Annotated in this window: 6 protein-coding genes (1 of these 6 cut by a window edge); 3 read left to right on the top strand and 3 right to left on the bottom strand. The window is 72.2% G+C overall.

What is annotated here, in order from left to right; translation table 11 throughout:
• Positions 1 to 18,995 carry the 5' portion of a type I polyketide synthase gene (locus NDW01_RS37280; RefSeq protein ID WP_256514067.1) on the bottom strand. 64 nt of this gene lie to the left of the window's left edge, so the window shows 18,995 of its 19,059 coding nt (coding positions 1-18,995); it begins with the start codon at positions 18,993 to 18,995; its stop codon lies off the left edge, out of view.
• Between the two features lie 360 nt (positions 18,996 to 19,355).
• Between NDW01_RS37280 and NDW01_RS37285 the strand changes: the two genes are divergently transcribed.
• From NDW01_RS37285 to NDW01_RS37295, 3 genes are all read left to right on the top strand, one after another.
• Positions 19,356 to 19,964, top strand: a complete 609-nt coding sequence (locus tag NDW01_RS37285; RefSeq protein ID WP_252829111.1) for a DUF5753 domain-containing protein — start codon at positions 19,356 to 19,358, stop codon at positions 19,962 to 19,964.
• Between the two features lie 363 nt (positions 19,965 to 20,327).
• Positions 20,328 to 21,818, top strand: coding sequence for an FAD-dependent monooxygenase (locus NDW01_RS37290; RefSeq protein WP_256514052.1), 1,491 nt, complete (start codon positions 20,328 to 20,330; stop codon positions 21,816 to 21,818).
• Positions 21,819 to 21,883: 65 nt separating this feature from the next.
• Positions 21,884 to 23,332: an FAD-dependent monooxygenase gene (locus tag NDW01_RS37295; protein ID WP_252829112.1), complete on the top strand. Its 1,449-nt coding sequence runs from the start codon at positions 21,884 to 21,886 to the stop codon at positions 23,330 to 23,332.
• Between the two features lie 186 nt (positions 23,333 to 23,518).
• On the opposite strand, the gene NDW01_RS37300 is transcribed toward NDW01_RS37295, so the two are convergent.
• Together NDW01_RS37300 and NDW01_RS37305 are read right to left on the bottom strand one after the other, a co-directional pair.
• Positions 23,519 to 35,416 (bottom strand): type I polyketide synthase, encoded by an 11,898-nt coding sequence (locus tag NDW01_RS37300; RefSeq protein ID WP_252829113.1) that lies wholly within the window; start codon positions 35,414 to 35,416, stop codon positions 23,519 to 23,521.
• A gap of 53 nt (positions 35,417 to 35,469) precedes the next feature.
• Positions 35,470 to 40,527 (bottom strand): SDR family NAD(P)-dependent oxidoreductase (locus tag NDW01_RS37305; protein WP_252829114.1); only part of this gene is annotated, 5,058 nt, incomplete at its 5' end.

A 40,527-nucleotide genomic window follows, 5' to 3' on the forward strand; every position in this document is an offset into this window, starting at 1 on the left:
GCCGAGTCGCCTCCCGAGGGCGCGTACCGCTGCAGAAGCGTGCGCAAGCCGGCGATCAGCGGCCCGCGTTCATCGGGCGAGGCCGCCGCCACGATGGCCGTCTCCAGCGTTCGCAGGACCTTGGCAGGCGCCTCTGCCAGGGGCACGGTGGCGGCCGCGTCGCCGCTCAGCCTGGACTGCAGGCACTCCGTCAGGAGCGCGGCGGTCGGATAGTCGAATACCAGGGTGTTCGGCAGCTCCATGCCCGTTGCGGCTGCCAGCCTGTTGCGCAACTCCAGGGCCGTCAGCGAGTCGAAGCCGAGGTCGAGCAGCCCCCTGTCGGGGGCGATGGCCGCCGGTTCCGGGTGATCGAGCACGAGGGCTATCTGCTCCTGGACGAAGCCCAAGATCGCCGCGCCCCGCTCTTCGCGGGGCCGTTCCGCCAGGGCGCGCGCGAAGCGCGCCGGGTGGTCATGTCGCCGTGCGGCGGGCTGCTTCGTGGCCACGAGGCCCCGGTAGACCGCGGGCAGGTCCTTCAGCCGGCCGAGCGCGGTGGTGTCGAGGACGGCCGGCACGAGGAGGGACCGGTCGGGCACGGTGAGGGCGGCGTCGAACAGTTCGAGCGCCCGCTGGGCCGGCATCGGCGCGACTCCCCGGCGGGCGATCCGCCGCCGCTGTGTCTCGTCGAGCGCTGCCGCCATACCCTCGGCGCCGTCCCACATGCCCCATGCGAGCGACAGCCCGGCCTGCCCGCGGGCCCGGCGACGGGCGGCGATGGCGTCGAGGAAACCATTCGCCGCGGCGTAGTTCGACTGACCCGGGTTGCCCGCGACGCCGGCGATTGAGGAAAGCAGCACGAAGGCCGTGATGGGCAGGTCCGAGGTGAGTTCGCTCAGGTGCCAGGCGCCGTCTACCTTCGGCCTGAGCACCGTGTCGAATTCCGCTGCCGTGAGGTCGGCCAGCAGGCCATCGGCCACCGCGCCGGCGGCGTGGACGATGGCCCGGAGGGGCCGCTCTGCGGGAATGCCGGCGAGCAGTCCGGCGATGGCGGCCCGGTCGCCGACGTCGCAGGCGACGACTTGTGCCTGCGCACCGTCACGCGCCAGGTCCGCCAGCAGTTCGCTGACGGCCGGCCTGGTCATGCCGCCTCGGGATGCCAGCAGCAAGTGGCGGACGCCATGCGCGGCGGCGAGGTGCCGGGCGATCTGCCCGCCTACCATCCCGCTGGCCCCGGTGATGAGGACGGTGCCCTCAGGGCCGAACGCGGCCGGCGGTTCCGCGGGCCCGACAGGGCCGGTGACCGGGACCAGCCGCGGCACCCGGCACTGCCCGGCTCGGACCGCTACTTGCGGATCGTCGCCGGCCAGCGCCCGGGCCAGGGCATCGGCAGACGAGCCGCCGTCGACATCTATCACCTGAAGGCGCCCTGGATGCTCGCCTTGGGCGGCTCGTACCAGGCCCCAGACGGCTGCGTGGGCGAGATCGGGCACGTCTTCGTCCCCTGCGGCGATGGCGCCCCGGGTGATCAGGGCCAGCCGGGCCGTGCTGAGCTCGGCTGCCGCCAGCCACTCCCGGATGACGGACGCGGCCCGCTCGGTGGCCAGGCGAACCGCAGTGGGAAGATCCCGCTCGGAGCCTTCCCCATCCGCGTCGCCGTCATGGCCTGGCCCGTACACCGGCACCGCCACCGTGCCCGGGACCGGGGTCCCCTCCGACAGCGCCGCGCGCAGGGCGGCCAGGCTCGCATGGCGAGGCGCCTCCAGACCGAGTCCGGTGTCGCCGAGGACGGCCAGCGTGGGGGGCGCGGTCGTGGTGCCGGCGGCCGGCATCCAGTCCACGCCGAACAGGTCGCCGGCCGCGCCCGTGCTTGCGGGCCTGCCGATCGGGGTCGGCCGGGTCACCAGGGAGCCGACCGTCAGGACCGGAGTGCCGTTTCCGTCGGTGGCGGTGAGCGCGATTCCGGACCCCGTCCGGGTGAGCCGTACGCGGAGCGCTCCGGCGCTGGTGGTCCGCAGGCGGACACCGGACCAGGAGAACGGGACCTCGGCCGAGCCGGTGAGTTCAGCCGCTCGAGAGGCCCCGGGCAGGACCGCGTCGACGAGCATGGCATGCAGGGCGGCATCGAGCAGAGCCGGATGCACCATGAAGCCAGTGCCGTCCACGTCGTCGGCCAGGGCCACCTCGGCGTACAGGTCACTGCCGTCTCGCCACATCGCCCGTAGGCCCTGGAACGCCGGCCCGTACTCATGGCCCTGCTCGGACATGCGCTCGTACGCCTCGGCCACGTCTACCGGCTGGGCGCCCGGCTGCGGCCATGGCGCGGCAGGCTCGGACGGTTCCGGCGGTCCGGAGCCGAGCACGCCGACGGCATTGCGCGTCCAGGCCGACTCGCGTTCGGTTCCGGAGTCACGTGAGAACACGCTCAACCGCCGCCGCCCGGCTTCGTCGGGCTCATCCAGCGTGACCTGGATCGTGACGGACCCCTGGTCGGGCAGCATGACCGGTGCTTCCAGGGTCAATTCCTCGATCGTGTCGCATGCGGCCTTGGCCCCGACGCTGGCCGCCAGCTCCAGGATCGCGGTGCCGGGCAGGACCACCGCGCCGCCTACTGCGTGATCGGCGACCCACGGGTGGGTGCGCGTCGAGACCTGTCCCGCGTACGCCAAGGTAGCCGTGCCCGCTAGGGTGACATCCGCTCCGAGCAATGGATGATCCGCGGGCGCGAGGCCGATCGCGGCCAGGTCTCCGTGGTCGGGGGCTCCAGTGAGCCAGTGCCGGCGGCGCTGGAAGGCATAGGTGGGCAGGTCGGCCCGGCGCGCGCCCGCGTCGGTGAAGAAGCGTGACCAGTCGGCCTGGACCCCGCGGACGTGGGCCCGGGCCAGGCCGGTGACGATTTCGCGGGCCTCGGGGCGGCCCCGTCGCATGAGGGGGATGAACTCGGCCCGTCCCGCGGTGGCCGGGTCCACGGCCTCCTGGGCCATGGCCGACAAGGCGCCACCGGGGCCGAGTTCCAGGTACGTGCGGACCTGCTCGCCATCCAGCCTGGCCACGGCGGCGCCGAAGCGCACCGTTCCCCGGGCCTGCCGGGCCCAGTGGTCCGGGGAGCTCAGCTCATCGTCGCTGATCCGCTCTCCGGTCAAGGTCGACACGACGGGAACGGCAGCCCGCCGGTAGGTCAGGCCCGAGGCGACCGCGCGCAACTCGTCCAGGATCGGGTCCATCAGCGGCGAATGGAAGGCGTGGCTGACTTGCAACCGCCGTGCTCGGCGGCCCGCGCGCTCGATGACGTGGGTCACCTCGTCGATCGAGGCCTCGTCGCCGGAAAGGACGACCGACGCGGCGCCATTGACCGCGGCGAGTCCTACCCGGTGGGCGAGCCCGTCAGTCCACTGAAGAACCTCCTCTTCCGACGCCCGCACCGCGAGCATCGCCCCTCCGGCCGGAAGCGCCTGCATGAGCCGGCCCCGCCCGGCTACCAGCGTGCACGCGTCGGCCAGGGGCAGCACCCCGGAGACATGGGCGGCGGTGATCTCCCCGATGGAGTGCCCGGCCACCAGGTCGGGGCGCACGCCCCAGTCTTCCAGCAGCCGGAACAGCGCTGTGCCCGTGGCGAACAGCGCGGCCTGGGTGAACACGGTCTGATGGAGGAGCGCGGCCTCGGGCGAGCCCTCGGCGGCGAACATCGCATCCCGCAGCGGCCGGTCGAGGTGCGCGTCGAGATGCTCGCACACGGCGTCCAGGGCCGCCGCGTAGGCGGAGAAGGACCGGTAGAGCTCGCTTCCCATGCCCGCATGCTGGCTGCCCTGCCCGCTGAACAGGAACGCCGTGCCGCCGGTCACCACCGAGCCCAGGACGACGCCGGGTGCAGCCTCGCCTCGGCCGAGTGCTGTCACCGCTTTCCTCAGGTCGGCCGCACTGGCGCCGATCGCCACCGCGCGACGGCTCAGGGCGGCGCGGCCGGCGGCCAGCGTGTACCCCACGTCCACCGCGCGCAGCCCGGCATCCGACTGGGCGAGCCGGGCGGCCTGCGCGGTGAGGGCCGCCTCGCCGGCCGCCGACAGCGGCCACGGGATGACCGGCGGTTCCTCTCCGGCGGGGGCCTGGGCGCCGTTGGCCTCGGTCGGCTGGCGGATGATCACATGGGCGTTGGTCCCGCTGATGCCGAACGAGGACACCGCGGCTCGGCGGAGGCGGCCCGTCGCCGGCCACGGCACCGGGTCGGTCACGAGGCAGACCTGACCGGCCTCCCAGTCGATGTGCGGGGACGGCGCGTCGACGTGCAAGGTCCGGGGAACCTGACCGTGCCGCATCGCCATGACCATCTTGATGATGCCGGCGACTCCCGCGGCCGCTTGCGTGTGCCCGATGTTGGACTTCACCGAACCGATGAGGACGGGCCCGGTGGTCCGGTCCTTCCCGTAGGTGGCCGCGATGGCCCGGGCCTCTATGGGATCCCCGAGTGCCGTTCCGGTGCCGTGCGCCTCGACCACGTCGATGTCGCCCGGTGACAGGCCGCCGGCCGCCAGCGCCTGCCGGATGACCCGCTCCTGGGCGGGCCCGTTGGGCGCGGTCAGGCCGTTGCTGGCGCCATCCTGGTTGACCGCGGAGCCGTCCAGCACCGCGAGCACCTCGTGCCCGTTGCGGCGGGCATCGGTCAGGCGTTCCAGCAGCAGCAGACCGACGCCTTCCGACCAGGCGGTGCCGTCCGCGCCCGCGGCGAAGGCCTTGCACCGCCCGTCAGGGGACAGCCCGCGCTGACGGCTGAACTCGATGAACAGGGTCGGATGGGCCATGACGGTAACGCCCCCGGCCAGGGCGAGGTCGCATTCGCCCTGCCGTAGCGCCTGAGCGGCGAGGTGAACGGCCACGAGCGAAGACGAGCACGCGGTGTCCACGGTGACGGCCGGTCCCTGCAGGCCGAACGCGTAGGCGACCCGCCCGGATGCCACACTCGCCGTGCTGCCGATCGAGAGATAGCCCTCCAGGCCGGCGGGAGCGCCCCTGACCTTGGACGCGTAGTCGTTGTGCATGACGCCTGCGAACACTCCGGTCTGGGTGTTGCGCAGGGACGTGGGGTCGATCCCCGCCCGCTCAAGCGTCTCCCAGGTGACCTCCAGCAGCAGGCGCTGCTGCGGATCCATGGCCACCGCCTCACGCCCGCTGATGCCGAACAGCTCCTGGTCGAACCGCGTGGCGTCCTCGAGGAACCCTCCCTCGCGGGTGTAGGACGTCCCGGGGTGATCTGGATCAGGGTGATACAGCCGTTCCAGGTCCCAGCCTCGGTCGGTGGGGAAGCCCGATATGGTGTCGGCGCCGGTGGCAACGATCTGCCACAGGTCTTCCGGGCCGGCCGCGCCGGGGTAGCGGCAGGCCATGCTGACGATGGCGATGGCATCGTCGCCGACATGCGCCGTCGGCCGGGGGGCGGTGCCCGCGGTGGCCGTGTCCGCCAGCTCGGCTCGCAGGAAGTCCGAGAGCCGGTCCACGGTCGGATGATCGAAGATCGCGGTGATCGGGAGCCGGTACCCGGTTGCCGCGGTCAGCTGATTGCGCAGCTCCACGGCGGTGAGGGAGTCAGAGCCCAGGTCACTGAACGGCACGTCCACAGGAATGTCCGCCGCTTCGGCATGCCCCAGCACGTTCGCGGCGCTGCCCCGGACCAGTTCCCGTACGGCTCGTGCCCGCTCTTGGTCGGGAAGCCGGGCCAGGCGCTCCGCGAAGGAGGCGGAAGCGGACCCCGTCCTGGGGACGGCTCGCCTCAGGGCGGGCACCAGTCTTCCCAACAGCGGCGGCAAGGTGCCGTCGGCGGCCCGGGCGCGGAGGGCGGGCATGTCAAGGGCGGCCGGCACCACAGTGGGCCGGTTCGCGGCGAGGCTCGCGTCGAGGAGTGCGAGTCCGGTCTCCGTCGTCATCGGCTTGATGCCCGCGCGGTTCAGGCGCGCCCGGTCCCGGTCGCTCAGGTGCCCCGTCATCCCGCTTGCCTCTGACCACAGGCCCCAGGCCAGTGACGTGGCCGGCAGGCCGGCCTCCCGGCGGTACGACGCGAGGGCGTCCAGGAAGGCGTTGGCCGCGCCGTAGCCGGACTGCCCGGGAGAGCCGAGGGTGCCCGCCAGCGAGGAGAAGAGCACGAACGCCGATGGGCCGGCGTCCCGTGTCAGGTCGTGCAGGAGCCAGGCGCCCGTCGCCTTGGGGCGCATCACCGCCGTGAGGCGTTCCGGATTCATGGCCGCCACGGTGGCGTCGTCAAGGATTCCGGCGGTGTGGATCACCGCGGTCAGCGGCCGGTCCGGGGGGATGCCCGCGAGCAGGTCGGCGAGCGCATCGCGGTTCGCCACGTCACACGGGGCGAGAGCGACCTCGGCTCCGGCCTCAGTCAGGCCCCTCACCAGTTCGGCGGCGCCCTCGGCCGCCGGCCCCTGACGGCTGACGAGCAGCAGATGGCGCGCGCCGTAGGAATGGACCAGGTGACGTGCCACGAGCCGGCCGAGTGTGCCGGTCGCCCCGGTCACCAGGACCGTGCCCGCCAGCGGCGCGCCCGCGAGCGGTGACGCGGCGTGCTCCGGGGCGGACGCGACCCGGTCCAGTTGAGGAAGGAGCACCTGCCGGCCGCGGATCGCCAGCTCAGGTTGACCGGTGCGCAGAGCCGCGGCGATGAGCGCGTCGGTCGTTGCCCAGTCATCGACGTCGACGAGCCCGAACCGGTCCGGATGCTCTGCCTGGGCCGCCCGGATCAGCCCCCAGGCGGCCGCGGCGGCCGGGTCGCCCGCCTCACCCTCGCCGGCGGCCATCGCCCGGCGCGTGACCACCACGAGCCGGGTAGCGGCGAGCAGGTCGTCGGCCACCCACTCCTGGACGAGGTGGAGCAACCCTTCCGTGAGGTTCAGCGCGGCCGCTCCACGGTCGTCGTTCCCCGGGACGGCGACGGGCGCCAGGACGATCGGAGGCATCCCGCCGTCAGGAGCGGCCGCGGCTCGGATCCCCGTCAGGCTCTCCCGGGTTCCCAGGGGCGCCGGAAGGCCGAGGCCACGGGGGTCCAGGACGGCCCACGACGGGTTCTCCCCGCGGCCGGCAGGCGGGGCGGCATGCCAGGAGACTCCGAAGAGTGCCTGTTCCCGTGGGCTGCCGGTCGGCCTCAGCCGGTCCGGGGCGACGGGGCGCAGCGTGATGGAGTCGGCTGAGATGACCGGGGAGCCATCGGCATCGTATCCCGTGAGCTGGTAGGCGCCCGCAGGGCCAGGCGATAGGCGGATGCGCAGGAAGGAGGCGTCCAAGGCGTGCAGCCGCACGCCCGTCCAGGAGAAGGGAAGCGGCACGGTGCCCGGCTCGCCGGCGACGATGTGGTCGAGCGCCAGCGGGTGCAGCGCGGCGTCCAGCAGCGCCGGATGCAACCCGAAGCCATCCGGGACGATCGAGTCCGGCAACGCCACCTCGGCGTACATGTCACCGTCGAGCCGCCACAGGGCCTGCAGTCCCTGGAAAGCGGGACCGTACTCCAGGCCCGCGCCGGCGAGCGAGTCGTACGCGCGGTCCAGATCGACGGCGGTGGCGCCGGCGGGCGGCCAGGCCGTCCGGCTTTCCGCGGGGGCCTCGTCGGCGGAGCCGAGCGTCCCGGACGCGTGCCGGACCCATGTCGGCCCGGCCGGCTCCGCGCTGCCCTCAGGGGCGGCGGATGCGGTGCCCTCAGGGGCGGAGAATATGGTGACGGCTCGCCGTCCATCCTGGTCGGGGCCGTCAAGGATGACCTGGAACCGGACGGAACCGTGCTCTGGCAGCACCAGTGGTGCCTCCAGCGTCAGCTCGTCGAGCCGGCCGAGCCCGGCGCGGTGGCCCGCCCGGATGGCCAGACTGGCGAAGGCGGTGCCCGGGAGCAGGACGGTGTTGTCGACCGTGTGGTCGGCCAGCCACGGGTGCGCGCGCAGCGACAGCCGGCCGGTCAGTATGGTCGTGTCCCGGTCGGCCAGAGTGGTCGCGTCGGCGATCATCGGGTGCGCCTCGGCAAGCGGGTCGCCGTTGGCCGGGTCGGCGCCGACGCCGTGCCCCGCAAGCCACAGGCGAGTCCGCTCGAAGGGATAGGTCGGCAGGATGACCGTGCGCCCGGAGGACATCAGGGTCTCCCAGGCGACTGTCGCTCCGCGCGTGTGCGCCTCGGCCACGGACGCCAGGAAGTGTCCGAGACCACCATGATCCCGGCGGAGCGAGGGGATCGCGACGGCGCCCTGGGCGCCTGCGTCCTCGAACGACTGCTCCAGATCCGGTACCAACACGGGATGAGGGCTCACCTCGATGAACAGCCGGTTGCCGGCGGAGAGCAGGGACCGGACGGTCTCATCGAACCGCACGGCCTGCCGGAGATTCCTGAACCAGTGGCGCGCGTCCAGCCGGCTGCCGTCGATTCGATCGGCGGTGACCGTGGAGAAGATCGGTACCTGCCCGTCCAGGGGAGCGACCGAGCCCAGCCCGGACAGCAGCTCGTTCTCCAGCGGGAGCATGTGGTCGGTATGCGACGCGTAGTCGATGCGCACGCGACGTGCCCTGACCCCGGCTGCCTCGCAGTGGGTGAGCATCGCCTCGATGGCACGGGCGCTCCCGGCGACGACGGTGGATCGGGGGCTGTTGACGGCCGCGATGGACAGTTCCCCCGTCCACGGCTGAATGAGGCGGGACACCTCCCGCGTCGGCAGGGCCACCGCCGCCATCTTGCCGGTGCCGGCGAGCTTCGCGAGGGCGCGGCCGCGGAAGGCGACGAGCCGGGCCGCGTCCCGCAGGGACAGCGCCCCGGCGACATGGGCGGCCGCGATCTCCCCTAGCGAGTGGCCGACCACCGCATCCGGGACGACGCCCGCCGATCGCCACAGTTCAGCCAGGGAGACCATGACGGCCCACAGAGCGGGTTGAACCACGTCGACCCGGTCGAGAACGGAAGACCCGCCGGCCAGCACGGCCGGCAGCGACCAGTCCACGAACTCGGCCAGTGCCCGCCCGCACCGATCCAGCTGTTCGGCGAAGACCGGGGCCGACTTCAGCAGGTCCAGGCCCATCCCCGGCCACTGCGCGCCATGGCCGGGGAAGACGAAGACCGTGGACGGCCGTCCGGTAGCGGTGCCAAGGGACAGGGCCGCGGGACGTTCGCCCTCGGCGAGCTCGGACAGGGCACTGACGGCCTCGTCGCGGTCCCGGATCACGATGACGGCTCGCTCCCGGAAGTCCTGCCGTCCGGTGGCGAGGGTCCATGCGATGTCGGGTAGGGGGGACCTGTCGTCGTCGGTCAGGAAGGCCGCCAGCCGGCCCGCCTGCGCTCGCAGGGCGTCTTGCGTCCTGGCCGACAGGAGCAGCGGCTGCGCGTCCGGCCCGGACGCGCTGCCGCCGGGGTGCGGGCGCGACGGTGCGTCCGGCAGTGTGCCATCGGCCGGTGGCTCCTCCAGGATGACGTGTGCGTTCGTTCCGCTGATGCCGAACGAGGAGACGGCTGCGCGACGTGGCCGCTCGCCGGCCGGCCACGATTGCTCATCGGTGAGGAGCCGTACGGCGCCGGCCTCCCAGTCGATGCGGGGCGACGGCTCGGTGACGTGCAGGGTCCTGGGCATGAGCTGATGCGTCATCGCCATGATCATCTTGATGACGCCGGCGGCGCCCGCCGCGGCCTGTGTGTGCCCGATGTTGGACTTGATGGATCCCAGCCACAGCGGCTTGTCGCGATCGCGCCCGTAGGTGGCCAGGAGCGCGTGGGCTTCGATCGGGTCGCCGAGGACGGTGCCGGTGCCATGCGCCTCGACGACGTCCACGTCCTGGGGCGAGAGCCTGGCATCCGCCAGTGCCTGGCGGATGACCCGTTCCTGCGACGGGCCGTTCGGCGCCGTCAGCCCGTTGCTGGCACCATCCTGGTTCACCGCTGACCCGCGGATGATGCCGAGTACGGGGTGCTGTCGCCGGCGCGCCTCGGAGAGCCTTTCCAGCAGCAGCAGGCCCGCTCCTTCTCCCCAGCCGGTGCCGTCCGCGCTCGCCGAGAACGACTTGCAGCGGCCGTCAGGAGACAGGCCGCGCTGGCGGCTGAACTCGATGAAGGTGGTCGGCGTGGACATGACCGTGACCCCGCCCGCCAGCGCCATCGAGCATTCGCCGTTACGCAACGCCTGGCCGGCCAGGTGCATGGCCACCAGTGACGAAGAGCAGGCCGTGTCGATGGTGATCGCCGGCCCCTCCAGGCCGTAGGTGTAGGCGACCCGCCCCGACGCCACGCTCGGGATCGTTCCGGTGAGAACATGCCCTTCGAAGCCGGCCGGCACAGCGCTCAGACGGGGGCCGTAGTCGTTGTACATGACGCCGGCGAAGACACCGGTCCGGCTGCCCCGCATGCCCGACGGATCGATGCCGGCCCGCTCGAACGCCTCCCAGGCCACCTCCAGCAGCAGCCGGTGCTGTGGGTCGGCGGCCATTGCCTCGCGTGGGCTGAGGCCGAAGAACTCGGGATCGAACATGTCCGCGTCGTACAGGAAGCCGCCCGACTTCACCGTGGACTTGCCGGCTCGGCCGGGATCGGGATCGTAGAGGTCATCGATCGGCCAGCCGCGGGTGGTGGGAAACTCACCGATGGCATCTGTGGCCGTGGCCACCAGCTGCCACAGGTCCTCGGGGGTCTGGACGCCTCCGGGGTATCGGCAGGCCATGCTCACGATCGCGATCGGATCGTGGTCCGCGGACACCGCCACGGCGGCGTCGGCCTCCTCGGGGGGCGCGGTGGCGGGGCCATGGCTGAGCAGCATGCGGGCGACGGCGGCGGGCGTCGGGTAGTCGAAGATGACCGTCGTGGGCACTCGCAGCCCGGTGGTCGCCACCAGCCTGTTGCGGAACTCCACCCCGGCCAGTGAATCGAAACCGAGGTCCCGGAACGCGCGGGACATGTCGATGGCGCTTCCCGCGGCATGACCCAGCGCCACCTCCACCGAGGCGCGCACCAGAGCCTCCGCGGCGGCCAGGCGCTCCTCGGACGGCAACGCGCTGATCTCCTGCACCCAGGAAGAGCCGCCCGGCGAGGATGGCGCGCCCGCCCGGCGCCGCGGTGCCCGGAACAGGCCCTGCAAGACGGCGGGCAGGCCGCCCGTGGCGGCCCGTGTCTCCATGATGGCCGGCTGGAACCCGGCCGGCACCACGATGGCTTCGTCCGTGGCCAGCGCGGCGTCCAGAAGACGGACGGCGTTGTCTTCCCGCAGCGGGACATAGCCGGAGCGGGACCATCTGGCCTTGTCCGCCGGGCTCAGCCCGCCGGACATGCCGCCTCCGGTATCCCACAGGCTCCACGCGAGCGACACGCCGGGGAGGCCCTGCGCCCGCCTGTGACAGGCGAGCGCGTCGAGGAACGAGTTGGCCGCCGCGTAGTTCGCCTGGCCGGCGCCGCCGGTTATCCCCGTGATGGAGGAGAACAGGATGAAGGAGCGTACCGGCCGGTCACGGGTCAGCTCGTGCAGGTGCCATGCGGCGTCGACCTTCGCGCCGAACACGGTGGCCAGGTGATCCGGGGTGAGCGAAGGAATGGTGGCGTCGTCGAGTCCGCCTGCCAGGTGGACGATGGCGAGCGGCCGGCTCGCGGGGATGGTGGAGACCAGGTCGGCGAGGGCGCGGCGGTCGGCGACGTCGGTGGCCGCGATCGTCACTTCGGCGCCGAGCCGCGTCATCTCCGCCCGCAGCGCCGTGGCGTCGGCGGCGGCGGGGCCGCGTCGGCTGGCCAGCACCAGGCGCCGTACGCCGTGCCGGCTGACGAGGTGCCGGGCGACAAGGCCACCGAGTGCTCCGGTGCCACCGGTGATGAGCACGGTGATGTCCGGGGCGAACGCCGCGTCATCCAAGCCCGGTGGTGGTCTGAGGGGCACGAGGCGCGGGACGGAGAGCCGGCCATCGCGGACCCCGACCTGTGGCTCACCCGTGGCGATCGCGGCCGGCAGGGCGCTGAGCGAGGATTCGTCGTCGATGTCGATGAGGACGAACCTGTCCGGATGCTCGGCCTGGGCACTGCGGACCAGGCCCCACAAGGGGGCGTGGGCGAGCGTGCCCGGCGTGTCCGCCGGTGGCCGTCCCGAGCCGGCGCGCGTGACGATGATCAGCCGTGAGGAGGCGAACCGTTCGTCCGCCAGCCATTCCTGCACCAGCGCGAGCGTGCGCTCGGCGATCGCGTACGCGTCCGTAAGGGGTTCGGCGTCGCGCGGTGCCGGCGCCACCACCGCCACGTCGGGCGCCGGCCTGTCGGCACCGAGCGTCGCGGCCAGTGCCGGCAGGTCCGGGTACACCGCGGCCGAGAGCCCCGCGACAGGGGAGCCGACCATGACCCATTCCCTGGCCGTAGCGGCGGCGGCCGTCGTCGGCTTCCAGTCCACGGCATACAGCCGCCCACCGGACTGAGCGGCCGGATCGGCGCCGGCCAGCACGTCCTCGGCGGCCGGGCGGAACACGATCTTCTCGATGGCGGCCACGGGCGCGCCGGTTCCATCGAACAGGTCGAGGCGGAACGTGTCGGCGGCCAGGCGGGTGCCGACTGCCCGCACGGCGGTGGCACCGGATGCGTAGAGCGAGACGCCCGATAGCGAGAAGGGCAGGTTGACGTGGCCCGGCTGAGCCGGTAGCTCTGGCAGGAGGACGTGCAGGGCCGCGTCGAGGAGCGCCGGGTGCAGGCCGAACTCAGCCGCCTCGTCATGGGCCTCCGGGGACAGCGCGATCTCGGCCCAGAGGCGGCCTGATCCGGCCCACGCCGCCCGTACGGACCTGAAGGACGGACCGTACTGGTAGCCCTTCGCCGCCAGCCGGGAGTACAGGTCGTCCACCGCGATGGCCTCGGCGCCGGATGGCGGCCGGTCACCGGCGTCCGCGGCGGGCGGTGCGGCTGCGTTCGCCGTCAGCACGCCACTGGCGTGTCTCGTCCACCGCTGCTCGTCAGGAGCGTCGGATCCCGCGGGCCGGGAGTAGACGGCGACCGTCGCACGCTGTGCCTCGTCCGGCCGGCCCAGCCGGACCTGAAGATGGACCGTTGCCTGTGACGGCAGCAGCAGCGGTGCCTCGAGCGTCATCTCTTCGATGTGCCCTAGTCCCGCGTGGCCGGCCGCGTTGATGGCGAGCTCCAAGAACGCGGTGGCGGGCATCGGCACGGTCCCGGCTATGCGGTGGTCGGTCACCCACGGGAAGGCCGCCATGGAGGCGGTTCCGGTCAGCAGCATTCCCTCATCCGAGGCGAGACCCGTCACCGAGGCCATCATCGGGTGCCGTGCGCTCGCCAGGCCGGCCGCCCGCAGGCCGCCTCCCGTGGGCGGCGCCAGCCAGTAGCGCCTTCGCTGGAAGGGATAGGTCGGCAGTTCCACGGAGGCCGCGTCCGGGCACAGCCGCTCCCACCTCGTCCGCACGCCGCGCCGGTTCACGGACGCCAGTGCCGTGAGCACGGCGGTGAAGTCGGGCAGCCCCGGACGCAAGGCGGCCACGGCCTGGACGGGTCCGGGTGAATCGTCGAGGCTGACCCGGACGGCCGCGGTCAGGGTGGCATCCGGGCCGGCCTCCACGTACGTGGTCACGTCATGGGCGGCCAGCCAGCGGATGCCGTCATGGAAGCGCACGGTTTCCCGGATGTGCCGCGTCCAGTATTCCGGCGTGCACATCTGAGCGGGATCGGCGGGTTCACCGGTGAGGTTGGAGATGACCGGCCGGGCTGGCGCCGAGTAGCTCAGCCCGGCGGCGACCTGCCTGAACTCGTCGAGGATCACGGCCATGTGCGGCGAGTGGAAGGCGTGGCTGACGCTGAGCCGCCGCGTCTTGCGCCCGCGCGCGGTCCACTGCGCGGCCAGCCTCGCGGCGGCGACCGCATCCCCCGCGATGACGACGGACCTAGGGCCGTTGACGGCGGCCAGGCTCACTGTCTCTTCATGCCCGGCCAGGGTGGCCCTGATCTCCTCCTCGGAGGCCTGAACAGCGATCATGGCCCCACCGGCCGGTGCCGCCTGCATGAGCCGTCCGCGTGCGGCCACGAGGGCGCATGCGTCCGCGAGCGTCAGGACGCCCGCCACGTGGGCGGCGGCCAGCTCGCCGACCGAATGACCGCCGAGGTAGTCGAACGTCATCCCGTAGTACGCCAGCAGGCGTGCCAGCGCCACCTCCAGCGTGAACAAAGCAGGCTGCGTGTACCCGGTCTGACCGAGCAGCACGGAGTCGGGGGAGTGCTCGGCCGCGAACATCACGTCCCGCAGGGGGCGGTCGAGGTACTGGCCGAAGTGCCCGCTGATCTCATCGATCGCGGCCGCGAAGACCGGCTCCGCCTGATAGAGGCCGTGCCCCATGCCTGGCCGCTGAGTGCCCTGCCCGGCGAACAGGAGCGCGGCCGCGCCCTGGCCGGCGGTCGTTCGCACCACGGCCGCGGTGTCCTGTCCCCGCGCCAGCTGGTCGAGTCCTGCCACCAGCGTCGCCTTGTCCGGCCCGATGATGACCGCCCGGTGCTCGAACGGTGCCCGCGTTGTGGCCAGTGACCGGGCGATGCCGGCGGTGTCCAGGTCCGGGTGCGCGGCCAGGTGGACGCGCAACCGGTCGGCCTGCGCCCGTAGCGCGCCCTCATCGCGAGCGGAGATGACCCACGGGACGGCCGGGGGCGGCGCGTGATCCGCCTTGGCCTCGTCCGGTGCGCCTGCCGTGACCGGGGGCGCCTCCTCCAGGATCACGTGCGCGTTGGTGCCGCTGATGCCGAACGATGAGATGCCGGCCCGGCGAGGGTGACCATCGCGCGGCCATGGCCGGGACGCGGTCACCAGGACCAGGGCCCCGGACGACCAGTCGATGCGCGGTGATGGTTCGTCGGCATGGAGGGTGGCGGGAAGCTCACCGTGCTCCATGGCCATGACCATCTTGATGATTCCCGCGACTCCGGCCGCGGCCTGGGCATGCCCGATGTTCGACTTGACCGACCCGAGCAGCAGCGGGCGGTCGGACGGCCGTCGGCCGTAGGTGGCCAGCAGCGCCTCGGCCTCGATGGGATCGCCGAGCGTGGTGCCCGTGCCGTGTGCCTCGACCGCGTCGACCTGGTCGGCCCGCAGGCCGGCGACGTCCAGGGCCTGCTGGATGACCCGCCGCTGCGCGGGCCCGCTGGGAGCGGTCAAGCCGTTGCTCGCGCCGTCCTGGTTGATCGCTGAGCCGCGGATCAGGGCAAGGACGCGATGCCCGTGACGCTGCGCGTCGGAGAGCCGCTCGAGCACCAGCGCCCCGGCCCCCTCCGCCCAGCTCGTGCCATCCGCGGCGGCTGAGAAGGGCTTGCAGCGGCCGTCGGCGGCCAGGCCCCTCTGCCGGCTGAACTCGACGAACATCCCGGGCGACGCCATGACAGTGACGCCCCCTGCCAGCGCCATCGCGCATTCTCCCCGGCCCAGCGCCTGCACCGCGAGGTGCAGCGCCACCAGGGATGACGAGCACGCAGTGTCCACCGTGACGGCGGGCCCCTCCAGGCCGAGCGTGTAGGCCAGGCGGCCGGACACGATACTGGGGGTGCTCCCCGTCAGGAGGTAGCCCTCGTGCCGGCCTGCGGCCTCGTGCAACCGGGGACCGTAGTCCTGGGCCGTCGCGCCGATGAACACGCCGGTCCGGGTGGCCGCCAGCGTGGACGGGTCGATCCGGGCGCGTTCGAATGCCTCCCACGCCACCTCGAGCGTCAGCCGCTGCTGAGGGTCCATCGCGGCCGCCTCGCGCGGGCCGATGCCGAAGAAGGCCGCGTCGAACTTGTCGGCATCGGACAGGAAGCCGCCGGCCCCCCCGTAGACGGCTCCGGACTCGCTCGTCAACGTGCCGAGCAATGCCTCCAGGTCCCACCCCCGATCGTCGGGGAAGTCACCGATGGCATCGCCCTCCGCGACCAGCAATTCCCACAGGGACTCCGGTGAGCCGACCTCTCCAGGGAACCGGCAGGCCATCCCGATGATCGCGACCGGCTCGTCGTTCCGCGTGAGCGCCACGGAGGACTCCTCGCCAGTGTCCCCGCGGGGACCGAGCTCGGCTCCTAGGCGCTCGGCCAGGGCCTGGGGCGTTGGGCAGCTGAACACGATGGTGTCCGGCAGCCGCAAGCCCGTCGCGGCGCTGATCCGGTCGCGCAGTTCCACGGCCCCCAGCGAGTCCAGCCCCAGGTCGCGGAACGGCAGCGTCATGTCCACCGCGCTCGCGGTGCGATGCCCCAGGATGATCGCGACGGTCGTCCGCACCAGTTCGAGAAGCGCGGCGGGGTCGGCGGCCAGGTCCCTGACCGGGCCTGTGGGCGGGGCCGCCTCCCGCTGCCCGTCCGCCGTCGGGGCCTCGGCCACCACCGGTGCCTCGGTCACCGGCCGCCACCCCCGGGCCTGCGCGCCCAGCCAGTGCTGTTGCCGCTGGAATGCATAGGTCGGCAGGTCGGTCACGCGTGCATCCACCGGGAACAGCTCGCGCCGATCGACGGGCACCCCGGAGGCGACCGCGTGCGCCAGCAGCATGGCCATGGTCCGCCGCTCAGGCTCGCCCCGCCGCAACGCCGGCGCGAACAAGCGCCCGGCCCGATCGGTGATGCACTCACGGCCAAGGGCGGACAGGATCGCGTCCGGTCCCATCTCGGCGAAGACGGTGACGCCGGCTTCGTCGAGATGGTGGACTCCGGCGGCGAAACGCACAGGCTGCCGGGCGTGGCGTACCCAGTAGTCGGCACTGGCAAGCTCGGCGGCCCCGGCCACGACGCCGGTGACGTTCGAGACGATGGGGATGCGCGGCGCCTGGTAGGAGAGGGCACGCGCCACCTCGGCGAACTCGCCGAGCATGGGATCCATCCGGACCGAGTGGAACGCGTGGCTCACCTGGAGGCGGGACGTGCGGCGGCCCTGGTCACGGAAGACATCGGCCACCCGTGCCACGGCGTCCTCATCGCCCGCGATCACGATGGACGTGGGGCCGTTCAGGGCCGCGATGTCCACCGTGGGCTCGGCCAGGACGAGCGGTGCCACCTCGTCCTCGGTGGCCTGGATCGCGATCATCGCGCCACCCGGGGGAAGCTGCTGCATCAGCCTCCCGCGCGCGGTGACCAGGGCGGCCGCGTCGGCCAAGGTCAAGATCCCCGCCACATGAGCCGCCGCCAGCTCGCCGACCGAATGACCGATGAGATAGTCGGGGCGCAGCCCGTACCGGGTCACCGCCCGGTAGAGCGCGACCTCGAGCGCGAAGAGAGCCGGCTGGGTGTAGCAGGTCTGGCCGAGGCTGGAGGCGAGCGGTGTACCGGGCTCGGCGAACATGACCGATTTCAGCGGAACGTCAAGCTGCGGGTCGAGGGCGGCGCAGGCCTCGTCCAGGGCCGAGGCGAACACGGGATCGCTCTCGTAGAGGTCGCGCCCCATTCCCGGTCGCTGGCCGCCTTGGCCGGAGAACATGAAGGCCATCGCCCCGGCCGGGCCGCTGCCGGTCGCGGTGCCCGGCCAGGGGCCGCCCTCGGCCAGCGCGCCCAGCCCGGCGAGCAACTCCTCGGGCCCGTCGCCCACGATCACTGTTCGATGACCGAACGTGGTCCTGGTCGTCGCCAGCGAAAGCCCGACATCGGCAGCGGACGCCGATGGCTCCTCGCGCAGCCAGGCCAGCAGGCGTGCCGCCTGGCCGCGGACGGCGGCTGGATCGCGTCCGGAGATGATCCAGGGCAGGGGCCGCGGGCTGGGCGTCCCCTGGAGGACGCGGTCGGCCGGCGCGGGCGGCGGGGGTTCGGCGAGAACGACATGACAGTTCGAGCCGCCCATGCCGAAGGAGCTGATCCCGGCGATGAGCGGCGCGTCCGGACACGGCCAGGGGCCAGTGGACGACTGCACCGTCAGCTGGAGCGCATCGAGGTCGATGGCGGGATTCGGGGTCTCGAAGTTCAGGCTCGCGGGCAGCTCGCGGTGGTGGATGCTCAGCGCCACCTTGAGCAGCCCGGCGATGCCCGCAGCTCCCTCCAGGTGACCGATGTTCGTCTTCACCGATCCGACGTGCAGCGGATTCTCCGGCGGGCGGCGGATGCCGAGTTCCGCGCCGAGTGCCGCCGCCTCGACAGGGTCGCCTTGACGGGTACCCGTGCCGTGCAGCTCGACGTACTGGACGTCCGCGGCCTTCAGGCGGGCCTGCTCGCGTGCCAGCCGCAGCACCTGGCGCTGTGCCTCGACGTCCGGAATCGTGAGCGAGGCACCGGCCCCGTCGTTGTTCATCGCGCTGCCGCGGATCACGCAGTAGATCCGGTCGCCGTCCGCGAGCGCGGTGTCCAGCGGCTTGAGCACGACCGCGGCTCCGCCCTCGCCGCGCACGTAGCCGTTGGCCCGAGCGTCGAACGTGTAGCACCGGCCATCCGGTGAAAGGGCACCGAACTTGGTGGCGGTGATGGTGGAGAGCGGACTCAGGATGAGGTTCACCCCGGCCGCCACGGCAAGAGAGCACTCGGCGCGCCGGAGGCTTTCCACGGCCAGGTGAACGGCGACAAGAGAGGAGGACTGGCCGGTGTCGACCGTCAGGCTCGGGCCGCGCAGGCCGAGGACATACGAGACCCTGTTGGCGACCATGCTGCGGTGCAGCCCCGTCATGGTGTGGCGCGAGACGGATTCGACGCCCCCCTCCCGGGCGAGCGCCGCGTAGTCATCGGCGATGACTCCCGCGAAGATGCCGGCCGAGGTCCCTCGGATGTCGGCTGGAACGATCCTGCCGTTCTCCAGCGCCTCCCACGACAGCTCCAGCATCAGCCGTTGCTGCGGGTCCATCGCCGCGGCCTCGCGCGGGCTGATGCCGAAGAACCCGGCGTCGAACTCGCCGACATGGTCGAGGTACCCGCCGTGACGGGTGTTGGTCTTGCCGGGCGCCGCCAGGTCCCTGTCGTACAGGGCGTCCGGGTCCCAGCGGTCGGCCGGGGTCTCGGTTATGGCATCTCGCTCTTCGCGCAGCAGGTGCCACAATTCCGCTGGGTTCTCGGCCTTCGGAAGGCGGCATGAAAGTCCGATGACGGCGACCTGGAATTCGGCGGCAGCGTGGGTTTTACTTGTCATCACGTTCCACTTGGCTCCGTGCGTTCAGGCTATGAGTGTCGCTGCGGCTTCTAAAGCGATCCTGAAGCACCAGGTCCGCAGAGGCCGTCGCCACTCGAAAATGGTGGACCAGTGCAAGGAGGCCAGAAAGCCCGACACCAAATCGAATCCCCCTGTCGGATCGCCCCGTACTGCCGGGCGAGCAGAGATTCATCGGTTCGACGCCTTGACCGGACAGACGGCCTGGGTGAAGATCGGCCGGGAACCCTGCGGAGGAGAGAAATGCGGCGAACTTCTGGTGACGGTGCTGATCTGGCCCAGCTTGCGGGCAATAAGCCCGGGGAGGGTGCCGTCGAGATATCTGAGATGGAGCCAATGTGGGTGGAGTGGGATCAGGAGCTACGTGCTGGTCAGACTTACCTCCAGTCGCAAGGAACGCTTCTGTACGAGAAGACCAGGCTGCTGCGCGCCTACGACTCCATCGTGGTCCCTGGCATTCTCCAGACGCATGACTACGTGGTGGGCCTCTACGAGGCCGTTGCCCTCCTGTACGGTCTGCCGGCGGAGAGCGATCCCGAGGACGCCGCCAACGCGCGTGTGCCTCGGCGGCGTCTCATCACCCAGCCGACGGGACGCAACGAGTACTCGTTCGTGGTGGAGTACAGCGCGCTCACCGACGTCATCGGCAGCCCCGAGGTGATGGACGAACAACTCGGCTTCCTCACCTATGCGACGACGCTGCCCCACGTCGTCCTCGGGGTCATCCCCCCAGGCGTCACCCGCACGCTGTACCCCGGCGAGGGCTTCTACATCTTCGATGACCAACTCGTACGCAGCTCGATCTGGTCGGGCGAGATCAGGACGGACAAGCCCGACGAGATCGCCTTCTTCGTCAGGGCGTTCGACCTGCTACGGGACCAGGCCGTTTACGGTGACCCGGCACGGGAGCTGATCGAGTCGGCACGAGCCGAACTGCGAAATCGGGAATAGATCCGCCTTCACGAAGTGGCCGTCCTTCAGCTTCGGCTGAGATCGCGGGCGGTCGTACGGGACTTGGCCGGTCGGCCGCCGATCCATTTCGGTCCGGCGCCGCGAATCCTCGCGCGTTGCGTTGCACGCCTAGATCACCTTCAGCGCGTGGACGAACACCTCGGACCGGCGAGCAACGGGCACCATCTCCACCCGGCAGCCTGCCGGGCATGGCCGGCGAGCGGGCACGGGGGCGATTACCCGGCCGGCCTTCCGCGGCACGGCACTGGCCTGGCCTTGTCCGGTCATCATCCGGGCCGCGCTTCAGGCGGGCTTTAGGAAAACCACCAATCCTGGCCGTGTGCCTATCAAGAAGGAGTCCCGATGAGCCGCACGGTGGTGATCGCGGGGGGTGGCCCGGTCGGGCTGATGCTGGCCTGCGAACTCGGTCTCGCGGGCGTGCAGAGCACCGTCATCGAGCGGTTCGCCGAGCCTAGCGGCTATTCCAGATCGCTGACGATGCACGCACGCACGCGCGAGGTCCTCGAGCAGCGGGGAATGAACCAGTTCAGCGATTTCCCGCCGGTCTTCACCTACAACTTCGGGCTGATCGAACTGCAGGATTACGTTGATGACGTCAGCCTCCTGCCGCTGTTCGTTCCGCAGCGTGAAATCGAGCGGCTGCTGGAGAAGCGCGCCATCGAGCTGGGGGCGGACATCCGGCGCGGCCAGGAGGTGACCGGATTCGAGCAGGACGAAGACGGGGTCCGGGTGACCGTCCGTCCCGCCCAGGGGTCCGCCTACCAGATCGACTGCGCGTACCTGGCCGGCTGTGACGGCGGTAGCAGCCTCGTGCGCAAGCAGGCGGGCATCGCGTTCCCCGGTACCGAGTCGACCGCGGATGGCCTGACGGCCGACGTGCTCACCTCAGAGGACGAGGATCTCCTCATCCCCCCGACCCTCTGCCAAGCCGGAATGTACGCGGCGATCCCGCTGCGGCCGGGGACCTACCGGGTGAGCGTGATCGAGTTCGGCGTCCCGAAGACCAGCAAGGCCGTTCAGCCGACGGTGGCCGAGTTCCAGTCCCGGTTCCGGAAGTGCGCCGGCCGGGACCTGAGCATCCTGGCCACCGGGGAGGTCAGGTACCTGTCGAGGGTGGGGAACGCGACCCGGCTCGCCGACCGGTATCGTGCCGGCCGCGTGTTCATCGCCGGTGACGCGTGCCACGTGCATCTTCCGATCAGCGGTCAGGGACTCAACACCGGTGTCCAGGACGCGCTGAACCTCGGCTGGAAGCTGGCCGCCGACATCAACGGCTGGGCGCCCGCGGGTCTGCTCGACACTTATCACTCCGAACGGTATCCGGTCGGACAGCGACTTTGCTGGAGTACCCGGGCGCAAGACGGCCTGCTCTACCCCGTGGACCAGGTGACGCCGCTCCGCGAGCTGTTCGCCGAACTCGTACGGATGGAAGCGGTCACCGGGTACTTGATGAATCTTCTGTCGGGCCTGAGCGTCCGGTACGCCATGGACTACCCGGGGCAGCCCTCGGAACTGGCCGAGCACCCGCTGCTGGGCGACCGGCTGCCCCATGTCGTCCTGTCCACCGCGACGGGCGACCTCAAGGTGTCCGAGACGCTCCAGACCGGCCGAGCGGTGTTGCTCCTGCTCGGCGATCATCCTGCCCCGGACTTCCTGGACGCGGGCTGGCGCGATCGGGTCGACGTGCTCCGAGCCGCGCCGACTGACGAGATCAACGCGCGCACGGTCCTGGTGAGGCCCGACGGCTACGTCGCCCATGCCGATCCCGTCGGTGGCCGCGACGAGACGTTGCGTCAGGCGCTTCGCACGTGGTTCGGAGAGCCCTCGCGGTAAGCGCGGCCACCGATGCACGGCACATGCGTCAGGTTCTCGCCACTCGTCGCAAGAAGGAGAATGCAGTGACCCAGACCGTCATCGTCGCAGGGGCAGGCCCGACGGGCCTCATGCTGGCCGCCGAACTGCGCCTGGGCGGGGTAGACGTCACGGTCATCGAGCCGCGCGCCGGGATCGGCGAGCATTCGCTGGGAATGGCCATCCACGGGCGGACCCTCGAGGTCATGAAACAGCGCGGCCTGGCCGACGAGCTGCGCTCCGCGGGCCTCTTCGCCTGGCCGAGGACGCCGTTCTCGATGCTATGGCTCGACCTGGATGGCGCCGGGCCGGATGACTACACCTACGGTTTGCCGCAGTGGCAGACCGAGCGCGTGCTGTTCCGGCGCGCCGCTGCCCTGGGAGCGGACATTCGCTGGGGGCACCGTGTGACCGGATTGACCGAGGACGCCGAGGGCGTGGTGGTCGATGTGTCCACCGCCGATGGAGAGCAGTCCCAGCTCCGGGCCGGTTACCTCGTCGGCTGCGATGGAGCGGACAGCACCGTCCGCAGACTGGCCGGGATCGAGCTCGAGGAACACGAGTCCTCCGGGTATTACGGCATCCTCGGCGACGTCGAGCCGGAAGAGGGCGAGGAGTTCGCGGCCGGCCTGTACCCGACCGGGCTCTTCGGCGCGATACCGCTCAGTGAGAACACGCTGCGCCTCATGACCGTGGAGTTCGGCGCCAGGCCGGTCGACGCCGATGGGCCGGCGACCGAGGCGGAACTCCGCGCGAGCATAGAGCGGATCACGGGGACCGCCCCTCGGCTCCGGCAGGCCCGCTACGTGGGCCGGTACGGCAGGCCGAGCGTGGTGGCGCGGTGCTTCCGGAAGGGACGGGTGCTCTTGGCCGGCGACGCTGCTCACGTCTTCTTCGTGTCCGGGACCCAGGGCCTCAACACGGGCATCCAGGACGCGGTCAACCTGGGCTGGAAACTCGCGGCCGAGGTCAACGGCTGGGCTCCCGATGGCCTGGTGGACTCCTACCAGGAGGAGCGGCTCCCCGCCGCGTCCCGGGCCTGCGCGCATGCCCGGGCGCAGATCGCGCTGATGCACCCGCTGGAGAAGGTGCAGCCGCTACGGGAGATGTTCGCCGAGCTGCTTCGATTCCCTGAGGTCAATCAGCACCTGTTGCGCATGCCGACCGAAGTGCGCTACCCGGCGCCGGAACCGGGTGACCATCCTCTGCACGGCTTGCCGATCGAGGATGCCCCGCTGTCCTGCCCCACAGGACAGACGACGATCGCTGAGACGTTGTGTGCGGCCCGTGGCGTGCTGCTCTGGTTCTCGGGAGAGTCGGGGCCACCGCTCAACCGGTGGCCCGGACGAGTCGACGTCGTGGTGGCCAAGCCCGTTCCCGGGATCGACGCCGACTTCCTGCTGATCCGGCCGGACGGGCAGATCGCCGTCGCCGGGTCCGATGTGGCCCGCCTGGAGCGAGTCCTGAGGACCTGGTTCGGCACCCCCGTCGGCTGATGTTCGAGGGCTCGCCCGCCATGTGACCGGCGGCTCAAGCCACTGGAGGCTCGGGCAGACCGTGTGAGCAACTGAAGGCGGGGCCGATCACGTAGGTCCGTAACGTGATCGGCTCGCCCGATGCCGAACCGCCCCTCCAGCGGTGGCGCGCGCTCTCCGGACCGCAGGACCGGCGGAGCCCACGGCTCACTCCGCCGGTCCTGCGGTCCGCCTTCCCATCTCGTTGTCGATGAAGTCGAAGATCGTCTCGGGGGAGGCGTCCTCGATCCCCGTGACGGGGCCGGCCTCCGGGACGCGGTCATCGCTCCAGCGTCCGAGCACCGCCCGGAGCTGGGCGGCGAGCCGTTCCCGGGTGCTCGCGTCGGCCGCCGCCAGCGCGGCCTCCAGTCGCTCCACGTCGACTGCCGGAGGCTCAGAGGCCGCGTCCGCCGGCTCCATCCGGTCCTGGAGATAGGCGCTGACCTGTGACAGGGTCGGGTAGTCGAAGGCCAGCGTGGCGGGGAGCGTGAGGCCCGTCTCACGGGCCAGCCGATTGCGCAGTTCGAGTGTGGTCAGGGAATCGAATCCGAGTTCCGTGAACGTCCGGTCGGTCGCGACGTCGGACGCGTTCGCATGACCGAGCACCGCCGCCGCGACCGCGCGGACCGCCGACGTGATCGCCCTCTCACGCTCCGACCCTGTCAGCCCGGCCAGCCGGCCGAACAAGGGTCCCGGGACGCCGGCTCCTTCATGGCGCCTGGTCGCGTCCCTGACCAGATCGCCGAGGATGGCGGGCAGCATTCCCGCTTTCCTCCTGCTCCGCAGTGCGGGCCGGCTCAGCGTGACGGGAACGGCCAGCGGTTCGTCCAGTTCCAGGGCCAGGTCGAAGAGCGCCAGCCCCAGGTCCGCGGGCAGCGGAACGATGCCGGCCTGGGCGATCCGGCCACGGTCGGCCTGGACGGTCATCCCACTGGTGCCTTCCCACAGTCCCCAGGCCAATGAGACGCCGGGGAGCCCGTCGGCCCGGCGCCGGGCCGCCAGCGCGTCGAGGAACGTATTGGCGGCGGCATAGTTTCCCTGGCCTGGCGTTCCGACGAGGCCGGCGAAGGAGGAGTACAGGATGAACGCCGCGACGTCGTGTCCGCGCGTCAGCCGATCGAGGTTCCAGGCGGCGTCCGCTTTCGGCCGCATCACCGCATCGATCCGGTCCGGGGTCAGCGAGCCCAGGACGCCATCGTCGATGACTCCCGCAACGTGGATGACCGCTGTCAGCGGATGCTCGGCCGGGATGGTCGCGAGCAGGGCCGCGACAGCATCCGGATCGGCCATGTCGCAGGCGGTCACGGTCACGCGCGTGCCGTACGCCGCGAGGTCCGCCGCCAGTTGCCGGGCCTCGTCGACGGCGGGCCCGCGCCGACTGGCGAGCAGCAGGTTCCGGGTGCCACGGGTGGTGGCCAGATGGCGGGCCAGCATCACGCCGAGCGCGCCGCTGCCACCGCTGATCAGGACCGTTCCGTCAGGATCCCACGCGTGGCCTGGGGCCGGCCGGTCACCGCCGTCCGGTGGCACGGTGACGCGGGCCAGTCGTGGCACGCGAACGGTCTCACCGCGGATCGCGAGCTGGGGCTCCCCGGTGGCCAGTGCCCTGGCGATCATGGCCGGGGAGGTGATTCCCTCGTCGAGGTCCAGGAGCGCGAACCTGTCGGGAGACTCCGATTGGGCTGTGCGCAGCAAGCCCCACAGGGCGGCCCCGGGGAGATCCAGGACGTTCTCGCCGGTCCGGGTCGCCACGGCCCGCCGCGTGACCACGACCAGCTTCGGGTCGTCCGGCCACGCCGTGGCCTGCCAGGCGGTGACCATCGCGAGCATCCGGGTCGTGGCGGTGCGCGCTTCGCCGGGGCCTGCCTCCATCGCGTGCTCACACGGCACGAGCACCGCGGAAGGGACGGGTGCCCCGTCGGCCACGGCGGCGATCAGCGTCGGCAGGTCCGCGTGCCGGCTCACACCCGCGCCGGCGGCATCGGGCGAGCCGAGGGCATCCGCCAGCGGGCCGGAGCCGACGATGGCCCAGGTCGGCCGGGCAGGGGCCGGGGACAGGTCGTCCAATACCGCCCAGTCGACAGCGAACAGTGAGTGCCGGGCCTGGTCCTGAGTCTGGCGGAGCCGACTGACCGGTGTCGGCCGGATGAGCAGTTCCTCCACCTGGATGACCGGCAGGCCGCTGCCATCGGTCACGCTCAGCGCGAAGGCGTCGGTGCCCCGAGTCTCCGCCACCGCTCGCAGCGAGCTGCGGGGGCCGTGGTGCCAGGTGATTCCGGACCAGGAGAACGGGAGCGGCACCATGCCGGACGCGCCGGCGTCGTCCGGCGCGGCCAGAGCGAGCGCTTGCAAGACGGCGTCAAGCAGCGCGGGGTGGACGGCGAACCGGTCGGCCTGGTACGCCTCTTCCTCCGGCATCTGTGCCTCGGCGTAGACGGCGCCGTCTCCAGTCCACGCGCCCGCCAGCCGCTGGAACGCCGGCCCGTACTCGAGGGCGGCATCCCCCAGCCGGTCGTATGCGTCGCTGAGGTCGACCGCCGTGGCCGTCGGCGGCGGCCAGACGGCCTGCGCCTGCCCTGGTGCTCCGGTCATGGCCGCGCCGGCCACGGCCACTCCAGTGGCATGCCGGGTCCAACGCGACTCAAGATCATCAAGCTGGCGTGAGTGTACGGCGAGCGCGCGCCGTTGCGTCTCGTCGGGCGGCGACACGGTCACCCGTACGTGCACTCTGCCGTCGTCCGGGATGGTCAGTGGCCTCTCGATCGTGAGGTTGTCAAGCCGGTTGCAGCCTGCTTCCCGGCCGGCCCGGATCGCCATCTCGACGAATGCCGTACCGGGTAGCCACGTCGCCCCGGCGACCCTGTGGTCGCGGAGCCACGGGTGGGTGCGGGCGGACAGCGAGCCGGTCAGCACGAGGTCCTCGTCATCGACGGAATCGACGACGGCCCCCAGCAGTCCGTGGTCGGCGGCGGCGAGGCCCAGTCCCGAGGCCGGGTCGCCCGTCCCGGCGCTGGACGGCGCTTCGAGCCAGAATCGTCGGCGCTGGAAGGCATAGGTCGGTAGCTCCACACGGGCGGGCACGTCGTCGCCGCCGTGGAACACCGCGGGCCAGTCGATCGCGGCTCCGCTCACGTGAGCCTCGGCGAGGGAGAGCAGGAAGCGGTGGCGGTCGCCCTCGCCGCGGCGTAGCGATCCGAGGGCGACGGCCGATCCCCGGCCGTCGGCGAACCCGGCCGCCTCGATGGTCTCCCGCATGCCGGCCAGCAGCATCGGGTGCGGGCTGCACTCGAGGAGGATCCGGTGTCCGCTGCCGAGCAGGGCGAGTGTGGCCTGCTCGAACTGGACGGGAGCGCGCAGGTTGGTATACCAGTACTCGCCGTCGAGGCCGGTGGTCTCCATGACGCCGCCCGTCACGGCCGAGTAGAAGGGCATGTCGGACCGACGGGGCCGGATTCCCGCCAGGTCCTGGCACAACCGCTCGCGGAGTGCCTCCATCTGCGGCGAGTGCGACGCGTAGGTGACGGGGATCCGGCGGGCCCGGATGCCTGTCAGCTTGCACTCGGCGACCAGTTCATCGATCGCCGCCGTGCTGCCGGAGACAACGGTGGACCGGGGTCCGTTGACCGCGGCCACGGTCAACGCGCCCGCCCACCGCTTGACCCGGTCGCTGACCGCGGCCGCCGGCTCTTCCACCGAGGCCATCGCGCCGTCGCCGGCCGCGTCGGCAACGGCCCGGCTTCGCAAGGTCACGACGCGGGCAGCGTCGTCCAGTGACAGAGCACCCGCCACGCAGGCTGCGGCGATCTCGCCCTGGGAGTGACCCGCGACCGCCGCGGGCCGTATCCCGTATGACCTCCACAACTCGGCCAGCGAGACCATCACGGCGAACAGCGCCACCTGGACCACGTCGACCCTGTCCAGGTCGGGAGCGTGGGGACCGCCGCGCAGGACCTCGACGAGATCCCACCCGGTGTGCGGCCTGATCGCATCGGCGCAGGCGTGCAGCCGGCGCCGGAAAGCCGGCGCGTCCTCGAGCAACTGCACTGCCATCCCCGGCCACTGTGCGCCCTGCCCGGGGAAGATGAAGGCGACTCCACTTGAGCCGACCGTCGTCCCGGTGACCACATGCGGAGACGGCTCGCCGCGGGCGAGCCGCCCGAGACCTTCGGTGAAGTCGTCCGGCGTCGTACCGACGATGACGGCGCGGTGGTCCAGGGAGGTCCGGGTGGTCGCGAGTGACAGGCCCACGTCGCGCGGCCTGAGGCCGGGCCTGGCCGCCAGGAAGCCGCCCAGCTTCTCCGCCTGGGCGCGCAGCGCGGCCTCGCTCTTGGCCGAGACCGGCCAGGGCACGGGCGCGGCCGGACCGTCATCGGCCGCGCTCACGCCGTCGTCATCGGCGGGGGCCGGAAGCCGCGCGGGCCGGCCGGCATCCGCCCGGGCCGGCTCCTCGGCCAGGATGACGTGGGCGTTGGTGCCACTGATCCCGAAGGACGACACCGCCGCACGGCGCGGGCGCCCTTCTCGGGGCCACGGACGCGCCTCGGTGAGCACGGACACCTCGCCGGCGTTCCAGTCCACATGCGGTGACGGCTCGTCCACGTGCAAGGTGCGGGGGAGTTCGCCGTGGCGCATGGCCATCACCATCTTGATGACCCCCGCCACTCCGGCCGCGGCCAGCGTATGGCCCATGTTGGATTTCACCGAGCCCAGCCACAGGGGCCGTCCGGCGGGGCGCTGCCGGCCGTACGTGGCCAGCAGTGCCTGCGCCTCGATCGGGTCGCCGAGCGCCGTGCCCGTGCCATGCGCCTCCACGGCGTCCACGTCGCTCGCCGCGAGGCCCGCGTTACCGAGTGCCTGACGGATGACTCGTTCCTGGGCTGGACCGTTCGGCGCGGTCAGGCCGTTCGAGGACCCGTCCTGGTTGACGGCCGACCCTTCGACGACGGCCAGCACCTGGTGGTCATTGCGGTGCGCGTCGCTCAGCCGTTCCAGGAGCAGCACGCCCGCTCCTTCACCCCATGCGGTGCCGTCCGCGGCCGCCGCGAAGGCCTTGACCCGGCCGTCGGCGGCCAGCCCGCGCTGGCGGCTGAACTCGATGAAGGTGGCGGGCGTGGCGATCACCGTGGCGCCGCCGGCCAGGGCGAGGTCGCACTCGCCGGCGCGCAGGGCCTGGCAGGCCAGGTGCAGCGCCACCAGCGAAGAAGAACAGGCGGTATCGACGGTCACGGCCGGACCTTCGAGACCGAACGCGTACGCTACCCGGCCGGAGGCGACGCTGGTCGTGTTCCCGGTCGACAGGTACCCCTCGAAACTGGACGGGACGCCGCGGAACGCGCCGGCGTAATCCTGGGCGATGACCCCGGCGAAGACGCCGGTCCGGCTGCCGGCCAGGGTGGCCGGGTCAATGCCGCCACGCTCGAACGCCTCCCAGGCCGTTTCGAGCAGCAGTCGCTGCTGGGGGTCGGTGGCGACCGCCTCCCGCGGGCTGAGCTCGAAGAACTCCGCGTCGAACTGATCGGCGTCATAGAGGAACCCGCCCCGCGTGACATAGGTCTTCCCGGCCTTATCGGGATCCGGATCGTAGAGGGCCGCCGCGTCCCAGCCCCGATTGTCGGGAAAATCCCCGGTCGCGTCCACGCCGTCAGAGACCAGCCGCCAGAGGTCCTCAGGGCTTCGCACCTGCCCCGGGAACCGGCAGCTCATGGCGACGACGGCGATCGGGTCGCCGCCGGCCGGCCGGGGCGCGGCCGGTGTGTCGGGCTGGTCGGCCTGCGCGCCCAGGAGCCGGCCGAGCAAAAGGGTCGTCAGCGCTCTCGCCGACGGGTGGTCGAACAGCAGCGTCGCCGGCAGTCGCAGCCCGGTCGCCTTGTTCAACCGGTTCCTGAGCTCGACCGCGGTCAGCGAATCGAACCCGAGCGCGCTGAACGGACGCTCAGGGTCGATCGTGGCGGACTCCTGGTGCCCGAGCACGATCGACACGTGTTCCCGGACCACGTCGAGCAGGTAACTCTCGCGTTCACTCTCCGGCACGCGGCGCAGTCGCGAGGCAAGACCGCCCTGGCCCGGCGCGCCGCGCGTCGTTCCCGGCGTGGCGGGCACGCCGATCAGCTCCGCGAGAAGCGCGGGCGGTTCGCCCGCCGCGGCGGCCGCGCGCAGCCCGGCTACGTTGAAGTGGGCGGCCACGACGACAGCCTGGTCCGGGCTGAGCGCGGCATCGAACAAGGCCAGGCCGTCCGCCTCGCGGAGCGGAACGAGGCCACCGCGGGTGATGCGGGCGAGGCCTTGCTCGCCCAGCCAGCTCGTCATTCCCGTGCTGGACGTCCAGGGGCCCCAGGCCACGGACGTTCCCGGAAGCCCGGCGGCGCGCCGGAACGAGGCCAGGCAGTCGAGCAGCGTGCTCGCGGCCGCGTAACCGCCCTGGCCGGCATTGCCGGCGATGCCGGCGATCGAGGAGAAGAGCACGAAGGCGGCGAGATCGAGCCCGGCGGTGAGCTCGTGCAGGTGCCAGGCCGCGTCCGCCTTCGGGCCCATGACCAGGTCAAGGCCTTCGGCGTTCAGGTCGCCGATGAGCGCGTCATCGGTCACTCCTGCGGCATGGATCACCGCGGTGAGCGGGCGCTCGGCGGGAACGGCGGCCAGCAGCGCGGCCACCTGGTCGCGGTCGGCCACGTCACAGGCCACGGTGCTGACCTCAGCACCGAGCGAGGCGAGCTCGGCCGTGAGCGCGTCGATTCCCTCGGCAGCGTGACCACGGCGGCTCGCCAGCAGAATATGCCGCGCGCCGTGAACGGTGGCGAGCCGACGCGCGACCAGCTGCCCGAGGCCGCCGCTGCCCCCGGTCACCAGCACGGTCCCCGAGGGATCGAGGGCATGCGGGACGGAGAGCACGATCTTGCCGACATGGCGGGCCATGCTCATGAAGCGAAACGCCTCGGGGGCACGCCGCACGTCCCACGCCCGCAGGGGCAGCGGGGCGAGGACGCCTGCCTCGAACAGCCGGTAAAGATCGTCAAGCATCTGCCCGATCCGTTCCGGGCCGGCCTCGATGAGGTCGAACGCCTGGTAGACGATGCCCGGGTGCCGAGCGCCGACCGCCGTGTGGTCGCGGATATCGGTCTTGCCGAGCTCGAGGAACCGGCCGCCGGGAGAGAGCAGGCCGAGGGAGGCGTCCACGAATTCCCCGGCCAGCGAGTTCAGGACGATCCTGATGCCCTGGCCGGCGAACTCATCGGCGAAGTCAAGGGTCCGGGAGGAGGCGATGTGCGCGTCATCGAGGCCCATGGCCCGCAGGGAATCCCACTTTCCCGGGCTCGCCGTGCCGAAGACCTCCGCTCCCAGATGCTGGGCCAGCCGGGTGGCGGCGATGCCTACGCCGCCCGCTGCCGCGTGCACGAGGACCGGCTCGCCCGGCTGCAGGGCGCCCAGGTCGGTCAGGGCGTAGTAGGCCGTCAGGTAGGCGATCGGGCACGTGGCCGCCTGCGCGAATGACCAGCCCGGGGGGATCCGGGTGACGTGCCGCCGGTCGGCGATGGCAACCTGCGCGAAGGCCCCGGACATCAGCCCCATGACCCGGTCACCGGGGGCGACGTCCGTCACGTCGGACGCCGTCTCCAGGACGACGCCGGCCCCCTCGCTGCCGAGCACGGCCTTGCCGGGGTAGACGCCCAGGGCGATCATGACGTCCCGGAAATTCAGTCCCGCCGCACGCACCGCGATCCGGACATGCCCGGGCGGGAGGAAGTCGTCCGCGGTGGAGGCCGGAACCAGTTCCAGGCGCTCCAGGGTTCCCGCCTCCGCCACGTCCAGCCGCCAGCCGGGCGCCTGGACGGGTGGTGCCAGGGCCGCCTGATCCGCGAGCCGGACGAGCCGCGGCGCGAAGACGGCCCCATCGCGGATGGCCAGCTGCGGTTCCCCGGTGCCGATCGCCGCGGGCAGCGCGGCGGCCGAGGACGGGCGCGAGTCGATGTCGACGAGCGTGACCTGTCCCGGGTGCTCCGCCTGCACGGAGCGGATCAGTCCCCAGGCGGGAGCCTGGTCCAGGGCGGCGTCGGCCGCGTCGCCGGGCGCCGCCACGACGGCGCCGCTCGTCAGCAGGACCAGCCGTGCCGGAGCCGGCGAGCCGCGGGCCAGCCACTCCTGGACGATGTCCACGGTCGCGCCGGTCGCCTGCCGGGCCGCACGGTGCGCCGGGTCCCGCGGATCTCCCCGCCCGGCCGACATCAGGACCGCGTCCCAGACCGGGCCGCCTTCCGCATCGAGCGCCGTCAGGTCCGAGTACGCCACCGTCGCCACGCCGGCCTGCTCCAGCGTGTCCCGCAGGCGCCCCACGTCCGCACCGACCACCGCCCAGCGGCCGGACGGGCTACTCGCCGACCCGGCCACCGGTGACCAGCGGACGCCGTACAGCTCGCCGAGGGCAGCCGCCTCCGGCAGGCCCGGCGCAGGCCGCAGGTCAAGGCGGCCGATGTCGGCCACGGGCAGCCCCGCCGGATCGGTGAGGCTGAGGGCGGCCGTGCCTTCGCCGAGCATGCGCAGGTGCGCTCGTACCCGGGTGGCGCCGGCTGTCCACAGGCGCACGTCAGACCAGGAGAAGACGGTCCTCGCCGGCCCCGGCGTGCCTGGTGCGGCGTAGTAGATCATGGGGTGGAGCGCGGCGTCGAGCAGCGTGGGATGGATGCCGAAGCCGTCCGGATCGGCATCCTCCGGCAGCGAGAGCTCCGCATACAGGTCGTCGTCCTTGCGCCACACCGAGCGGACCAGGCGGAACGCGTCGCCATAGTGATTGCCGTCATCCGCGTGCCGCTCGTACAGGTCCGCCGTATCCAGTTCCACGGCTCCCGGTGGCGGCCACGCGGGGCTGGGCGGTGCGGCCGGAGCCTCCGCATCGGGCCGTAGCGTGCCGGTCGCATGACACGTCCAGGCCGTCTCATCGCCCTCATCGGGACCGGAGCTGATCCGGATGGATCGGCGGCCTGACTCGTCCGCGCTTCCCACGGTCACCTGGATGCGTGTCCCCGACCCGTCCCGCGGGACCATCGGCTTGCTGATGACCAGCTCTTCGACCTGCCCGAGCCGGGTCCAGGCCGCCGCGTGCAGGGCCAGATCGATGAGGGCCGCCCCGGGCATCAGGGGCGTGTCGGCAACGACGTGGTCGCTCAGCCAGGGATGAGCGGGCACCGAGATCCTGCCGCTGAGCACCACGGCGGTGTCCCCGCCGTCTGCGAGCTCGATGGCCGCCCCGAGGAGCGGGTGGCCGGCGGCCGAAAGCCCGAGGGCCGGCGCATCCGCGCGCGCTCCGGCCTGCTCGATCCAGTACCGCTGGTGCTCGAACGCGTAGTTGGGCAAATCCGTGAGGCGCCCGTCCAGCACCCGCGGCCAGTCGGCCGTGACGCCCTCGACATGTATCCCGGCCAGCGTCGTGGCCAGGCCGGCCGCCTCGCCCTGCCCCGCCCGCGGGACGGCGACCGGTATCACGGTCGCCTCTCTCCCGCCGGCCGCTGCAGACGTCTCCAGCACGTGCGGGGCGAGGGCCGCCTCGGGGCCGACCTCGAGGTAGGTGGTGACGCCGAGGCCGCTCAGGGTCCGGATGCCATCGGCGAACCTGACGGTGCCGCGGACGTGGCTGATCCAGTGATCGGCCGTGCCGAGCCGGTCCGCCGTGGCAGGCTCGCCCGTCAGGTTGGAGATCACCGGCACGCTCGGCACGCCGAACGAGAGGCTCGCGAGGGCGGCGCCGAAGTCCTCCAGCATGCCGTTCATGTGGGCGGAGTGGAACGCGTGACTGACCGGCAGGCGCCTGACCCGCCGCCCGCGGGAGCGCCATTCGCGGCCGAGCCGCTCGACGAGTCCTGCGTCGCCGGCGATGACCACGGCGGTCGGGCCGTTGACCGCCGCCACGCTCACCGCGTCCGCCAGGCCGGAGATGTCCGGCAGGATCTCGCTCTCGGTCGCCTCGATCGCCATCATGGCACCGCCCTCGGGCAGGGACTGCATCAGCGTGCCACGGGCGGCGACGAGGGCGCACGCGTCCGGAACGGAGAGCACCCCGGCGACATGCGCGGCCACCACCTCGCCGATGGAATGGCCGATCAGGTAGGCCGGCCGTACTCCCCACGATTCCAGCAGCCGGTACAGGGCGACTTCGTAAGCGAAGAGCGCGGCCTGCGTGTAGGCGGTCTGGCCGAGCAGCGCGCCCTCAGGGGTATCGGCGGCGGCGAACATCACCTCGCGCAGCGGGTACCGGAGATGCCGGTCAAGGTGACCGGAGATGGTGTCCAGCGTTTCGGCGAACCGCGGTTCCCGGGAGTAGAGCTCTCGGCCCATGCCGGCCCGCTGGCTGCCCTGCCCGGTGAACAGGATGGCCATGGGACGGTCGGCGAGAACCGAGCCGTGATGCACGTCGGCCGCCTGGCGCCCCTCGGCCAGCGCGGTCAGGCCCGCCAGCAGGCTCTCGCGGCCGTCGGCGACGACGGCGGCCCGGTGCTCGAGCGGCGTGCGCGTCGCGGCGAGGGTGTGGGCAACGTCTGGAAGGCCATGTTCGGGACGAGCGGCCAGGTGGTCGTGCAGCCGCCGGGCCTGGGCGGGGAGCGCCGTCGCGGTTCCCGCCGAGAGCAGGTACGGCAGGGGCCCTCCGCCGTCCGCGCCGGACGACTCCGGGACGGACCCGCTCGTCTCGCCCGGAACCTCGCCCGGTTCCTCGATGATGACGTGCGCGTTGGTGCCGCTGATACCGAACGAGGAGATCGCGGCGCGGCGCGGGTGCTCGCCCGGGGGCCACGGGCGCGGCTCGGTCAGGATCGCCAGCCGGCCGTCCGTCCAGTCAACGTGCGGGGTGGGCTGCTCGGCATGGAGCGTTCGCGGCAGCCTGCCATTCCGCATCGCCATGGCCATCTTGATCAGGCCTGCCGTCCCGGCGGCCGCCTGGGTGTGGCCGATGTTGGACTTGACCGACCCGAGCCACACGGGGCGGTCGGCGGTCCGCTGCCGGCCATAGACCGCCTGCAGTGCCTGAGCTTCGATGGGGTCGCCGAGGACGGTGCCGGTCCCGTGTGCCTCGACCGCGTCAACGTCGTCCGGGGCGAGCCGGGCGTCGGCGAGCGCCTGGCGGATCACGCGCTCCTGGGCCTGGCGACTCGGGGCCGTCAGCCCGTTGGAGGCCCCGTCCTGGTTGATGGCGGTGCCCCGGATCACGGCGAGCACGGGGCGGCCGGCGCGCCGTGCGTCCGACAGACGCTGCAGGAGCAGCAGGCCTCCGCCTTCGGCGAAGTTCGTGCCGTCGGCGGCTGCGCTGAAGGACTTGCAGCGGCTGTCCGCGGACAGCCCCCGCTGCCGGGAGAACTCGATGAACACGCCGGGGGACGCGAGGACCGTGGCCCCGCCCGCCACCGCCATCGAGCACTCGCCGGCCCGCAGGGCGCGAACCGCCAGGTGGACGGCCACGAGGGAGGACGAGCACGCGGTGTCCACCGTGACCGCGGGTCCCTCGAGCCCGTAGGTGTAGGCGATCCGGCCCGACGCGACGCTGGGGGTATTGCCGGTCAGGAGATATCCCTCGTAGTTCCGGGAGGTGCCCAGCGGCGGCGAGTACTCCTGCGCGATCACTCCCGCGAACACTCCCGCATCGCTGCCCCGTACCGTGCCCAGGGGCAGGCCGGCCCGTTCGAACAGCTCCCAGGCGAGCTCGAGGAGCAGCCGCTGCTGGGGGTCCGCGGCGCTCGCCTCGCGCGGATTCATGCCGAAGAGCGCGGCGTCGAACCCGGGCGCGTCGGCGAGGAAGCCACCTTCGCGTACGTACGTCGTGCCGCTGTGACCTGGGTCGGGATCGTATATCGCTTCAATGTCCCAGCCCCGGTCGCCGGGGAAGGGGCCGATCGCGTCACGGCCCTCGTCGACCAGTCGCCACAGATCGTCCGGGGACGCCACGTTCCCCGGATAACGGCAGGCCATTGCCACGATCGCGATCGGCTCGTGCTTGTCCGCGTCGGCGGCGCGCAGTTGCTCCCTGGCCTTGTGCAGGTCGGCGGTGACCCGCTTGAGGTACTCCCGGAGCCGGTCTTCATTCGCCATGGATTGGGTGCCTCCTGTACGTCCCCGGCAGGTGCCCGAGCCTGGCCTGGTCGCTAAAGCTCGTTGTCGATGAAGTCGAAGATCTCGTCGTCGGTCGCCGAGACGAGGGTGGCGGCCAGGGAATCTGCGGTCCCGTTGTCGTCCTCGCGCAACCCGCGCAGTCGCCGCAGCATGCGCTCGACGCGGGCCTCGAGCTCGGCGTAGCCGTTGTGGTCGCTCGGCAGCGTGCCGATCACCGCCTCGACCTGATCCAGTTCGCGGTGGACCTCGGCTGCCGCCCCGGCATCGGCTTCGCCCCGCAAGAGTTCGTTCAGGTGAGCGGCGAGCCGCCGGGGTGTGGGGTGGTCGAAGACCAGCGTTGTCGGCAGCGACAGTCCCATGGCGGCCGCGACCCGGTTACGCAACTCCACCGCGGTCAACGAGTCGAATCCCAGCTCCGTGAACGCGCCGTCGGGCTTGAGGGCGTCGGGTGAGGCGTGGCCGAGGACGGCGGCCACCTGAGTCTGGAGGAGGCCGAGTAGCAGCTCGGCCTGGGTTCCGGCCGGCGCGTCGGCCAGTCGTTCCCGCCAGGACCCGGCGGCCGCGCCCGGCGTCGCAGACGGGACGTGAGCGCTGTGCCGGCCGGTCGGCTCGCGGAGCATCACCGGGAGCGCGGCGCCTCCGGCCGAGCGCAGCGCGGGGCGATCGATACGGAGCGCGGCGACCGTCGGCCAGGGCGCCTCCAGCGCGCGGTCGAAGAGCTCGAGCCCCTCCTCCAGCGATAGCGGGTCCAGGCCCGCCCGCCGCATACGGGCCAGGTCGGCAGGGGTCAGCCGGCTGGTCATGGCGCTGGCCTCCGACCACAGACCCCACGCGATGGAGGTCGCGGCGAGTCCGAGTGCCCGCCTGTGCTGTGCCAGGGCGTCGAGGAAGGCGTTGCCCGCCGCGTAGTTCGCCTGCCCGGCGCTTCCCAGAGTGCCCGCCAGGGAGGAGAACATGACGAAGGCGGCCAGGTCGTGGTCGCGGGTCAGCTCGTGGAGGTTCCAGGCCGCGTCGACCTTGGGCCGCATGACCCGGTCCAGCCGCTCGGGTGTGAGCGCGTCCAGCAGGCAGTCGTCGATCACCCCGGCCGCGTGCACGATCATGGTGATCGGATGGGCGTCCGCGACCCGGCCCAGCACGGCCGCCAGGGCCTCGCGGTCGGCTGCGTCGCAGGCCTCGGCCGTGACCGAGGCGCCCGTGCTCGCCAGCTCCGCCGCCAGGCCGTCCGGGTCACCCGACCGGCTGAGCAGCAGCAGGTGGCGGACTCCGTGCCGGTCGACCAGGTGGCGGGCTATGGCGCGGCCCAGTGTCCCGGTCCCGCCCGTGATCACGACGGTGCCTTCCGGGTCGATGGACCGGGGTAGGGACAGCACCACCTTCCCGATGTGGCGGGCTTGGCTCATGTACCGGAACGCCTCGCGGGCCTGGCGGATGTCCCATCTCATCACCGGCAGCGGCCGGAGCGCGCCTGATGCGAACATCGGCAGCATCGCGTCCATCATGCCGCGGACGTGCTCGGGGCCTCGATCGGTGACGTCGAAGGCCTGGTACGTCACGTCGGGGCGGATGGCCGCCACCTCATCCGGCTCGCGGATGTCCGTCTTGCCGAGTTCCACGAAGCGCCCGCCCGGGACGAGCAGGCGTAGTGAGGCATCGACGTACTCATGGGCGAGGGAGTTGAGGACCACGTCGACACCACGCCCTCCCGTCGCCTGGCGGAACGTGCGCTCGAAGCCGAGGTCCCGAGAAGACGCTATGCGCTCGCCGTCTTGCCCGAGGGAACGGAGCACGTCCCACTTAGGCGGGCTCGCGGTGGTGTACACCTGCGCGTCCCAGGCGCGGGCCAACTGGAGCGCGGCCATGCCCACTCCGCCGGTGGCCGCGTGGAGCAACAGCGACTCGCCCGCCCGCAGGCCCGCTATCTCCTTCAGCCCGTAGTAGGCGGACAGGAAGGCCACGGGGATCGAAGCGGCCTCGGCGAACGACACTCCGGCGGGGATGTGCGCGATCAGCCGATGGTCGGCGGACGAGATCGGGCCGGCGCCGCCGGACATCAGGCCCATGACCCGGTCGCCCACCGCGAAGCGGTCGACCTCCGGGCCCACCTCGATCACGATGCCCGCCCCCTCGCCGGCGGGCGGCCTGGTGTCCCCTTCGACCAGGTTCAAGGCGAGCATCACCTCCCGGAAGTTGAGGCCTGCCGCGCGCATCGCGATGCGGACCTGACCGGGCGCGAGCGGTTCGGCGGCCGGGCCGGCGGCGAGCCGGAGCCCGTCCAGTGAGCCGTCTCCGGTGAGTTCCAGCCGCCAGTTCGTGCCGCTGTCCGGGGGGAGGAGGGTGGCGTCAGGGTCGCGCAAGCGGGGGACCAGCACCTGGCCGTTGCGGATGGCGAGTTCGGGTTCGCCCGTCGCGAGCGCTGCCGAGAGGGCCGCGATGGACGATGCCGCAGAATCCACGTCCACGAGCACGAAGCGTCCCGGATGCTCGGCCTGCGCCGATCTGACCAGTCCCCAGATCGGCGCCGTGGCGAGATCGGTCACTGGCATGGCCGCCTCGGTGGACACCGCGCCGGAGGTGACGAATACCATCCGGGTACCGGCGGCCTGCGGCAGGGCGAGCAGGCCGGTCATCGCCGCGAGGGCCTCCTGCGCGATGCCGTGTGCGCTGTCCGGCAGCGGTCCGGGGGCGCTCGGGGGGTAACAGATCAGGACCGTGTCGATCGCACGGTCGCCCGCCGCGGACCGGCCGAGCTCGGCCAGGCTGGGATGTACGGCGCAGCCGGGAAGCGCGGCGGCGATGCCCCAGGCGTCGGTCCCGACCACGGCTCCGGCCATCTCCCGGCCGCTGGGCGAGTCGACGGGCAGCCAGCCGACACTCAGGATCGACGGGGCCCCGCCTTCCCGCAGCGCGGCGAGCGACGCCGGGTCCAACGGCCGTACTGTCAGGCCTCCGACCGAGAGCACCGGGGCGCCGGACGCGTCGGTCAGGTGCAGCGCCACCGTATCGGCGCCGGTCACGGCGGCCCGAACACGCACGGCGGTACGGCCCGTGGCGTGCAGCCGTACGTCGTTCCACGTGAATGGTGCGAGCATCTCCTCACTGCCCAGCGCGGCCGCCGCGGCGTGCAGTGCGGCGTCGAGGAGCGCCGGGTGCACTGCGCACTCCGCGGCGGTGTCATGCAGGTCGCCGGGCAGTTCTGCCGCCGCGAACACCTGCTCAGAGTTCCGCCAGGCGGCGCGCAGCCCGCGGAAGGCGGGACCGTAGTCGTAGCCGCGGCTCGCCAACGACTCGTAGATCCCGGTCACGTCCACCACGTCGGCTTCGGCGGGCGGCCATGGGCCTGGCCGGTCCGGCGGATCGTCGGGCCGGCCGCCGCCGGCGAGCGTCCCCGTCGCATGCAGGATCCACGCTTCGTCGCCGGACCGCGAATACACGCTGACCGTCCGGAGCCCGCTCTCGGGGACCGGGCCGAGCACGACCTGTACCTGGCGGGTCGTGTCCTCCGTGAGGACCAGGGGCGATCGCAACGTCAGCTCGCCCAGAGCCGGCGTGCCGGCCTTCACGCCGGCCGCGAGCGCGAGGTCGACGAACGCGGCCCCGGGGAGCAGCACGGTGCCCATGACGGCGTGGTCGGCGAGCCAGGGCTGCAGGGACAGGGACAGACGGCCGCTGAGCACCAGGCCGCCGTCCCCGGCCAGCGGCACGACCGCGCCGAGCAGGGGATGCCCGGCGGCCTCCAGCCCGGCCGCCGCGGAATCGGCGGCCGCGACCGGGGCGCCGAGCCAGTACCGTTGCCGTTGGAACGGGTACGTGGGCAGTTCCGTCGGCCGGGTCCCCGGCTCGGCCACGATCGCCGGCCAGCCGACGCGCACGCCGTGATTGTGCGCCTGGCCGAGTGACAGGAGGAACGCGGGCCACCCTCCGTTGTCGCGCCGGAGCGTGGCGAGGACCGCGGCGTCTCCGCAGCCGGCGGCATCGGCCGTTTCCTGAAGCCCGATGGTCAGGACCGGGTGCGGGCTGGCCTCGATGAAGGCACGGTAGCCATCGGCGAGAAGAATCCGGGCCGTCTCGGCGAACCTGACCGGCTGCCGCAGGTTGCGGAACCAGTAGTCGGCATCGAGGGCCACCGTGTCGAGCCGGCATCCCTCCACCGTGGAGTAGAACGCCGTGGGCGCGGTGACCGGGGTGACGTCGGCGAGGGCGTGGACCAGTTCTTCCCTGAACTGGTCCATGTGGCGTGAATGAGAGGCATAGTCCACTGGAATCTTCTTCGCCCGGATTCCCTCGGCCTCGCAGCGCGCGACCAGCTCGCTGACCGCGTCGGCATCTCCGGAGACCACCGTGCTGGCCGGCCCGTTGGCGGCGGCCACGTCCAGCCGTCGGCCGGCCTGGGCGATCAGTTCGCGGACCTCTGCGGACGGCAGCGGGACGGCGGCCATGGCGCCCCGGCCCGCGATCGTGGCGACGGCCTGGCTGCGCAGCGCGACGATCTTGGCTGCCTGGTCCAGCGAGATGGCCCCGGCGACGCACGCCGCGGCGACCTCTCCCTGGGAGTGGCCGATCACGGCGTCGGGCCGCACCCCCGCCGACTCCCATACGGCGTCCAGGCAGACCATCATGGCGAACAGCGCGGGCTGGACGACGTCCGCGCGCTCCAGCGGCGGGGTGCCGGGGATCCCGCGTATGACGTCGGTGAGTGACCAGTCGATGTAGGGCGCCAGCGCGTCCGCGCAGTCGTGCATACGGGCGCGAAAGACGTCGGAGCCGTCCATCAGGCCGGCCCCCATGCCGGTCCACTGCTGCCCCTGCCCGGGGAAGACGAATACCGTGCGCGGCGCCTCCGTCCCGGCGTGACTCCCTTCGGCGAGCATGGCGGCCGGCTCGCCCCGGGCAAGGCTGCCCAGGGCGCCGAGAAGACCGGAACGCTCGGTGGCCACCACCACGGCCCGGTGCTCGAATGTCGTCCGGCCGGCGAGCGTGCGGGCGACGTCGGCCGGCGCGAGGTCATCGCGGGCGGTCAGCCTGGCGCGTAGCCGGTGGGCTTGGTGGCGGAGGGCGGTTGGGGTCTTGGCGGAGAGGAGGTAGGGGAG

The organism is Actinoallomurus soli (assembly GCF_024055715.1).
In the GTDB taxonomy this organism is placed as follows: domain Bacteria; phylum Actinomycetota; class Actinomycetes; order Streptosporangiales; family Streptosporangiaceae; genus Actinoallomurus; species Actinoallomurus soli.

What these genes read in the sequence shown, in the direction of transcription:
- NDW01_RS37290 (WP_256514052.1), top strand. Translation starts at nt 20,328, where the DNA reads ATGAGCCGCACGGTGGTGATCGCGGGGGGTGGCCCGGTCGGGCTGATG.
- NDW01_RS37300 (WP_252829113.1), bottom strand. Translation starts at nt 35,416, where the DNA reads ATGGCGAATGAAGACCGGCTCCGGGAGTACCTCAAGCGGGTCACCGCC.